Origin of the sequence: Micromonospora orduensis (assembly GCF_006228125.1) — a bacterium.
Classification (GTDB): Bacteria; Actinomycetota; Actinomycetes; order Mycobacteriales; family Micromonosporaceae; genus Micromonospora; species Micromonospora orduensis.
On the sequence record NZ_VDFY01000106.1, the window covers coordinates 1 to 56,003 of the forward strand.

53 protein-coding genes and 1 tRNA gene (1 of these 54 running past the window's edge) are annotated in these 56,003 nt (G+C 72.3%); 26 read left to right on the forward strand and 28 right to left on the reverse strand.

Annotation, left to right across the window (positions count from 1 at the left end; all coding sequences use genetic code 11):
• On the forward strand, nucleotides 1-685 hold a 685-nt coding region (locus FHG89_RS06470; RefSeq protein WP_167517351.1), incomplete at its 5' end, for a pectate lyase.
• 40 nt (nucleotides 686-725) lie between these two features.
• On the opposite strand, the gene FHG89_RS06475 is transcribed toward FHG89_RS06470, so the two are convergent.
• Nucleotides 726-1,916 (reverse strand): threonine synthase, encoded by a 1,191-nt coding sequence (locus FHG89_RS06475; RefSeq protein WP_139583443.1) that lies wholly within the window; start codon nucleotides 1,914-1,916, stop codon nucleotides 726-728.
• Nucleotides 1,917-1,930: 14 nt separating this feature from the next.
• Entirely contained in the window at nucleotides 1,931-2,980 is a 1,050-nt protein-coding gene (locus tag FHG89_RS06480; protein WP_139583444.1) for a DNA polymerase ligase N-terminal domain-containing protein, read from the reverse strand.
• A gap of 94 nt (nucleotides 2,981-3,074) precedes the next feature.
• Here FHG89_RS06480 and FHG89_RS06485 point away from each other — a divergent pair, with 94 nt between their 5' ends.
• The 4 genes from FHG89_RS06485 (at nucleotide 3,075) to FHG89_RS06495 (ending at nucleotide 5,616) form a co-directional block, all read left to right on the forward strand.
• The gene (locus tag FHG89_RS06485) at nucleotides 3,075-3,860 is read left to right on the forward strand and encodes an aldo/keto reductase (protein WP_139583445.1); all 786 of its coding nucleotides are present in this window, start codon (nucleotides 3,075-3,077) and stop codon (nucleotides 3,858-3,860) included.
• A 126-nt stretch (nucleotides 3,861-3,986) separates the two neighbouring features.
• Nucleotides 3,987-4,139 (forward strand): hypothetical protein, encoded by a 153-nt coding sequence (locus FHG89_RS32815; RefSeq protein ID WP_167517352.1) that lies wholly within the window; start codon nucleotides 3,987-3,989, stop codon nucleotides 4,137-4,139.
• On the forward strand, nucleotides 4,139-5,104 hold the full coding sequence (locus tag FHG89_RS06490; protein WP_139583446.1) for a golvesin C-terminal-like domain-containing protein: 966 nt from the start codon (nucleotides 4,139-4,141) through the stop codon (nucleotides 5,102-5,104). The genes FHG89_RS32815 and FHG89_RS06490 overlap by 1 nt, the downstream gene beginning before the upstream one ends.
• Before the next feature lie 155 nt (nucleotides 5,105-5,259).
• Entirely contained in the window at nucleotides 5,260-5,616 is a 357-nt protein-coding gene (locus FHG89_RS06495) for a hypothetical protein (RefSeq protein WP_139583447.1), read from the forward strand.
• A gap of 117 nt (nucleotides 5,617-5,733) precedes the next feature.
• Here the strand turns inward: FHG89_RS06495 and FHG89_RS06500 are convergent, their stop codons facing one another.
• A complete protein-coding gene (locus tag FHG89_RS06500; RefSeq protein ID WP_139583448.1) occupies nucleotides 5,734-6,873 on the reverse strand; it encodes a glycoside hydrolase family 12 protein in 1,140 nt (379 codons plus the stop codon).
• Between the two features lie 304 nt (nucleotides 6,874-7,177).
• Here FHG89_RS06500 and FHG89_RS06505 point away from each other — a divergent pair, with 304 nt between their 5' ends.
• Complete coding sequence (locus tag FHG89_RS06505) at nucleotides 7,178-8,284, forward strand: FAD-dependent monooxygenase (protein WP_139583449.1); 1,107 nt, start codon at nucleotides 7,178-7,180, stop codon at nucleotides 8,282-8,284.
• A gap of 130 nt (nucleotides 8,285-8,414) precedes the next feature.
• Nucleotides 8,415-10,172, forward strand: coding sequence for an aa3-type cytochrome oxidase subunit I (gene ctaD / locus FHG89_RS06510; protein ID WP_139583450.1), 1,758 nt, complete (start codon nucleotides 8,415-8,417; stop codon nucleotides 10,170-10,172).
• Between the two features lie 557 nt (nucleotides 10,173-10,729).
• On the opposite strand, the gene FHG89_RS06515 is transcribed toward ctaD, so the two are convergent.
• Genes FHG89_RS06515 through FHG89_RS06530 form a run of 4 tightly spaced genes read right to left on the reverse strand, consistent with a single transcriptional unit; the run spans nucleotide 10,730 to nucleotide 16,603 of the window.
• Nucleotides 10,730-11,977 (reverse strand): MFS transporter, encoded by a 1,248-nt coding sequence (locus FHG89_RS06515; RefSeq protein WP_139583451.1) that lies wholly within the window; start codon nucleotides 11,975-11,977, stop codon nucleotides 10,730-10,732.
• 40 nt (nucleotides 11,978-12,017) lie between these two features.
• Complete coding sequence (locus FHG89_RS06520) at nucleotides 12,018-12,599, reverse strand: isochorismatase family protein (protein WP_139583452.1); 582 nt, start codon at nucleotides 12,597-12,599, stop codon at nucleotides 12,018-12,020.
• A 22-nt stretch (nucleotides 12,600-12,621) separates the two neighbouring features.
• The gene (locus tag FHG89_RS06525) at nucleotides 12,622-13,908 is read right to left on the reverse strand and encodes a nicotinate phosphoribosyltransferase (RefSeq protein ID WP_139583453.1); all 1,287 of its coding nucleotides are present in this window, start codon (nucleotides 13,906-13,908) and stop codon (nucleotides 12,622-12,624) included.
• Nucleotides 13,909-13,924: 16 nt separating this feature from the next.
• The gene (locus tag FHG89_RS06530) at nucleotides 13,925-16,603 is read right to left on the reverse strand and encodes a LuxR C-terminal-related transcriptional regulator (RefSeq protein ID WP_139583454.1); all 2,679 of its coding nucleotides are present in this window, start codon (nucleotides 16,601-16,603) and stop codon (nucleotides 13,925-13,927) included.
• Nucleotides 16,604-16,800: 197 nt separating this feature from the next.
• On the opposite strand from FHG89_RS06530, the gene FHG89_RS06535 reads away from it, so the two are divergent.
• The 11 genes from FHG89_RS06535 to rdgB all read left to right on the forward strand — a co-directional run bounded on the left by FHG89_RS06535 (nucleotide 16,801) and on the right by rdgB (nucleotide 25,922).
• Complete coding sequence (locus FHG89_RS06535) at nucleotides 16,801-18,333, forward strand: P-loop NTPase family protein (protein ID WP_139583455.1); 1,533 nt, start codon at nucleotides 16,801-16,803, stop codon at nucleotides 18,331-18,333.
• Between the two features lie 148 nt (nucleotides 18,334-18,481).
• Nucleotides 18,482-18,772 carry an ATP-dependent Clp protease adapter ClpS gene (gene clpS, locus FHG89_RS06540; RefSeq protein WP_139583456.1) on the forward strand — a complete coding sequence of 97 codons (291 nt, stop codon included), beginning with the start codon at nucleotides 18,482-18,484 and terminating at the stop codon, nucleotides 18,770-18,772.
• A 2-nt stretch (nucleotides 18,773-18,774) separates the two neighbouring features.
• Complete coding sequence (locus tag FHG89_RS06545) at nucleotides 18,775-19,269, forward strand: DUF2017 domain-containing protein (RefSeq protein ID WP_208760883.1); 495 nt, start codon at nucleotides 18,775-18,777, stop codon at nucleotides 19,267-19,269.
• Between the two features lie 52 nt (nucleotides 19,270-19,321).
• Nucleotides 19,322-19,810 carry a M67 family metallopeptidase gene (locus FHG89_RS06550; RefSeq protein ID WP_139583458.1) on the forward strand — a complete coding sequence of 163 codons (489 nt, stop codon included), beginning with the start codon at nucleotides 19,322-19,324 and terminating at the stop codon, nucleotides 19,808-19,810.
• A 65-nt stretch (nucleotides 19,811-19,875) separates the two neighbouring features.
• Nucleotides 19,876-20,205 (forward strand): MoaD/ThiS family protein, encoded by a 330-nt coding sequence (locus tag FHG89_RS06555; RefSeq protein ID WP_139583459.1) that lies wholly within the window; start codon nucleotides 19,876-19,878, stop codon nucleotides 20,203-20,205.
• An 11-nt stretch (nucleotides 20,206-20,216) separates the two neighbouring features.
• Nucleotides 20,217-21,182 (forward strand): PLP-dependent cysteine synthase family protein, encoded by a 966-nt coding sequence (locus FHG89_RS06560; RefSeq protein WP_139583460.1) that lies wholly within the window; start codon nucleotides 20,217-20,219, stop codon nucleotides 21,180-21,182.
• Between the two features lie 224 nt (nucleotides 21,183-21,406).
• Nucleotides 21,407-22,150 (forward strand): MBL fold metallo-hydrolase, encoded by a 744-nt coding sequence (locus tag FHG89_RS06565; protein ID WP_139583461.1) that lies wholly within the window; start codon nucleotides 21,407-21,409, stop codon nucleotides 22,148-22,150.
• A gap of 111 nt (nucleotides 22,151-22,261) precedes the next feature.
• Entirely contained in the window at nucleotides 22,262-23,407 is a 1,146-nt protein-coding gene (locus tag FHG89_RS06570) for a glycosyltransferase family 4 protein (protein ID WP_139583462.1), read from the forward strand.
• Nucleotides 23,404-24,573 carry a glycosyltransferase gene (locus tag FHG89_RS06575; RefSeq protein WP_139583463.1) on the forward strand — a complete coding sequence of 390 codons (1,170 nt, stop codon included), beginning with the start codon at nucleotides 23,404-23,406 and terminating at the stop codon, nucleotides 24,571-24,573. The genes FHG89_RS06570 and FHG89_RS06575 overlap by 4 nt, the downstream gene beginning before the upstream one ends.
• A 9-nt stretch (nucleotides 24,574-24,582) precedes the next feature.
• Nucleotides 24,583-25,308, forward strand: a complete 726-nt coding sequence (rph, locus tag FHG89_RS06580; RefSeq protein WP_139583464.1) for a ribonuclease PH — start codon at nucleotides 24,583-24,585, stop codon at nucleotides 25,306-25,308.
• Nucleotides 25,305-25,922 (forward strand): RdgB/HAM1 family non-canonical purine NTP pyrophosphatase, encoded by a 618-nt coding sequence (gene rdgB / locus FHG89_RS06585; RefSeq protein WP_139583465.1) that lies wholly within the window; start codon nucleotides 25,305-25,307, stop codon nucleotides 25,920-25,922. The genes rph and rdgB overlap by 4 nt, the downstream gene beginning before the upstream one ends.
• 31 nt (nucleotides 25,923-25,953) lie before the next feature.
• Here the strand turns inward: rdgB and hutH are convergent, their stop codons facing one another.
• The 6 genes from hutH to FHG89_RS06615 are packed head-to-tail and all read right to left on the reverse strand — an operon-like array spanning nucleotide 25,954 to nucleotide 33,788.
• Entirely contained in the window at nucleotides 25,954-27,492 is a 1,539-nt protein-coding gene (hutH, locus tag FHG89_RS06590; RefSeq protein ID WP_139583466.1) for a histidine ammonia-lyase, read from the reverse strand.
• Nucleotides 27,489-28,658 (reverse strand): imidazolonepropionase, encoded by a 1,170-nt coding sequence (hutI, locus tag FHG89_RS06595; protein ID WP_139583467.1) that lies wholly within the window; start codon nucleotides 28,656-28,658, stop codon nucleotides 27,489-27,491. The genes hutH and hutI overlap by 4 nt, the downstream gene beginning before the upstream one ends.
• Before the next feature lie 58 nt (nucleotides 28,659-28,716).
• Entirely contained in the window at nucleotides 28,717-30,084 is a 1,368-nt protein-coding gene (locus FHG89_RS06600) for a formimidoylglutamate deiminase (protein WP_139583468.1), read from the reverse strand.
• Complete coding sequence (locus FHG89_RS06605) at nucleotides 30,075-31,277, reverse strand: allantoate amidohydrolase (RefSeq protein WP_139583469.1); 1,203 nt, start codon at nucleotides 31,275-31,277, stop codon at nucleotides 30,075-30,077. The genes FHG89_RS06600 and FHG89_RS06605 overlap by 10 nt, the downstream gene beginning before the upstream one ends.
• The gene (gene hutU / locus FHG89_RS06610; RefSeq protein ID WP_139583470.1) at nucleotides 31,274-32,932 is read right to left on the reverse strand and encodes a urocanate hydratase; all 1,659 of its coding nucleotides are present in this window, start codon (nucleotides 32,930-32,932) and stop codon (nucleotides 31,274-31,276) included. The genes FHG89_RS06605 and hutU overlap by 4 nt, the downstream gene beginning before the upstream one ends.
• 16 nt (nucleotides 32,933-32,948) lie before the next feature.
• A complete protein-coding gene (locus FHG89_RS06615) occupies nucleotides 32,949-33,788 on the reverse strand; it encodes a MurR/RpiR family transcriptional regulator (RefSeq protein WP_139583471.1) in 840 nt (279 codons plus the stop codon).
• A 134-nt stretch (nucleotides 33,789-33,922) separates the two neighbouring features.
• On the opposite strand from FHG89_RS06615, the gene FHG89_RS06620 reads away from it, so the two are divergent.
• Nucleotides 33,923-35,245: a hypothetical protein gene (locus FHG89_RS06620; RefSeq protein WP_139583472.1), complete on the forward strand. Its 1,323-nt coding sequence runs from the start codon at nucleotides 33,923-33,925 to the stop codon at nucleotides 35,243-35,245.
• Nucleotides 35,246-35,261: 16 nt separating this feature from the next.
• On the opposite strand, the gene FHG89_RS06625 is transcribed toward FHG89_RS06620, so the two are convergent.
• The 9 genes from FHG89_RS06625 to FHG89_RS06665 form a co-directional block, all read right to left on the reverse strand.
• Nucleotides 35,262-37,295 carry a DUF7657 domain-containing protein gene (locus FHG89_RS06625; protein WP_139583473.1) on the reverse strand — a complete coding sequence of 678 codons (2,034 nt, stop codon included), beginning with the start codon at nucleotides 37,293-37,295 and terminating at the stop codon, nucleotides 35,262-35,264.
• A gap of 42 nt (nucleotides 37,296-37,337) precedes the next feature.
• Nucleotides 37,338-38,159 carry a glycosyltransferase family 2 protein gene (locus tag FHG89_RS06630; protein WP_139583474.1) on the reverse strand — a complete coding sequence of 274 codons (822 nt, stop codon included), beginning with the start codon at nucleotides 38,157-38,159 and terminating at the stop codon, nucleotides 37,338-37,340.
• Nucleotides 38,159-39,070: a glycosyltransferase family 2 protein gene (locus FHG89_RS06635; RefSeq protein WP_244295207.1), complete on the reverse strand. Its 912-nt coding sequence runs from the start codon at nucleotides 39,068-39,070 to the stop codon at nucleotides 38,159-38,161. Before FHG89_RS06635 ends, FHG89_RS06630 begins: the two co-directional genes overlap by 1 nt.
• Nucleotides 39,058-40,524, reverse strand: a complete 1,467-nt coding sequence (locus tag FHG89_RS06640) for a hypothetical protein (RefSeq protein WP_139583475.1) — start codon at nucleotides 40,522-40,524, stop codon at nucleotides 39,058-39,060. The genes FHG89_RS06635 and FHG89_RS06640 overlap by 13 nt, the downstream gene beginning before the upstream one ends.
• Complete coding sequence (locus FHG89_RS06645; protein WP_139583476.1) at nucleotides 40,521-41,609, reverse strand: glycosyltransferase family 4 protein; 1,089 nt, start codon at nucleotides 41,607-41,609, stop codon at nucleotides 40,521-40,523. Before FHG89_RS06645 ends, FHG89_RS06640 begins: the two co-directional genes overlap by 4 nt.
• Complete coding sequence (locus FHG89_RS06650; RefSeq protein WP_139583477.1) at nucleotides 41,606-42,457, reverse strand: glycosyltransferase family 2 protein; 852 nt, start codon at nucleotides 42,455-42,457, stop codon at nucleotides 41,606-41,608. Before FHG89_RS06650 ends, FHG89_RS06645 begins: the two co-directional genes overlap by 4 nt.
• A 1-nt stretch (nucleotide 42,458) precedes the next feature.
• Nucleotides 42,459-43,715 (reverse strand): hypothetical protein, encoded by a 1,257-nt coding sequence (locus FHG89_RS06655; RefSeq protein ID WP_244295208.1) that lies wholly within the window; start codon nucleotides 43,713-43,715, stop codon nucleotides 42,459-42,461.
• A gap of 153 nt (nucleotides 43,716-43,868) precedes the next feature.
• The gene (locus tag FHG89_RS06660) at nucleotides 43,869-45,323 is read right to left on the reverse strand and encodes a sugar transferase (protein ID WP_244295210.1); all 1,455 of its coding nucleotides are present in this window, start codon (nucleotides 45,321-45,323) and stop codon (nucleotides 43,869-43,871) included.
• A gap of 96 nt (nucleotides 45,324-45,419) precedes the next feature.
• The gene (locus tag FHG89_RS06665; RefSeq protein WP_139583478.1) at nucleotides 45,420-46,487 is read right to left on the reverse strand and encodes an LCP family protein; all 1,068 of its coding nucleotides are present in this window, start codon (nucleotides 46,485-46,487) and stop codon (nucleotides 45,420-45,422) included.
• Nucleotides 46,488-46,609: 122 nt separating this feature from the next.
• Between FHG89_RS06665 and FHG89_RS06670 the strand changes: the two genes are divergently transcribed.
• The 3 genes from FHG89_RS06670 (at nucleotide 46,610) to FHG89_RS06680 (ending at nucleotide 49,366) form a co-directional block, all read left to right on the forward strand.
• Nucleotides 46,610-47,443 carry a class I SAM-dependent methyltransferase gene (locus FHG89_RS06670; RefSeq protein WP_139583479.1) on the forward strand — a complete coding sequence of 278 codons (834 nt, stop codon included), beginning with the start codon at nucleotides 46,610-46,612 and terminating at the stop codon, nucleotides 47,441-47,443.
• 4 nt (nucleotides 47,444-47,447) lie between these two features.
• A complete protein-coding gene (locus FHG89_RS06675; RefSeq protein WP_139583480.1) occupies nucleotides 47,448-48,266 on the forward strand; it encodes an MOSC domain-containing protein in 819 nt (272 codons plus the stop codon).
• Between the two features lie 110 nt (nucleotides 48,267-48,376).
• Nucleotides 48,377-49,366, forward strand: coding sequence for an expansin EXLX1 family cellulose-binding protein (locus FHG89_RS06680; RefSeq protein WP_139583481.1), 990 nt, complete (start codon nucleotides 48,377-48,379; stop codon nucleotides 49,364-49,366).
• A gap of 8 nt (nucleotides 49,367-49,374) precedes the next feature.
• On the opposite strand, the gene FHG89_RS06685 is transcribed toward FHG89_RS06680, so the two are convergent.
• The 3 genes from FHG89_RS06685 to bcp form a co-directional block, all read right to left on the reverse strand.
• A complete protein-coding gene (locus FHG89_RS06685; RefSeq protein WP_208760880.1) occupies nucleotides 49,375-49,902 on the reverse strand; it encodes a GNAT family N-acetyltransferase in 528 nt (175 codons plus the stop codon).
• 80 nt (nucleotides 49,903-49,982) lie between these two features.
• Nucleotides 49,983-50,056, reverse strand: a tRNA-Leu gene (locus FHG89_RS06690).
• Nucleotides 50,057-50,450: 394 nt separating this feature from the next.
• Entirely contained in the window at nucleotides 50,451-50,927 is a 477-nt protein-coding gene (gene bcp / locus FHG89_RS06695; protein ID WP_139583483.1) for a thioredoxin-dependent thiol peroxidase, read from the reverse strand.
• A gap of 191 nt (nucleotides 50,928-51,118) precedes the next feature.
• Between bcp and FHG89_RS06700 the strand changes: the two genes are divergently transcribed.
• From FHG89_RS06700 to FHG89_RS06715, 4 genes are read left to right on the forward strand one after another with little or no spacing between them, the layout of a single operon-like run.
• A complete protein-coding gene (locus FHG89_RS06700; protein WP_139583484.1) occupies nucleotides 51,119-51,835 on the forward strand; it encodes an energy-coupling factor ABC transporter permease in 717 nt (238 codons plus the stop codon).
• Complete coding sequence (locus FHG89_RS06705) at nucleotides 51,832-52,257, forward strand: PDGLE domain-containing protein (RefSeq protein ID WP_139583485.1); 426 nt, start codon at nucleotides 51,832-51,834, stop codon at nucleotides 52,255-52,257. The genes FHG89_RS06700 and FHG89_RS06705 overlap by 4 nt, the downstream gene beginning before the upstream one ends.
• Nucleotides 52,258-52,271: 14 nt before the next feature.
• Nucleotides 52,272-53,042 (forward strand): cobalt ECF transporter T component CbiQ, encoded by a 771-nt coding sequence (cbiQ, locus tag FHG89_RS06710; protein ID WP_139583486.1) that lies wholly within the window; start codon nucleotides 52,272-52,274, stop codon nucleotides 53,040-53,042.
• The gene (locus FHG89_RS06715) at nucleotides 53,039-53,797 is read left to right on the forward strand and encodes an energy-coupling factor ABC transporter ATP-binding protein (RefSeq protein ID WP_139583487.1); all 759 of its coding nucleotides are present in this window, start codon (nucleotides 53,039-53,041) and stop codon (nucleotides 53,795-53,797) included. The genes cbiQ and FHG89_RS06715 overlap by 4 nt, the downstream gene beginning before the upstream one ends.
• Here FHG89_RS06715 and FHG89_RS06720 read toward each other — a convergent pair.
• The 3 genes in view from FHG89_RS06720 to FHG89_RS06730 are tightly spaced (each overlapping or abutting the next) and all read right to left on the reverse strand, a layout consistent with a single transcriptional unit that may run on beyond the window.
• Complete coding sequence (locus tag FHG89_RS06720; RefSeq protein WP_139583488.1) at nucleotides 53,781-54,893, reverse strand: hypothetical protein; 1,113 nt, start codon at nucleotides 54,891-54,893, stop codon at nucleotides 53,781-53,783. The genes FHG89_RS06715 and FHG89_RS06720 overlap by 17 nt on opposite strands.
• Nucleotides 54,890-55,606, reverse strand: a complete 717-nt coding sequence (locus tag FHG89_RS06725; protein ID WP_139583489.1) for a DsbA family protein — start codon at nucleotides 55,604-55,606, stop codon at nucleotides 54,890-54,892. Before FHG89_RS06725 ends, FHG89_RS06720 begins: the two co-directional genes overlap by 4 nt.
• On the reverse strand, nucleotides 55,599-56,003 hold the 3' portion of the coding sequence (locus FHG89_RS06730) for a MauE/DoxX family redox-associated membrane protein (protein ID WP_139583490.1). It continues 120 nt past the right edge of the window; the window shows 405 of its 525 coding nt (coding positions 121-525); the start codon falls outside the window, past its right edge; the stop codon is at nucleotides 55,599-55,601. Before FHG89_RS06730 ends, FHG89_RS06725 begins: the two co-directional genes overlap by 8 nt.

Below are 56,003 nucleotides of genomic sequence, written 5' to 3' on the forward strand. Positions count from 1 at the left end.
GACCAACCCTCCGCCGTCCGGCTGGCCGACGCCCACCAGCAGCCAGAAGGTGGACGCCACGATCGCCGTCTCCGGCACGTTCGACGGTGGACTCAAGCGCTACTACGGCATCGGCGACGGCGGGCAGAGCGAGAGCCAGGACCCGATGTTCGAGCTGGCCGCCGGCGCCACCCTCCGCAACGTGATCATCGGCGCGCCGGCCGGCGACGGCGTGCACTGCGAGGGCAACTGCACCCTGATCAACGTCTGGTGGGAGGACGTCGGCGAGGACGCGGCCACCTTCCGGGGCGGCACCACGTACACCGTCGACGGCGGTGGCGCCCGCTCGGCCAGCGACAAGGTCTTCCAGCACAACGGCTCGGGCACCGTCTACATCAGGAACTTCCGGGTGGAGAACGCCGGGAAGCTCTACCGGGCCTGCGGCAACTGCTCCACGTCGTACCAGCGGCACGTGGTGATCGACAACGTGGTCGTCCGGGACACCGACGCGATCGCCGGCATCAACACCAACTGGGGGGACACGGCCCGGTTCAGCCGCATCACCATCGTCGACGACCCGGACCGGGAGACCTCGATCTGCGTGAAGTACAAGGGAGTGCCCAAGGGCAGCGAGCCCACCGAGATCGGTGAGGGCGCCGACGGCGTCAACTGCCTCTACTCACCCTCGGACATCACCTACCAGTAGACCGCCCGGCAGGTGGGTGCCCCGCGGGGCACCCACCTGCTCAGGCCAGCACGGGTACGTCGGACACGTCGACCGTGTCCGGATACTTCAGCCCGGCACCGGTGTTGAGCACCACCACCCGCTCACCGGCCCGGATCCACCCGCTGGCGCGCAGGTGCCGCGCCGCCGTCAGGCAGGCCGCCCCCTCGGGGCAGAGCAGCAGCCCCTCCCGGGCGGCGAAGTCCCGCAGGTCGGCCAGGATCTCCGCGTCGTCGACGGCGACCGCGGTGCCGGAGGACTCCCGCAGCGCGGTCAGGATCAGCTCGTCGCCCAGCGGCGCCGGCACGGTGATGCCGAACGCCACCGTGTGCGCGTCCGCCCACGGCTGCGTCCGATCGGCGCCGGCGGCGAACGCCCGTACGATCGGCGCGCAGCCGGTCGACTGCACCGCCACCAGTCGGGGCAGCTTGTCGCCGATCCAGCCCAGCTCGCGCAGCTCGTGCAGCGCCTTGTGGATGCCGATCAGACCGACCCCGCCACCCGTCGGGTAGATGATCACGTCGGGGGCCTGCCAGCCGAGCTGCTCGACGATCTCGTACCCCATCGTCTTCTTGCCCTCCAGCCGGTAGGGCTCGCGCAGCGTGCCGGCGTCGAAGATCGCCCCGTTCGACTCCGCGACCAGCTCGGCCACCCGCCGGCCGGCGTCGCCGATCAGCCCGTCGATCAGGCGCAGATCGGCACCGGCTGCCACGCACTCGCGCCGGCAGATGCTCGGCGCCGCCAACGGCATGACGATTGTCGCGCCCATCCCGGCCCGCGCCGCGTACGTCGCCCAGGCCGACCCGGCGTTGCCGTTGGTGGGCATCGCGATCCGCTCGACGCCCAGCTCGCGGGCCCGGCTCACACCGACCGCCGCGCCGCGCGCCTTGAACGAACCGGTCGGGATCAGCCCCTCGTCCTTGACCATCAGGTCCGCGATGCCGATCTCGGCGCCGTACGCCGGGGCGCGCAACAGCGGCGTCCAGCCCTCGCCCAGTGTGGTGACGTACCGCAGGTCGTCGACCGGCAGCAGCTCCCGGTATCGCCACAGGTCGGCCGGGCGCAGCGGAAAGCGTTCCGGGGTGACCGCCTTCGCCACCGCCGGCAGGTCGTAACGGGCCAGTAGCGGAGACCCGCACTCGCAGAGGTTCTGTAACCGGTCGGCGGCGTACTCCCTGCCGCAGCGCGGGCAGTCCAGGTGGGTCAGGTACACGTCGCTCCTCGCCGTCAGACCGCGTCGACGCTCAGCCAGCGTCGACTGCGCCGCCCCGGCTCGTAGACCGAGTCCAGCCGCTTGGCGACCACACCGGGCAGGCCCTGCTCCCGCCCGGCACGCAGGGCCTCGTCGCCCGCGCCGGAGAACCACGGCGGAGTCTGCCAGTGCGGTCCGGTCAGGGCCAGCCCATCGAGCAGTTCCCGGCGTTGCGCGTACGGCACGTCGACGCTGCTCACGCCCTCCAACCAGAGCAGGTCGACGATCAGGTACTGGGCGCCGGCCGGGACCCGGCTGCCGGTGGCCGGCCGGACCGGACGGACCCGGCCGGCACCGTCGATGCGGACCAGCACACCGTCGAGCACCGCCTCGGTGGGCGCGAGCGCCTCGGCCATCGCGCGCAGCCACGGGTACCCGCCGGTGATCTCCTCGTCGGTCTCGGAGAGCAGCCGCAGCCGCCCGCCGGAGACGTACGCCATCGCCCGGACCCCGTCCCAGCGCAGCTCGTACCCCCATTCGTCGCGGTCGCGGGGGAGCCTGGCGGCCGGCGTGGCGTGCATCGGCCGGACCAGCTCGGGCATCGGGGTCCAGCCCGGCGGCGCGGGATCGGTGCGCCGGACCATCCAGTCCCGGCCGCCGGTGGCGAAGAGCACGTACCGCCCGGCGGTCCGCTCGCCGGCGAGGGTCACGATCACCTCGTCGTCGCGCCACTTCTCCGCGCGGTAGGTCCCCCGGTCGTGGATGACCATCCGGCCGCCGCCGTACTCGCCGGCGGGGATCTCACCGTGGAAGTCGAGGTACTCCATCGGGTGGTCCTCGGTGTGCACCGCGAGGTGGTTGCGGCCGGGATCGCGGGGAAGGCCGCGCGGTACCGCCCAGGACGCCAGCACACCCTCGTGCTCCAGGCGCAGGTCCCAGTGCAGGCTGCGGGCGTGGTGCTGCTGGATGACGAAGCGCGCGGCGCCGTCGCCGGGGCCGGCCGCCGTGGGGCTCCGCGCCGGCACCGGCTCGGGTGTACGGGCCGCGTCCCGCCGACGCCGGTACTCCTCCAGCCGGTCCGCCACACCCGCATTCTCCGGCAAACCGGACCGTCACGCTGGACACCCGAGTGTCCGGTTCGGTCGCCGGCCGGGTGCGGGGCGGGGTAGAACGGTGCATATGGACAACACGGACCAGCCCACCGTCCTGCTCCCCGGCGAGGTGCGGATGCCCCTGCTCGGCTTCGGCACCTGGCAGGCCACCGGGTCCGCCGCGTACGACGCCGTGCTTGCCGCGCTCGACACCGGCTACCGGCACCTCGACACCGCCACGCTGTACGGCAACGAGCGGGAGGTCGGCCGGGCGGTGCGGGAGAGCGGGCTGCGCCGGGAGGACCTCTTCATCACCACCAAGGTCCCGCCGGACCGGGTGGGCCGGGAGCGGGAGACGCTGGAGGCCAGTCTGGAGGCGCTCGGCGTCGACCAGGTGGACCTCTGGCTGATCCACTGGCCCCCGTCGGCCACCGACAGCATCCCGATGTGGCGCGAGCTGCTGGCGGCCCGGGACGAGAATCTCACCCGTGCGGTCGGGGTGAGCAACTACAGCACCATTCAGATCGACGAGCTGATCCAGTCGACCGAGGAGAACCCGGCAGTCAACCAGATCAGGTGGGGCCCGATGCTGTACGACAGGCAGCGGCATGCCGAGCACCGCGACCGGGGCGTGGTGCTGGAGGGGTACAGCCCGTTCAAGACCACGGACCTCAGCCACCCGGTGCTCACCAGGATCGCCTCCGCGCACGGTGTCTCGCCGGCCCAGGTGGTGCTGCGCTGGCACATCGACCACGAGATCGTGGTGATCCCGAAGTCGGTGACGCCGGAGCGGATCAGCGCCAACTTCGACGTCTTCCACTTCTCGCTGACCGCGGAGGAGATGCGCGACATCGACGCGCTCGGCGAGGTCTGAATCGGCGATTTTCTTCAGCAGGCGACCCAGCGCTGAAGGGTATCGACATCGACGTACGTGACGGTATACCGTGCCCGTCATCACGTTCGTCGATCCGTTCGTACCCGCCGTCGCTGGAGGATCGCCATGGCCCGAACACCGTCCATCCGTCTGCGCCGTCGTGGGGTGCTCGGCATCCCCGCCCTGGTGGTCGCCGCGCTGACAGTCGTCGCCCGACCCGGGGCGGCGAGCGCCGCGCCGAAGGCCGAGTGCCTCGCCGACCTGATCCAGGGCGCCTGATGGCGACGATTCCCTGGCTGGTGGACGTGCTGCGCGCCGCCGGGGTCCAGGTCGTCGTCGAGGGCGACTGGCTCAACCGGATGCGGCCGGGTTCCTTCGACCCGATCGGCGTGCTCTGGCACCACACCGCCTCGACCTCCAGCGCCAGCAACCCGCACCCGGCGCTCGGCATCTGCATCAACGGCCGCTCCGACCTGGCCGGGCCGCTGTGCCAGGCGCTCGTCGACTACAACGGTGTCTTCCACGTCATCTCCGCCGGTCGGTGCAACCACGCCGGGGTCAGCGGCGGCAGCGGGCCGATCCCCGCCGGAGACGGCAACACCCTCATGATCGGGTGGGAGATCGACTACAACGGCGTCAACCAGGAGATGACCGCCGCGCAGTACAACGCGTCGATCGCCGCCACCGCCGCCGTGCTCACCCGGCTCGGCCGGGACAGCAGCTACGCCCGGGGGCACCGGGAGACCAGTACCACCGGCAAGATCGACCCGTCCTTCATCGACCTGAACGTCATGCGCGCCGACGTCGCGGCGAAGATGGCCGGTGGGGGTACGGCGTGGTCGTCCACCGTGGACAACACCACCGCCGGTCGGTTCACCGCAAGCGCCAACTGGGGTGTGTCGACCTTCTCCAGCCAGCGGTACGGCGCCGACTACCGGTACGCCGACCCGGTCGCGGCCAGCGACCCCGCCTGGTACCGGTTCGACGTCCCGGCCGCCGGCAACTACCGGGTCGAGGCCTGGTGGCCGACGAACAGCGGCTACAACAGCGCCACCCCGTACATCGTCGCCACCACCACCGGCAACCGGACGGTGTACGTCGACCAGCGCGCCACCGGCGGGCAGTGGCGTGTCCTCGGCACGTTCACCCTGCCGGCGGGCGACGCCAACCGGGTCGCGGTGAGCCGCTGGAGCAACGCCACCGGCCTGGTCATCGCCGACGCCGTACGCCTCACCCGCGTCTGACCGCGTCCGGCCCGCGCCCAGCCTTGTTGAGCGCGGGCCGGACAGCTCTCGGATTTCCCTCTCCGTCATCCGTATCCATTCAGGACCGTGTTCCGGTGGGCTGAATAAACTGCGACGGAATCGATTTTTTCGAGTGCTGAACTGTGAGGGCGGCAATGGATGTAGAGCTACTTCTCGGGTGGGCAGACGGCCCAGGCGGCGGCTCGATCGACTCTCTGGTTCCTGAGCTGGCATCGCTGTTGGGTGTCGAGTACGAAGAGGTGCAGAGTGGTTCGCGGACCTTCCTCGCCTTTCACAAAGATTTCAAGATGTGGGTGAGCTACCGCCCCGAGGGCGAGGAACCGTCATTGAGCCACCCCTTCACCCTCGAACTGGGCATCAGGAGGGGGGAGGAGGGGGAAGTCGGCAACCGGATCTACCAGCGGTTGGTGGACACGGGTCGCTTTCGCGTGGTCCTGCTCCAGGATGCCGCCTGCGTGAAGTCGACTCACTTCCCGTGTGCGGACTGGTGAGCTGACGCCACGGGTCGGCCATGGCGGGCCCTGGGGGCGTGACCACACGGTCACGCCCCCAGGGTCGCCTCGACGCCGAGGCATGCACCGTCAACCGGGGCTCAGAGGTGACGATTCTCAGGTGCGGGAGCAGGTTGCCCCGTTGAGCGAGAAGCTGGTCGGCGACGAGTACGACCCGCTCAGCGTGCCCTGGTAGCCGAAGCTGGCGGTTCCGCCGGGAGCGATCGACCCGTTGTGGCCGACGTTACGGGCGGTCACCGCGGAGCCGCTCTGGCTCACCGTGGCGTTCCAGGCGTTGGTGACCTGCTGACCGCCGGGCAGGCTGTAGGTGAGCGTCCAGCCGTTGATCGCGCTGGAGCCGGTGTTGGTGATCTGCACGTCGGCGGTGAAGCCGTTGTTCCACGAGTTCGCCGTGTACTTCACCGCGCAGCCCGCGCCACCACCCGGCGGCGGGGTCGTCGGCGGCGGTGTGGTCGGGGGCGGCGTGGTCGGGTTGCCGCCACCGTTGACGTTCGCCGAGAAGGACGTCACCGCGAGGCCGACACCACCCTGCCAGGGCTCGAAGCCGGCCTGGATGCTGGTCAGGTACCAGGAGTTGGTGATCGCGCCACGGTTGCGGACGTCGTTGATGAAGTCCAGCACGCTGAAGTTCAGGCTGGAGATCGCCGACGGCGCGACGTAGGAGATGACGTTGTTGGAGCCGTTGCTGCCCCGCCAGACCTCCCAGGTCCGGCCGGCCAGGTTGGTGGTGCCGACGACCGAACCGATGGGCTGGATCGGGCCCTGCCGGTTGAGCCAGATCATGATCTCCATCTGGTTCACCCCGTCCCGCTTGGGCGACGGGTCCAGCCAGATGTCGTACGACGCGTTGTAGGTGGCACCGCTGACGTACCGGTAGGAGATGCTGCTGGTGGCGCTGCTGATCTGGCTCACCTGGATCGGCAGGTTCGTGCCGGGCGAGCAGTTGGTGTAGTGACAACCGAAGAACACCGAGGGGTACGCCGTGGGCGCGCCGTTGGTGGGGCTGCTGCCGTTCAGGGTGGTGATCTCGAAGCCGTTGCTTGTGACGTTGATGCACTGCTGGGCCGTGGTGCCCCAGCGGTTGTTCTGCACCACGTACCGGCCCTGGATGACGGCCGAGCCGTACTGCTCGCAGATCTGGGTGTCGGCGGAGGCGTTGCCGCCGAGAGCCACGGCGACCAGCGAGCCTGCGAGCAGCAGACCGGTGGCGACCAGGGCCCGAAGTGGACGTTTCATGACGCTCCTTGACTGCGGCGCGTGCCCGGGCGCCGGGGATGGGGACGGGCTGATGCGGGAGCGCTCCCACGTCAACGACACATTCACATGTCTGAAACTCACGCGCAACCGTACGGGTCAAACTGGTGAATTGTGAGGATTGCCACGCCCCCGCCGGACGGTTGTCACAGGAGCGCCAGCTAAGCGGCACGCGCCGCCGACGAGAGGCGCCGGCCGGTCCGATCGGCCCTGGTGTGCGCCAATAGCTCCGAGTAGCGTGTTGCCTCCAACGCGTGCCGTTCCCCCTCCGGAGGCGTACACCACCATGGGTGGCTCCCCCCTGCGCATCCTCGTCGTCGGCGCGGGCATCGCCGGTCTGGCCGTCGCCCGGGCGCTGCGCATGGCGGGCTTCCGACCCGACGTCACCGAGAAGCTGCCGCCGGGGGAGTCCACCGAGACGGGCCTCTACCTGCCGGGGAACGCCGCCCGCGCGCTGCACCGGCTGGACCTGCACGACCCGGTCCGCCCGCTCGGGCAGGTGATCCGCCGGCAGCGCTTCTTCGACGCGGCCGGCGCGCCGCTCTGCGAGATCGACCTCGACACCCTGTGGGCCGGCGTCGGCGAGTGCCGGGCGCTACCCCGGGCCGACCTGCACCGCGTGCTGCTCAGCGGCGCCGGCGGCGCCGTCCGCCACGGCGCGGAGGTCCGCACCCTGGACCTGCTCCCGGGCGCGGTCGGCGTCACCTTCACCGACGGCACCACAGGTGAGTACGACCTGGTCATCGGCGCCGACGGCCCACGCTCCTCGGTCCGCGCGCTCGCCGCGCTCGGCGGGCCACCCCGCCCGGTCGGGCAGGTGGTCTACCGGGCCGTCCTGCGCGACGGCCCACCGGTCACCGAGTGGACCGCCCTGCTCGGCCAGCGCTCCGGGTTCCTCATGGTGCCGATCGGCGCCGGGCGACTGCACCTGTACGCCGACGAGGCCGGCACCGAGGCGCCCACCGACCCTCTCGCGCGGCTGCGGGACCTCTTCGCCGACTACCGGGGACCGGTGCCCGAGGTGCTGGCCGCGCTCGACTCCGTGCACGTCGGGATCACCGACGAGGTGGAGCTGGGCCGCTGGTACCGGGGCCGGGTGCTGCTCGTCGGCGACGCCGCGCACGCCACCGCGCCGACCCTGTCCCAGGGCGCGGCCATGGCACTGGAGGACGCCGTGGTGCTGGCCGAGTCGCTGCGCGCCGCCGGCAGCGTGGACGCGGCGCTCGTGGCGTACGAGAGTCGTCGCCGTCCGCGTACCCGATGGGTGCGGGACCGGACCCGGGACCGCAACCGGACCCGGGACGTGCCGCCGGCGCTGCGCGACCCGCTGTTGCGTGGACGCGGCGGCCGGATCTTCGGGGAGCACTACCGGCTCCTGCTCGGCCCGCTGTAGACCCGTTGTAGATCGTGTCACGCCACCCCACGCGGCGCTGCGACCTGCCGGGGACTATCCTCCTTGCGGATGACGGCCCGCCGATAACCAGCGTGTGCCGAGCGGGACAACCGAGAACCGGAGGCCACTCGTGACCACCGTCGCACCCAAGCCGGTCGTGACCCGGCCCTGGCCGGTCCGGGAGCCGGTCAAGGGGTCGGCCATCGCGCGGCTGCTGCGAACCACGGACGCGAAGCAAATCGGGATCATGTACATGGTCACCGCGTTCGTGTTCTTCATGATCGGTGGCCTGATGGCCCTGGTCATGCGTGCTGAACTGGCCCGACCGGGGCTTCAGTTCCTGTCGCCGGAGCAGTACAACCAGCTCTTCACGATGCACGGCACGATCATGTTGCTGTTCTTCGCGACGCCGATCGTGTTCGCCTTCGCGAACTACATCGTGCCGATCCAGATCGGCGCGCCCGACGTCTCCTTCCCCCGGCTGAACAGCTTCGCCTACTGGCTGTACCTGTTCGGCGGCACGATGGCGACCGCCGGGTTCATCACCCCGGGTGGCGCCGCCGACTTCGGCTGGTTCGCGTACGCGCCGCTGAGCAGCGTCGAGCACTCGCCCGGCGTCGGCGCCAACATGTGGATCATGGGTCTGGCCATCTCCGGTCTGGGCACCATCCTCGGCGCGGTGAACATGATCACCACCGTGCTGACGCTGCGCGCGCCCGGCATGACCATGTTCCGGATGCCGATCTTCACGTGGAACATCCTGGTCACCAGCCTTCTGGTGATCCTGGTCTTCCCGCTGCTGGCCGCCGCGTTGTTCGCGCTCGCCGCGGACCGCATCCTCGGCGCCCACGTGTACGACCCCGCCACCGGCGGGCCGATGCTCTGGCAGCACCTGTTCTGGTTCTTCGGCCACCCCGAGGTGTACATCGTCGCGCTGCCGTTCTTCGGCATCATCAGCGAGGTCATCCCGGTCTTCTCCCGCAAGCCGATCTTCGGCTACAAGGGTCTGGTCGCCGCGACCGTGGCGATCGCCGCGCTCTCCATGAGCGTCTGGGCGCACCACATGTTCGCCACCGGCCAGGTGCTGCTGCCGTTCTTCAGCTTCCTGAGCTACCTGATCGCCGTGCCGACCGGTATGAAGTTCTTCAACTGGATCGGCACCATGTGGCGGGGCCAGATCAGCTTCGAGACGCCCATGCTCTGGGCGGTCGGCTTCCTGGTCACCTTCCTCTTCGGTGGTCTCACCGGTGTGCTGCTGGCCAGCCCGCCGATCGACTTCCACGTCTCCGACTCGTACTTCGTGGTGGCGCACTTCCACTACGTGCTCTTCGGCACGATCGTGTTCGCCGTCTTCGCCGGCATCTACTTCTGGTTCCCGAAGATGTTCGGGCGGATGCTCGACGAGCGACTGGGCAAGATTCACTTCTGGCTCACCATGATCGGTTTCCACACCACGTTCCTGGTGCAGCACTGGCTCGGCAACGAGGGCATGCCCCGTCGGTACGCCGACTACCTGCCCAGCGACGGCTTCACCACGCTGAACACGATCTCCACGATCGGCGCGTTCATCACCGGTATCTCGACCCTGCCGTTCATCTGGAACTGCTGGAAGTCGTACAAGACCGGCCCGGTGGTCGAGGTCAACGACCCCTGGGGTCACGGCAACTCGCTGGAGTGGGCGACCAGCAGCCCGCCGCCGCTGCGCAACTTCGACCGGATGCCCCGCATCCGCTCCGAGCGGCCGGCGTTCGACGCGAAGTTCCCCGAGTTGGCCGCCGGCCAGAGCGTGGCCGGCCCGCCGGAGGGGGGCGCCAAGCCGCTCACCAGCGAGTCGGACGGTGGGGCCAGCTACAACGAGGACACCGCCAGCGACATCGACCGGCACTGACGCTCGACTGCACCGTACGACGGGCGCCGCCCCCGGGACACCGGGAGCGGCGCCCGTCGTCATGTCCAGCCCCGCCTCGGCCGTGCGGGGCCTGCCCGGCCCGACAACGCCGGGTCGCGCCCGCTCGGGCAAGGCCGGGTCGCGGCCCTCGGGCAAGGCCGGGTGGCGCCCGCTCGGGCAAGGCCGGCCCCGCCCGATCCGGCAAGGCCAGGCCCCGCCCGGCACCGCACCCCAGCTGGATGGCCCCGATGTCCGAGGCGTGGCAGTGCCGACGAGCGATATACCTGGGAGTCATATTCATGCCTCACAGGTATATGCGGTCTGAGAATGAGTGCCGCCGGTCGGGAGCGTCGACTACCTGCGGCGCGCCGCACAGGCAATCCGGCGGTCAGGGCGGGGCGCGGCAGGGCGCAACCCGGCAGCGGCGTGGCAGGGCGCGATCCGGTAGCGGCGCGGCCCGGCGGCAACGCGGCCCGGCGGCGGCGCGGTCAGGCTGCGCGGCGCGGGACCACCCAGGGGGGCCGCAGCCTTCCGTGCCGCCGCGTCGGCGGCTGCTGTCAGCGGCCGGCGGGGGCGAGATCGACCTCGACGGGCGGCGGGGTGGCCGCGTCGGCGTTACGGCGGCGGCGCAACTCGATCGGGAGCACCACGAGGGTGACCAGCGCGCCGAGCGCACCGGTCACCACGAATCCCCACAGCGGCGCGCTGGCGTCGATCACGGCGCCGGCGAGCGGCGCGCCGACCGCGATGCCGACGGTGACGGCGGAGCCGTGCAGGCCCATCGCCTCGCCGCGTACCTCGGCCGGAACGAGCCGGCTGACCGCGTCGGACGAGGCCGCGATGGTGGGCGCGCAGAGCGCGCCGGCCGGGATCAGCGCCAGGCAGAGCAGCCACCAGTGCGCGCCGCCCAGCCCGACCGGGATGGTGCACACGCCCAGCGCCGCGGTCAGGACCAGCGGCGAGAACGAGCGGTGCACGGCACCGTAGGCGAAGCCGCCGGCCAGCGACGCGACCGCCCAGATGGCCAGCACCGCGCCGGTCCAGCCGACCTCTCCGCTGGCCCGCAGGACGGCGACCACGGCCACGTCGGTGCCGCCGAGCACCAGGGTCGCGGCGGTGCTGAGCGCCAGCACGGCGAGCAGCCGGGGGGTCAGCCACTCCCGGCGCGGCACCCGGCGCGGCGGGCCGCTGGGTTCGGTGGCGCCACGGATCGGCGGGTTGACCACCCACAGGGCGATACCGGCCGCGACGATGCCGCCGCCGACGAGATACATGGTGGTCTGGGCGGAGATCGCGGTGACCAGCGCCACCGCCAACGCCGGGCCGATCATGAAGGACAGCTCCACCGACATGGAGTCCAGCGCGTACGCCGGGCGGCGTTGGTCCTCCGGGACCAGCGCGGCGATCGACTGGCGGACCACCGAGAAGATGGGCAGGGCCAGCGAGCCGGCCACGAACGCGGTCGGCAGCAGCACGGGGTACGGCAGCGTGGGCGCGGTGGACCAGAAGATCGCTTCGGCGATGGCGGTGAGCACCAGAACCGGGCGCAGGCCACGCCGGTCCACCAGCCGGCCGAGCAGCGGCCCGCCGATCGCCGCGCCCACGGTGACGGCCGCGCCCACCAGGCCGGCGGCCCCGTAGCCCCGGTCGAGGTCGAGCACCACATGGAAGGTCAGCGTCACCCCGGTCGCGGTGAGCGGGATGCGGGCGAGGACGGCTACCAGCAGCAACGGCCGCAGGCCGGGCAGGGCGAGCGCTGTCCGGTAAGGCTTCATGTTCACGTCGGTCCGTACCTCCGGCGACATCCTCGACCGGCGGCGGTCCGAAGGCCAACCTTTTACCGCCTCATGCGGCCCTGATCACAGGCTCTCCGTGCAGGGTCACCCCGGCGCCGTCCATCGCGCGCAGGGCCACGTCGGTGGTGTCCGGGGCGACGGCTGCGGTCAGCTCCAGCAGCACGGTGGTCGCGAAACCCTCCCGGGCGGCGTCCAGCGCGGTCGCCCGGACGCAGTGGTCCGTGGCGATCCCGACCAGGTCGACCCGGTCCACGTCGTGCCGGCGCAGCCAGTCGGCCAAGCACTCGCCGTCGTCGGCGTGCCCCTCGAACCCGGAGTACGCCGCGGCGTGCTCGCCCTTGTGGAAGATCGCCTCGACCCGGCCCGTGTCCAGCTCGGGGTGGAACTCCGAGCCAGTGGTGCCGACCACACAGTGCCGGGGCCAGGAGTCCACGAAATCCGGCGGATCGCCGAAGTGCGCCCCCGGGTCGACGTGGTAGTCCTTGGTGGCGACCACGTGCGACCACCGGTCCGGCTCGGCTGCGAGCAGGCGGGAGATGCCGGCGGCCACGCCCGCCCCGCCCGCGACGGCCAGCGAGCCGCCCTCGCAGAAGTCGTTCTGCACGTCCACGATGATCAGCGCGTTGGCCATCGGGGTCTCCCTCTCAGTCAGATCAGCTGGCGGGTACGACGGTGACCGGCACGGCCGGGTCGCCGGCGGAGAGCTTCAGCCCCTCCCACGGGATGGAGATCAGGCATTCGCGCAGGTGCTCCCGGGACTGGTCGAGGGTGGGCAGCGCCACCGGCTCGCCGTCGACCACGTACGAGCGCTGGAGCATCCGGTCGTTGGGCTGCCGGTCCGGCACGCCCTGCGGGACGATGATCTCCTCGGTGGCGGTGCCGGTCGGCTTGTGCCGGCGCACGGCCACCTTCCGGCCGCCGATGGTCGCCTTGTGCTCGGAACGCTTGACCACCGGCCGACCCTCGACCTCGACGAGCTTGTAGACCAACCCGGCCGTCGGCGCCCCGGAGCCGGTGACGACGGCCGTCCCCGCGCCGTACATGTCCACCGGTTCGGCGGCCAGCGCGGCGATCGAGTACTCGTCGAGGTCACCCGAGACGATGATCTTGGTCTCGGTGGCGCCCAGCGAGTCCAGCAACTCCCGCGACTGCTGCGCGATGACCGCCAGGTCACCCGAGTCGATGCGGACCGCCCGCAGCTCCGGCCCGGCCACCGCGATCGCGTTGCGGATGCCCTGGCTGATGTCGTACGTGTCGACCAGCAGCGTGGTGTCCTTGCCCAACGTGGCCACCTGCGACGCGAACGCGGCCCGCTCGTCGTCGTGCAGCAGCGTGAACGCGTGCGCCGCCGTACCCGCCGTGGGGATGCCGTAGCGGGCTCCCGCCGCCAGGTTGGAGGTGAACCGGAACCCGGCCAGGTACGCGGCCCGCGCCGCGGCCACCGCGGACTCCTCGTGCGCCCGACGCGATCCCATTTCGATCAGCGCCCGACCCCGCGCCGCGGTCACCATCCGGGCCGCCGCGGCGGCCACGGCGCTGTCGTGGTTGAGCACCGAGAGCGCCAACGTCTCCAGCACCACGCACTCGGCGAAACCACCGGAGACGGTCAGGATCGGCGAACCGGGGAAGAACAGCTCACCCTCGGCGTACCCGTCGATGTCACCGGTGAAGCGGTAGTCGGCCAGCCAGGCCGCCGCCGCCTCGTCGACCACCCCGGTCCGGCGCAGGAAGTCGATCTCCGCCTCGTCGAAGCGGAAGTCGCGGATCATCTCGATCAGCCGGGCCGTGCCGCCGACCACACCGTAGCGGCGGCCGGACGGCAGTCGACGGGTGAAGACCTCGAAGACGCAGCGGCGGTCGGCGGTGCCGTCCTTCAGTGCCGCGCTGACCATGGTCAGCTCGTAGTGGTCGGTCAGCAGCGCGGGGCGGAGGGTGCTCACCGCCCCAGCCTAAGGTTCAGCCGACGTCGCCGCCCTCGTGGCCCGGGATCGACCGCAGTGCCGCCCACAGCTCGGTCCGCCCGGTCACGCCGAGCTTGGAGTAGATCCGCTGGAGGTGGTTCTCCACGGTGCGCGCGGAGAGGTAGAGCCGTTCGGCGATGGCCCGGCTGGGCGCGCCGTGCGCGGCGAGCCGGGCCACCTGCCACTCCCGCTCGGTGAGCACCGGCACCCCGGCGTTCAGCGCCGGCGTACGGATCAGGTCGCAGCGACCGAGCAGGCCCGCCAGCCGCTCTCGGGCGTCGTTGGCCGCGGCCGACTGCTGCCGGCGCAGCCGCTGCGCGGCCTGGGCGGTGGCCTCGGCGGCGAACACGGTCAGCTCCAGCGCGGCGTAGTCGTCGGCGACCGCGAGCAGATCGGTTGTGGAGTCGGTCGCGGCGGCCCGGCCGTGCCGGGCCAGCAGCGGCGGCAGCACACCGTCGACCCGTTCGGAGAGTTCGGCGAGGCGCTGCGCGACGGTACGCCGACCGCCGTCCGAGCAGGTGGGGCCGACCGCCATCGAAGCCTGGTCGAGCCGTACCAGGTCGTGCAGGACGTGCACCTCGTGCCCGGCGAAGTTGTCCGCGCGCAGCCGGTCCACCAGGTCGCCGAGGTGTTTGACGGCGCCCGGCAGGTCGCCCGACGTGGCGAGCGTCGCGCCGCGGGCCTGCTCCAGCCACGGGTAGAGCACCGCCATGCCCGGCGCGTGGGTGCGGTCCGCCTCGGCCATCGCGGCGGCGGCCTGCGTCGCGTCGCCGCGCAGCGCCGCCGACTGGGCCCGTTCGGCCTGGGCCAGCCCGGCGTAGACGCGGCTGGTGGCCAGCACCGCGCAGGCGCCCAGCGACGTCCGCATCGCCGTGTCGCTCTGCCCGCGCAGGCGTGCCGCGTACGCCTGGAGGATGGCCAGGTAGCCGGTGCCGAGCCGGAAGTCACCGGCGCCCGCGAGGTCGGCGAACTCGTCGGCCACGATCGCGTCGATCCCGGCCAGGTCACAGGTGAGCATGAGCCGGGTGCCCCGGGCCAGCTCCAACGCCAGTTGCAGGTACGGCATGTCGGTGCGCCAACTGGCCGCCGCGGAGTGCACCTGGGCGATCGCCGCGCCGCTGCGGGTCAGCTCGCCCCGGGCGGCCTGGACGTACGCGATTGTGGAGCGGGCCAGCTCCCGGGCGGCGACGCCGGCCGCCGGCCGGTCCAGTACGCGTTGGCTGAGCCGCACCGCGGCGGTCGTGTCCAGCCGGTGCAGGCGCATGATCGCCTCGAAGGCGTGCACCCGGGCGCGGCCGGCGGAGTCGCTGATCTGCTCCGCCCGGCTGGCGATCTCCTCCACCGTGGACTCCTGGCTCAACCCCCAGTAGCTGACCATTCCCCGTACCGTCAGCCAGCGGCAGAGCCGCCGCTCGTCGTCCGGCTCCGGAGTCACCGCGTCGAGGACGTCGATGGCCTCGTCCGGTCGGTCGGCGAACATCAGGATGGTGGCCAGCAGCTCGGCGGCGTCCGAGCCGCCGTCGGCGTCCAGCGCGGCACGGGCCAGACGGGTCGCCAGCGGTACGTCGTAGCGGGTGAACGCCTGCACCGCGGCGTCCACCAGCAGGGCCGGGTCCTGCGCGGTGCCGGAGTCCAGACGCCAGACCGCCACCCGCAGGAGATCGTCGCGACGGCGCTTGCCGACCTGCTCCAGCAGCTCCGCGAGGCGGGCCTGGAGTCGACGGGTACGGCTGACCGGGCAGCGACGGCGCAGCACCTCTCCATAGAGCGGATGGGCCAGCCGGACGTTGGTCCGCCGGTCGTGCTGCATCACCGTGATCAGTCCGCGTTCCTCGGCCATCTCCACGTCCGCCTGGTCGGCGGCCTGGTTGAGCAGGTGCAGGCCGAGGGGCTCGCCGAAGGCGACCAGCTCACCGACCGCGCGGACACCGTCGGTGAGCTGCCCGACCCGGGTGTCGATCAGGTCGGTCAGGTTGGGTGCCAGCTCCAGCCGTCCGGTCCACTTCCAGATCCCGTAGGTGCGCTTGAGCTCCTCGCTGCCGGTGGCGGCGTGCACCAGCTCGCGCAGCAGCAGCGGGTTGCCGGACGAGAGCCGGCCCAGCCGGTCGGCGGAGCCGGCGTCGACCGGGCCGCCCAGGATCTCCGCCAGCAGGCCGGCGGTCTCCGCCGGTGGCATCGGTGTGAGCTCGACGTGCTCGACCAGGTCGTCGGTCCACAGTGCGCGGATCGGCAGCGGGATCTGCTCGCCGTCGCGCAGCGTGCCGACCACTGTGGCGTTCTCCGTACGCGCGACCAGGTGCACGAGGGCCGCGGACGGGGGATCGAGCAGGTGCGCGTCGTCGATGGCCAGCACGATCCGCCGGCCGGCGGCCTGTTGTTGCAGCACGTCCAGCGCCCAGCGGAGGATGCCGGCGGGGGAGAGGCCCTGCGGCTGCTCGGCGGGGAGGACCTGCACCAGCCCGCCGAACGGCAGCGCCGCGGTGGTGGCGCTCGCCGCGATGGACCAGATGGCGTACCTGTCGCTGGGCAGCGTGGCGACGCCCTCGCGCAGCAGCCGGCTCTTGCCGATGCCGGCGCTGCCGCTGAAGAAGAGCCCCCGGCCGGCCTCGCCGGTCACCGCTGCCAGCAGGCGGTTGAGTTCATCGGTGCGGCCGACGAACTTCCATCGACTCATTCGCGCAGCATATCCATCGAGACCTGTCCGCGCCCGTACCGTCACGCACCGAAGTTGAGTAATCTCGCGATTACCGGTGAGTATTCGGAGTGTTCCGTCCGGTCACCGGCCCGCCCGTAGTCTTCCGGCATCCGAATAGCGTCACCGGAGTTTCCAATCGACCGGGTTACCGGTCACCTGCCCTGGGAGGCCACCCGATGAAGCAGGGCCCTCTCCCCTCGGTCGACTCGTCCGACGACGTGTCCGGCGATACCCACCTGCCCAACTGCGGTCCCTTACCCACCCGCACCGGCGTGACCGGCCCGGCCCTTGAGGAGCCGCTCGGCGTGGTCGCCGTCGGCCCGGCCGGCGCCGAGCGGCGTACCGTGCTCGCCACCCTGCTGGGCCTGGACCCGGTCATGCTCACCGTGCCGGCGGGCAGTTGGCTGGTGGTGCGGCACGCCAAGGTGCCGACCCGGGCCGCCTTCGTCCCCGGCTACCGCCAGCCCTACTCGTACGGGGCGGACCGCGACGCCGCCGGGCCGGCGCTGGCCCGCCCGCCCCGACGGGTCGAGTTGAGCGTGGCGGAGCCCCTGCTGCGGCACTTCACGCTTATCGACACACCCGACACGGGCACGCTCGGCGTGGCCGGCGTCCGGGTTCTGCTGGACGCAGTGGGCAGGGCCGGCGCGCTGCTCTTCGTGATCGCGGCCGACCAGGCGTTCACCGCCACGGAGCTGAACCTGCTCGCCGAGGTCGCCCCGGCGGGCGTGGAGGTCGCCTTCGCGGTCACCCCGGGCGCGGCGGGCTGGGGCCCGTCCGCCGACTGCGCGGCGACGGAGGGCGCGGGAGCGGCCGTCCCGTCGACCGAGGTGGACCCGATCGCGGTGACCGTGGAGGCGCACCGCGCGGCGCTGCTGGCCGCGGTGCCGGCGTTGGCCGGCGCGCGCTGGTTCCCGGTGGACGACGCCGCCTCCGCGGCCGACCTGCGCCGGGCGCTGGTGGGCTGGTCCGCGGGTGAGGGCCTGCAACGCGCCAGCGCCGATCCTCCGGTGCTGCCCGGCCAGCACGACCGGGTGGCCGTCGTCGCCGATCCGGGGGACTGGTCCGAGCAGCTCGACCGGCAGACCCGCTCCTGCTCGCAGCGCATCCGTCAGCACCTCGCCCTGGAGTTGGCAAACATCCACCTGCGGGCCGTTCAGGAGATCGTCTTCGGGGTCGGCTGCGCCGGCCTGCCCGATCTGCTGGACCGGGAGATGGCCGCCCTGTCGTTGCTCGCCACCGCACAGTGCGACCACGCCGTGCGGGGCATCCTGTCCGACACGGCGGCCCAGGTGCTCGGCGCCCCACCCGCTGAGGGCGTGCGCCGCCGTATCGCCACCGCCGTGCAGTACGGCCTGGCCGACCACCGCAACGGCGGCGACCTGGACCGGGTGCTGTTGATTACCAGTACGGCCGGGGTGGCCAATCTGACCGGCGCGGACGCGATCGACGCGCTCGCCGGCTACCCGACGCCGTCCCGTGACGAGGTGCTCCCGCCGGTGGCGGTGGCGCTCTCCGGCGGGTGCTGGCAGCAGTGGCGTACGCCCGGCAACGCCGACCACAACGCCGCGCGGGCCTGGTCCCAGCGGGCGTTGCGGGAGGTCGAGCTGGGGTTGTCCCGGGAGCTCTCCCGGCGATTCGAGGTGATCCGCCTCTCGTTGGGCGCGGTGCTCTCCGATGCAGTCGACCACGGCATCCTGCTCGCCTGACGGCGTGGTCGCCCCACCGTCCGGGCTCGCCCCACCCTTCGCGGCCGACAACGTCCGCGGCGGGTCGGGCGGGGCCGGAGTGGGCGATCCTCGCCGGGCCGGCGTTCCGGTTCCTCGGTTCCGGGAAACCGGTGGCACGATGGGGGGCATGGCGGCTCCACAGGTTGCACCGGTCGAGACGCCGGACACTGACGAGGTGCCGGCGGCTGACCGGCAATGGGTGACGATCGTGTGGGACGACCCGGTCAACCTGATGACGTACGTGACCTGGGTCTTCCAGAAGCTCTTCGGCTACAGCCGGGAGAGGGCCGAGCAGCTCATGCTGGACGTGCACCACAAGGGCCGGGCCGTGGTCTCCACGGGAGCGCGGGAGCGGATGGAGCACGACGCGTCGCAGCTGCACGCGTACGGGCTGTGGGCGACGGTGGACAAGTCGTGAGCATGTTCCGTCGCCAGGCCGACTGCTATGTGGCCACCTTCGCCGTCGACGAGGTGCGGGTGCTGCGCAAGGTCGCCTCCGAGGTGGTCGGCCTGCTCACCGATGGCTTCGACCACACCGACCCGGTCGTCGGCCGGCTCTTCCCGGCGGTCTACCCGAAGGATGTGGCGGGCTCCGCCGAGTTCCGCCGCTACACCGAGGGCGACCTGAAGACCGCCAAGATCGATCAGGCGGGCGCGATCCTGGCCGCGTTGCCCGACGAGGCCGGTGGCGAGGTGCGGCTGGACGCCGAGGCGGCCGAGGCGTGGCTGCGGGCGTTGAACGACGCGCGGCTGGCGATGGGTGTCCGCCTGGAGATCAAGGACGGCACCGACCTGGGCGAGGAGCTGGACGACGCGGTCACCGAGGACCCGGGTTCCAGCCGGGTGTTCCAGCTGTCGGTCTACGCGTATCTCGGGTATCTACAGGAGTCGCTGCTCAACGCCTTGATCGACTAGGCGTGACCGGCGCCACTTCAGCCCCTGTCCGACAGGGGTTAGGCTGGTGCACGTGCTGAGCATCGACCGGTCGATCATCGACGCGATCGTCGCCCACGCGCGCCGGGACCACCCCGACGAGGCGTGCGGCGTCGTCGCCGGTCCCGTCGGCAGCGACACCCCGACCCGGCACATCCCGATGGACAACGCGGCGCGCTCGATGACCTTCTACGAGTTCGACTCGATGGAGCATCTGCGCGTGTGGCGGGAGATGGACGACCGCGACGAGGAGCCGGTGGTCATCTACCACTCGCACACCGCCACCGAGGCGTACCCGTCTCGGACCGACGTCTCCTTCGCCGGCGAGCCGGGCGCGCACTACCTGCTCGTCTCGACCCGCGAGCCCGACTCGGAGGAGATCCGGTCGTTCCGGATCGTCGACGGTGTGGTGACCGAGGAGCCGGTCCGGATCGTGGAGGCCGCCGTCGACCCGCACGCCGTCCAGTCGTACATGTTCGGGCAGAGCCCGGCGACGGTCGACTACGAGTGTTCCGGCCGCTGACCCGTCAGCGTCCGCACCCGTTTCGTCCCGTCACCTAGGCACACCTGAGCGAGGAGCACGACATCATGGCTATCGAGGTTCGCATCCCCACCATCCTGCGCAGCTACACCGGCGGCGCCAAGGTCGTCGACGGCGCCGGCGACACCCTCGGCGACCTGCTCACCGACCTGGACTCCCGGCACGCCGGGCTGCGTGGCCGGCTGGTCACCGAGGCCGGCGCGCTGCACCGCTTCGTCAACGTCTACGTCAACGACGAGGATGTCCGGTTCCTCGGCGCGTTGGACGCCAAGCTCTCCGACGGTGACAGCGTCACCATCCTGCCGGCGGTGGCCGGCGGCGCGTTCGGCTTCGCGGCCGCTGCCGCGATCAGCCAGCACGCCGTCGCTGCTCGCTGAGGACGGCCGCCATGGCGCGGTACGACAGCCTGCTCGACGCGTGCGGGGGCACACCGCTCGTCGGTCTGCCCCGGCTCTCGCCGACGGTGCCCGACGGTGCTCCGCCGGTGCGGCTCTGGGCCAAACTGGAGGACCGGAACCCGACCGGCAGCATCAAGGACCGGGCCGCGCTGTTCATGGTCCGTGCCGCGGAGGAGGCTGGGCGGCTCCGCGCGGGTGACACCATCCTCGAACCGACAAGCGGCAACACAGGCATCTCGCTGGCCATGGTGGCGAAGCTGCGCGGCTACCGGCTGGTCTGTGTGATGCCGGAGAACGTCTCGACCGAGCGGGTCCAGCTGCTCCGCATGTACGGCGCCGAGATCATTTTCTCGCCGGCGGCGGGCGGGTCGAACCAGGCCGTGGCCACCGCCAAGCAGATCTCCGCCGAGCATCCGGACTGGGTGATGCTCTACCAGTACGGCAACGAGGCCAACGCCCGGGCGCACTACGAGACGACCGGGCCGGAGCTGCTGCACGACCTGCCCACCATCACGCACTTCGTGGCCGGGCTGGGCACGACGGGCACGCTGATGGGCACCGGTCGCTATCTGCGGGAGAAGGTCGACGGCATCCAGGTCGTGGCCGCCGAGCCGCGCTACGGCGAGCTGGTCTACGGGCTGCGCAACATCGACGAGGGGTACGTGCCGGAGCTGTACGACGCCTCGGTGCTGTCCCGGCGGTTCTCGGTGGGCACCCGGGACGCGGTGCTGCGCACCCGGCAGCTCGTCGAGGTGGAGGGCATCTTCGCGGGTTTCTCCACAGGCGCGATCCTGCATGCCGCGCTCGCGGTGGCGCACGAGGCGGTCCGCGACGGTCGCCGGGCCGACGTGGCGTTCGTGGTCTGCGACGGCGGTTGGAAGTACCTGTCCACAGGCGCGTACGGCGGGACCCTGGCCGATGCCGAGGACGCCCTGGAGGGCCAGCTCTGGGCCTGACCGGAATGGTCGTCGTGTACGGGCCGTCGACGCGTGCGTCGGCGGCCCGAACGCTGCCGGCACCACCGTGAGCAGGTGTCACGTTCGTGACAAGTTCCAGTGGATGATTCTTGCCTTCGGGTCCCTCAGCGTAGGCTGCCCAGCGTGGCGTACGCGTCGGTAGAGATCATGTCTGTAGCGACGGCCGGCACCAATGCTACTGACAGTGACAGCGAGACGACCAGATGCGACTGACCGTCCTGGGTTGCGCCGGCAGCTTTCCCGGCCCCGAGTCCCCGTGCTCGGCGTACCTCGTCGAGGCTGACGGCTTCCGACTCCTTGTCGACTTCGGTTCCGGGTCGCTGTCCAGTCTCCAGCGGTACGCGGGGCTGCACGCCCCCGACGCGATCCTGCTGACCCACCTGCACTGCGACCACATCCTCGACGCCGTCACGTACGTGGTCGTCCGCCGCTACGCCCCGGAGGGCCCCTATCCGGCCCTGCCGGTGTACGCGCCCGCCGGCGCTCCGGACCGGCTGAGCGCCGCGTACCACGACGACGGCACGGTGGAGGACGTCTACCAGTTCTACGCGCTGGAGCCGGGCACGTTCCCGATCGGCCCGTTCACGGTCACCGTCGACCGGGTCAACCATCCGGTCGAGACGTACGGGGTGCGGCTGGAGCACGACGGCAGGTCGCTCTGCTACTCGTCGGACACCGCGCCCTGCGACGCGCTGCTGCGGCTGGCCCAGAACGTCGACGCGTTCCTCTGCGAGGCGAGCTTCCTCGACGGGGTGGACAATCCGCCGGATCTGCACCTGACCGGCCGGGAGGCCGGCGAGACGGCGACCAAGGCGGTGGTGGGTCGGCTGCTGCTCACCCACCTCGTGGCGGCCTGGGGTAGCGAGGCGCACACGTTGGAGTCGGCCGCCGCCGCGTACACCGGTCCGCTCGAGGTGGTCCGGCCCGGCGCCAGCTACGACATCTGACCCGCACGCCCGGGTCGACCGGGAGCGGCCGGGCGGTGTTGTGCGGAACTGTTCGCCGGGCGGTCAGCGGACCGTCGTCTGCCGCACCCATCCCACCCGCACGGTGTGGGCATGCGGATCGCCATCGTGACCGAGTCGTTCCCGCCGGATGTGAACGGCGTCGCGCACTCCGTGGTGCGGACGGCGGAACATCTGCTCGCCCGGGGCCACGAGCCAGTCGTCATCGCGCCCTCGCCACCCGGCGCCGGTCGGCAGGACGTCGACCGGCTGCCGTACCCGGTGGTGCGTATCCCCAGCGTGCCGTTGCCGCGTTACCAGGGCTTCCGGCTGGGCGTGCCGACCACCACCCGGCTGGCCGGCGCGCTGCTGTCGGCGGCGCCGGATGTGGTGCATCTGGCCAGCCCGTTCGTCCTCGGCGCGCGGGCGGCGACGCTGGCCAGCCGGCACGGGCTGCCCACGGTGGCGGTCTACCAGACCGACGTGGCCGCGTACGCCCGGGCGTACCGGGTGAGCTGGGGTGAGGCGGCGGCGTGGCGGCGGATCCGGGAGATCCACAACCTGGCGCAGCGGACCCTCGCCCCGTCCACCCGGGCCGCCGCCGACCTGATCGCCAACGGGGTGCGGCGGATCTGGCTGTGGGGTCGGGGCGTCGACGCCGTCCGGTTCGATCCGGCGAAACGTTGCCCGGCACTGCGGGAACGGCTCGCACCCGGCGGCGAGCTGCTGGTCGGCTACGTCGGCCGGCTCGCCCCGGAGAAGCGGGTGGACCTGCTGGCGGCGACGTCCCGGCTGCCCGGCGTGCGGGTGGTGGTGGCCGGTGACGGCCCGGCCCGGCGCCAGTTGGCGCGGACGCTGCCCGAGGTGAGCTTCCTGGGCGTGCGGCACGGCGAGGACCTGGCCCGGCTCTACGCCAGCCTGGACGTGTTCGCGCACACCGGCCCGCACGAGACGTTCGGCCAGACGATCCAGGAGGCGCTGGCCTCCGGCGTGCCGGTGGTGGCGCCGGCCAGCGGCGGCCCTGTCGACCTGGTCGACGAGGGGGTGACCGGGTCGCTGGTGCCGCCGAACGACGGGGACGCGCTGGCCGCGGCGGTGGCCGACCTGGCCGGCGACGCCGACCGGCGGCGGGCGTACGGCCTGGCCGCCCGGGCCGCGGTCAGCCGGCGCAGCTGGGCCGCCGTGGGCGACGAGCTGATCGGGCACTACCAGGCGGTACGAGCCTCGGCCGCCACCGTGGGCCTGCCGGCCGCCTCATGACCCGGCGAACGTCCGGGCTGCGGATCGTGCGGCTCGCCAACTTCGTGACGGCCCGCTCCGGTGGGCTGCGGACCGCCCTGCGACACCTCGGCGAGGGCTACCGGGCGGCCGGCCACGACCCGGTGCTTGTGGTGCCGGGCGAGCGGGCCGCCGACGAGTCGTACCCGTGGGGGCGGGTGGTCACCCTGCCCGGCCCGGAGCTGCCCGGCACCGGTGGCTACCGGCTGCTGGCCGGCCGGCGGCGGCTGGCCCGGCTGCTCGCCGACCTGGCCCCGGACCGGTTGGAGGTGTCGGACCGGTCGTCGCTGCGCTGGACGGGGAGCTGGGCGCGGGCGAACGGGGTGCCGTCGGTGATGGTGTCGCACGAGTCGCTGGCCGGCCTGCTCGGCCAGTGGGGTGTGCCGGACGCGCTGCGCCGGCCGACAGCCGACCGGCTCAACCGGGCGACCAGCCGGGCGTACGACCGGATCGTGTGCACCACCCGGTGGGCGGCCGACGAGTTCGACCGGATCGGCGCCGGCAACGTGGACCTGGTGCCGCTCGGGGTGGACCTGGACACCTTCCACCCGGACCGGGCCGACCCGCGGCTGCGCGAGCGCTACGCCGACCCCACCGAACTGCTGCTGGTGCACTGTGCCCGGCTGTCCCCCGAGAAGCGACCGGAGTTGGCCGTGCAGACCCTCGCCGAGTTGCGCCGGGCGGGCGTACCGGCGGTGCTGGTGATGGCCGGGGACGGCCCGCAGCGTGCCGCCCTGGCCCGACGCGCCGCCGGCCTGCCCGTCACGTTCACCGGCTTCCTGCCCGACCGCGCCGCGGTGGCCGCGCTGCTCGCCAGCGCGGACGTGGTGCTCGCGCCCGGCCCGGTGGAGACCTTCGGCCTGGCCGGGCTGGAGGCGCTGGCCTGCGGCACCCCGGTCGTGGTCAACGCGGCAAGCGCCCTGCCGGAGGTGGTCGGCGTCGCCGGCGTGGCCGCGTACGGCTCGGGGGCGTCGATGGCCGAGGCGGTGAGCCGCCTGGCGGCCCGGCCGCGGGCGCGGCGGCGGCGGGACGCCCGGGCGCGGGCCGAGGAGTTCGGCTGGCCGGCGGCGGTCGCCGGATTTCTCCGGGTGCACGACGCGGACACCGGTCGGGACACCGCGGCGGAGGTGGATCACCCCACCGCATAGGGTGCAGGCATGGCGCGACCTGACGGGCGAGGGCCCTCTCAACTTCGACCGGTGACCCTGACGCGGGGCTGGAGCAGCCACCCGGAGGGCTCGGTGCTCGTCGAGTTCGGCGGCACCCGGGTGCTCTGCACGGCGAGCGTCACCGAGGGGGTGCCCCGCTGGCGCAAGGGCTCCGGGCTCGGCTGGGTGACCGCCGAGTACGCGATGCTGCCCCGGGCCACCAACACCCGCTCCGACCGGGAGAGCGTCAAGGGTCGGGTCGGTGGCCGGACCCACGAGATCTCCCGCCTGATCGGTCGCAGCCTGCGCGCGTGCATCGACCTCAAGGCGCTCGGCGAGAACTCGGTGGTCCTCGACTGTGACGTGCTCCAGGCCGACGGCGGCACCCGCACGGCCGCGATCACCGGCGCGTACGTCGCGCTGCACGACGCGGTCAGCTGGCTGGCTGCCCGCAAGTCGCTGGCCGGCAAGCCGGAGAAGGTCATGCACCGTTCGGTGGCCGCGGTCAGCGTGGGGATCATCGCCGGCGAGCCGCGCCTCGACCTCTGCTACGAGGAGGACGTCGCCGCCGAGGTGGACATGAACGTGGTGTGCACCGGCGCGGGCGACTTCGTCGAGGTGCAGGGCACCGGTGAGGCGGGCGTGTTCGCCCGGGACCAGCTCGACAGCCTGCTCGACCTGGCCGTGGCCGGGTGCGCCGAATTGGCCGAAGCCCAGCGGAAGGCACTGCTATGAACAAGGTCCTGCTGGCCACGCGTAACCAGAAGAAGCTGGTGGAACTCCAGCGGATCCTGGACGGCGCGCTCGGCGCGCACCGGATCGCCCTGCTCGGGTTGGACGACGTCGAGCAGTACGCGGAACTGCCGGAGACCGGCCTGACCTTCGGCGAGAACGCGCTGATCAAGGCGCGGGAGGGCTGCCGGCAGACCGGCCTGCCGACCATCGCCGACGACTCCGGGCTCGCGGTGGACGCGCTCAACGGGATGCCGGGCGTGTTCAGCGCCCGCTGGTCCGGCCGGCACGGCGACGACCAGGCCAACCTTCAGCTGGTGCTGGACCAGATCGCCGACGTGCCGGACGAGCACCGGGCGGCGTCCTTCGTCTGCACGGTGGCGCTGGTGCTGCCCGGCGGCAAGGAGCACCTGGTCGACGGCCGGCAGTCCGGCCGCCTGCTGCGTGCCCCGCGCGGCGACGGCGGGTTCGGCTACGACCCGATCTTCCTGGGCGACGGGCAGGACCGGACCAACGCCGAGTTGACCCCGGCGGAGAAGGACGCGATCAGCCACCGGGGCAAGGCGCTGCGCGAGCTGGCCAAGCTGGTCGCCAAGGTGCTGCCGCCCGCCGCCTGACCCGCGGCGGACGACAGCGACCGAGCGGAGGTCAGCCCAGCGGGCCGATCTCCCGTTCGATGGCGGCGCGCAACTCCGGCCCGGCGACGACGGCTCGGGCCGCCTCCATCACCGGGGCGAGGAACACGTCCGGTCCGGGTTCGCCGGCCGCCCCGCCGAGCGCGGCGACGGCGGCCCGGCCGGCCGGCGACGGCACCAGCGGCGCGCGCAGCTGAAGTCCGCGTACGCCGGCCAGCAGCTCCACCGCGAGCAGGCTGGTCAGGTTGTCCAGGACGGTGCGCAGCTTCTTGGCAGCCGCCCAGCCCATCGAGACGTGGTCCTCCTGCATGCCGCTGGTGGGCAGCGAGTCCACCGAGGCGGGGGCGGCCAGGCGGCGGTTCTCCGCGACGATCCCGGCCGCCGTGTACTGGGCGATCATCAGCCCGGAGTTCACCCCCGCGTCGGGGGAGAGGAACGCGGGCAGTTCCCGGGAGCGGGTGACGTCGAGCAGCCGGTCCACCCGCCGTTCGGCGATCGCCCCCACCTCGGCGGCGGCGATGGCGAGGAAGTCCGCGGCGAAGCCGAGCGGCGCGCCGTGGAAGTTGCCGGTCGACTCGACCCTGCCGTCCGGCAGCACCACCGGGTTGTCCACCACCGACACCAGCTCCCGGCCCGCGACCGTGCGGACGAAGTCCAGGGTGTCCCGGGCCGCGCCGGCGACCTGCGGGGCGCACCGCATCGAGTACGCGTCCTGCACGGCGTGCGCCAGGTCGTCGCGGTGCGAGTCCATCACCCGGGAGTCCTGCAACAGCCTGTGGATGTTCGCCGCCGACGCCGCCTGACCGGGGTGTGGCCGGATCGCGTGCAGCTCGGGCAGGAACGGCCGCTCCGAGCCGAGCATCGCCTCGATGGCCAGCGCGGCGGTCACGTCCGCCATGGCGAACAGGTGCGCCGCGTCGTGGATGGCCAGCAGCAGCATGCCGAGCATGCCGTCGGTGCCGTTGATCAGCGCCAGCCCCTCCTTGGCGGCCAGCTCGATCGGCTTGAGCCCGGCGGCGGCCAGCACGTCGGCCGCGTCGCGCCGCTCGCCGGCCGGGCCGAGGACCCAGCCCTCACCGAGCAGCACGAGCGCGCAGTGCGCCAGCGGCGCCAGGTCGCCGGAGGCGCCCAGCGAGCCGTGCTCGGGCACCCACGGGGTGATGTCGTGGTTGAGCAGGTCGACGAGCGCCTCGGCGACCAGCGGGCGGACGCCGGAGCGGCCAAGGGCCAGGGACCTGACCCGCAGCAGCATCATGGCCCGGACCACCTCGCGGGGCATGGGCGCGCCCACCCCGGCGGCGTGCGAGCGGATCAGCGCGTGTTGCAGTTCGGCCCGCCGCTCCGGCGCGACGAAGGTGTTGGCCAGCGCCCCGAACCCGGTCGACACGCCGTACACGGGCCGCCCGGCGGCCTCGATGCCGTCCACGATGGCGCGGCTGGTCGCCATCGCCTCCCTGGTGGCCGGGTCGAGGACCACTGTGGCGGTGCCGCGGGCCACCGCGAGGACGTCGTCGGTGGAGATCCCGGTGGGCTGGATGGTCACGTTCGTCATTGGGGAACTCCGTTGCGTATTACCTGGCGGATCAGTGGGACACCGGGCCGGTAGGCCAGGTGCAGGTACGACGGCGCGTCCAGGACGACGAGGTCGGCCCGCGCGCCCGGGGTGAGGACACCGATGTCGTCGCGGCGTAGCGCACGCGCCCCGCCGGCGGTGGCGGCCCAGACCGCCTCCGCCGGGGTCATCCGCATCTCGCGGACCGCGAGGGCCACGCAGAACGGCATCGACGAGGTGTACGACGAGCCGGGGTTGCAGTCGGTGGCCAGCGCGACTGTGACACCGGCGTCGAGCAGCCGGCGGGCGTCCGGGTACGGCGAGCGGGTGGAGAACTCGGCGCCGGGCAGCAGCGTGGCGACGGTGGTGGTGTGCGCGCCCGCGAGCGCGTCGATGTCGGCGTCGGACAGGTAGGTGCAGTGATCCACGCTGGCCGCGCCCAGTTCCACCCCGAGCTGGACGCCCGGGCCGGGGCCGAGCTGGTTGGCGTGCAGCCGTACGCCCAGCCCGACGGCCTGCCCGCAGGCGAGGATGGCGCGGGCGTGGTCCACGTCGAAGGCGCCCCGCTCGCAGAACACGTCGATCCACTTCGCGTGCGGCGCGGCGGCGGCCAGCATCGGCCCGCAGACCAGCCCGACGTAGTCGTCGGGGCGGTCGGCGTACTCGGCGGGCACCACGTGCGCCCCGAGGAAGGTGGTCTCGGTGCTGGTCTCGGCGGCGATCCGCAGCGAGCGGGCCTCGTCGGCGACGGTCAGCCCGTACCCACTCTTGATCTCCATGGTCGTGGTGCCCTGGCGCAGGGCCTCCCCGCGCAGCCGGCGCACGGTGGCCCGCAGGTCGTCGTCGCCGGCAGCCCGTGTCGCGCCCACCGTGGTGCGGATCCCGCCGCCGGTGTACGGCTGGCCGGCCATCCGGGCGGCGAACTCGGCGGCCCGGTCCCCGGCGAAGACCAGGTGGGCGTGGCTGTCCACGAAGCCGGGCAGCACGGCGGCCCCGTCGGCGTCCAGCCGTCGGTCGGCGGCCGGCGCGTACGCGGCCGCGCCGACCCAGGCCACCCGGCCGTCCTCGACCAGCACGGCCGCGTCGCGGCGGATGCCCAGCGGGCCCTCACCGAGGCCGTTGGTGACCAGCTCGCCGATGTTGTCGACCAGCAGGCTGCCGCTCATGCGGAGCCTTCGTTCGTTCGCGACTGCGGGGCTCGCAAACCCGGCTCGCTCCTCGCGCTCACCGGGGAGTCACCGCCTCGATCGACGCCGCCAGCTCGGCCGGCACGTCGACGCTCAGGTGCCGGCCCTCGGCCACCACCACCCGACCGTCCACGACGACCTGGTCGACGTCCGCCGCCCCGGCCGCGAAGAACACGCCGACCGGCGGGACCCCGGCGGTGCGGGCGCTGTCCAGCCGTACCGTCACCAGGTCGGCACGGGCGCCGACGGCGATCCGCCCGGCGTCGGCCCAGCCCAGCGCCGCGTGCCCGGTGGCGCTGGCGGCGGTCAGCAGGTCGACGGTGCTGAAGTGGCCGCGCCGGCGGGTACGCAGCCGCTCGTCCAACTCCACCGCCCGGGCCTCCTCGAACAGGTCGACGACCGCGTGACTGTCGCTGCCCAGGCTCAGCCGGATGCCCGCGTCGGCCATGAGCCGGGCCGGGCCGATGCCGTCGGCGAGGTCGCGTTCGGTGGTCGGGCAGAGGCACACCCCGGTCCGACTGTCGGCGAGCACCGTGATGTCGGCGCTTGACGGGTGGGTGGCGTGCACGGCTGTGGTGTCCGGCCCGAGGACGCCGTGTTCGGCGAGCAGGGCGGTGGGGGTACGCCCGTGCACGGCCCGGCACTCGTCGTTCTCGGCGGGCTGCTCGGAGAGGTGCACGTGCAGGGGCGCCTGCCGGTCGCGGGCCCAGTCGGCGACCGTGCGGAGCTGGTCGGCGGGGACCGCCCGCACCGAGTGCACGGCCGCGCCGACCCGGGCGTGCGCGTCCGTGGGCTGCAACGCCGTCGCCCGCTCGGCCCACCGCGCCGCGTCCCCGTCACCGAAGCGCCGCTGCGGCCCGGCGAGGGGTCGCCCGTCCACCCCCGCGCTCAGGTAGCAGGTGTCCAGCAGGGTGAGCCGGATCCCGGCGTGCGCGGCGGCCTCGACAAGCGCCGCGCCCATCGCGTTCGGGTCGTCGTACGCGCCGCCGTCGGGCCGGTGGTGCAGGTAGTGGAACTCGCCGACGCCTGTGATGCCCGCGAGGGCCATCTCGGCGTAGACGGCGCGCGCCAGGGCGAGGTAGGTGTCCGGGTCCAGCCGGTCCGCGACGGCGTACATCCGGTCGCGCCAGCTGAAGAAGTCACCCCGGCCGCCGTGGGTACGCCCCCGCAGCGCCCGGTGGAACGCGTGCGAGTGCGCGTTGGCCAGCCCGGGCAGGGTCAGGCCGGGAAGCGGCACGGCGTCGGCGTACACCGCCACCCCGGCCGGTGGCCGGCTCCCGGGAGTCAGCGGCGTCACCGCGCTGATCCGGCCGTCCTCGACCTCGATCAGCACGTCGGGCGTGGGTTCGGCGTGCTCGGGCAGCCAGGCGTACTCGGCGAGCCAGCGCGTCGGGGTCAGCGGCATGTCAGCTCCTCCAGCACGCGGGCGAGCGCGCGCACCCCGGCGGCGCAGTCGTCGTCGGTCGCCGCCTCGAAGGGGGAGTGCGACACCCCGGTCGGGTTGCGCACGAAGAGCATCGCGGTGGGCAGGTGCGCGGCGAGCACCCCGGCGTCGTGCCCCGCGCCGGTGGGAAGCACCGGGGCGCCGAGCAGCGTGGCCAGCCGCTTGGCCAGCCCACCGTCGAAGGCGACCAGCGGGGTCACCGACTCCTCGGTGACTGTCACCTCCGTACCGTCGCGGCGGGCCCGCTCGGCGAGCTTGCCGCGCACCGCGTCGACCAGCCCGGTCAGCGTCTCCGGGTCGGCGGCGCGCGCGTCCAGCCAGCCGGTCACCTTCGACGGGATGGCGTTTGTGGCGTTGGGTTCCACGGCGACCCGGCCGACTGTGGCGTGCGCGCCGCGCAGCCGGGCCTCCTTGTTGGCGGCCAGCACCGTGAACGCGTAGGTGAGCATCGGGTCGCGGCGGTCGGCCATCCGGGTGGTACCCGCGTGGTTGCCCTCGCCTACCACGTCGAAGCGCCAGCGGCCGTGCGGCCAGATCGCGCTCGCCACCCCGACCGGCGCATCCGCGTCGACAAGCGCGCGGCCCTGCTCGACGTGCAGCTCCACGAAGGCGCCGAACCGGCCCAGCAGCTCCGGGCGGGCGCCCGCCGGCCGGTCGCCCAGCGCTTCGGCGAAGCTGACCCCGGCCGCGTCGCGCAGGCCGGCCGCGCGGTCGGCATCCAGCGCGCCGGTGAGCAGCCGCGACCCCAGACACGGTACGCCGAAGCGCGCCCCCTCCTCCTCCACGAACGCGGCGAGCACCAGCGGCCGGGTCGGGGTGACGCCCGCGGCGCGCAGCTCGTCCACGGCGAGGAACGCGCTGACGATGCCGAGCGGCCCGTCGTACGCCCCGCCGTGTGGCACCGAGTCGAAGTGACTGCCGGTCAGCACCGCGTCGGAGCCCTCCGGGTCGCCCCAGTGCGCGAAGAGGTTGCCGTTGCCGTCCCCGGTGACCGGGAGGTCCCGCCGTTGCGCCTGGGCGCGGAACCAGGCGCGCAACTCCAGCTCGGTCCCGGTCAGGGCGTACCGCAGGTAGCCGCCGCTGGCGGCGTCCCGCCCGACCGGCGCGATCTCGTCCCACAGCGCCCGGAAACGGCTCGACAGGTCGTCGCTCACGCGGCGCCACCCTCCGCCATCGGCACCCGGACCCCGGTACGCGTGGCGACGTCGCGGGCGATGTCGTAGCCGGCGTCGACGTGCCGGATGACGCCCATCGCCGGGTCGTTGGTGAGCACCCGCTCGATCTTCTGCCCGGCCAGGGCGGTGCCGTCGGCCACGCAGACCTGCCCGGCGTGGATCGACCGTCCGATGCCGACACCGCCGCCGTGGTGGATGGACACCCAGGAGGCCCCGCTGGCCGTGTTGACAAGCGCGTTGAGCAGCGGCCAGTCGGCGATCGCGTCGGAGCCGTCGGCCATCCCCTCGGTCTCCCGGTACGGGCTGGCGACGCTGCCGGTGTCCAGGTGGTCCCGGCCGATGACGACCGGGGCGGAGAGTTCACCGGAGGCGACCATGTCGTTGAACCGCACACCCGCCCGGTCCCGCTCGCCCTGGCCGAGCCAGCAGATCCGGGCCGGCAGGCCCTGGAAGGCGACCCGCTCACCGGCCAGCCTGATCCACCGGGCCAGCGACTCGTTCTCCGGGAACAGCTCCAGGACGGCCCGGTCGGTGGCGGCGATGTCGGCCGGGTCGCCGGAGAGCGCCGCCCACCGGAACGGGCCCCTGCCCTCGCAGAACAGCGGCCGGATGTACGCGGGCACGAAACCGGGGAAGTCGAAGGCGCGCTGGTAGCCGCCGAGCTGTGCCTCGCCCCGGATCGAGTTGCCGTAGTCGAACACCTCGGCGCCGGCGTCGAGGAAGCCGACCATCGCCTCGACGTGCCTCGCCATCGACGCCCGGGCCCGGTCGGTGAACTCGGCCGGCTTCGCGGCCGCGTAGTCGCGGGCGTCGGCCAGCTCCACCCCCACCGGCAGGTACGCCAGCGGGTCGTGCGCGCTGGTCTGGTCGGTCACGATGTCGATCTCGACGCCCCGGCCGAGCAGCTCGGGAAAGACCTCGGCGGCATTACCGACCACGCCGACGCTCAACGCCCGCCGGTCCCGCTTCGCCGCGAGGACCCGCTCGACCGCGTCGTCGAGGGAGTCCGCGACCTCGTCCAGGTAGCGGTCGTGCACCCGGCGGTCCAGGCGGGTCCGGTCCACGTCCACGATCAGGCAGACGCCGTCGTTCATGGTGACCGCGAGCGGTTGCGCGCCGCCCATCCCGCCGCAGCCGGCGGTCAGCGTCAGAGTGCCCGCGAGCGTCCCCGAGAACCGCTTCGCGGCGACCGCCGCGAACGTCTCGTAGGTGCCCTGGAGGATGCCCTGGGTGCCGATGTAGATCCACGAACCGGCGGTCATCTGCCCGTACATGGTCAGGCCGAGCTGTTCGAGACGGCGGAACTCCGGCCAGGTCGCCCAGTCACCGACCAGGTTCGAGTTGGCCAGCAGCACCCGGGGCGCCCACTCGTGCGTGCGCATGACCCCGACCGGGCGACCCGACTGCACAAGCATCGTCTCGTCCTCGCGCAGGTCGGTGAGCGTACGGACCAACGCGTGGTACGACGGCCAGTCCCGCGCGGCCCTGCCGGTGCCCCCGTAGACGACCAGGTCGTCGGGGCGTTCGGCCACCTCGGGGTCGAGGTTGTTCATCAGCATCCGCAGGGCGGCCTCCTGCGGCCAGCCCCGGGCGGTGAGCTGGCTGCCCCGTGCGGCACGGACGGGCTGGGTCATCTCTGGTCTCCTCCGGTCATCCGAGGAACAACTGTCGGCGGGCCGCGGAGGCTTCGAACGCCTCCAGTCGGCGTTGGGTGTCGGCCGGCGCGGCGTCGCAGATCGCCTGCAACAGCACCATGGCCAGGGTCATCGGGGCGGTGTGCAGGTCGAAGACGAGTTGCGCGCCGACCGCCGCGGGCAGCACCACGTCGGCGTGCTCGGTGGCCGGACTGACCGGCGAGTCGGTGATCGCCACCACGGTCAGCCCGGCGGCGCGTGCCTCGCGCAGCGCGTCAAGCGTCTCCCGGGGATAGCGGGGCAGCACGAAGGCGAGCAGGGCGGACGCGCCGGCCTCTGCGGCCTGCTCCAGGCGGTCGGTGAGCAGGCTGCCGCTGTCGTCGAGGACCCGCACGTCGGGGTGCACCTTTGCGGCGAAGTAGGCGAAGTACGCGGCCAGCGGCGCGGCGGCGCGCAGGCCGAGCACCGGCAGCGGGCGGCTGGCGGCGAGCAGCCGACCGGTCTCGGCGATCCGGTCCCGGTCGGCGAGCTGTCCGGCCAGCCGGTCCAGGTTGCCCATCTCGGCGCGTACCGCCTGCTGGAGTTCGTTGCCGGCGTCCGCCGGCCGGCCGGCGGCGGCGGTCAGGTCGCGCAGCCGACGGCGCAGCGCCGGGTAGCCGTCGTGCCCGAGCGCGACGGCGAACCGGGTGACCGACGGCTGGCTGACCCCGGCCAGTTCGGCGACCTCGGCCGCCGACAGGTACGCCACGGCCGGCGCGTGCTGCACGAGGCAGTGGGCGATCCGCCGCTGGGTGGGGGTGAGTCGCACTCCGTCGAACAGGTCCAGCACCTGCTCGACCGACGCTCCTTCATTCACGGCGTGACTCTATGCATGAAAACTTTCAGGGGGCAAGGGTCCGCCCGTCCCACCACCTGTCGCTCCGCCGACCGGCGGGGCGCTGAGATGGCGCCACCTCTGTAGGATCCACGGCGGTTGAGCTAAGGAGTGGCATGCAGCCGGAGAGCCCGTACAGGTACACCCACATGTTGGGCGCGTGTCAGGTTGGGAAGGCCTGGGCCGCAGTGGACGGGCAGGGGCAGTTCGCCACCGTGGCCGTGTTGGACGGGGTCGCCGCGTCCGACGAGCGCTGGCGGGTGGCCTTCGGCAACGCGGCCAACGCCCTGGCCCAGGCGGCCGGCGGTCACCGCTACGCCGACGCCGACCTGACCGCCGCCCACCCGTGGGTCGCCTACCGGGCCGAGGAGGGGCACGCGCCACAGCGGCTCTTCCAGAGCCTCGGCATGGACTACCAGCCGGTGCCCGACCTGCCGGTCTCCGCGCCGCCCACCTCGGCCCCGCCCTCGTCCGCGCCACCCACCCCGCCGGTGTCCGGTGTGCCGCAGCAGGCCAGCGGGCCGCCGCAGTCCCAGACCCCCGAGCTGGTGTCGGAGAAGCCGCAGCTCCCGTGGGCGGTGCACATGTCCCCGGTCTCCGGTCAGCCGGTGTCGGCGTCCGCGCAGCCGGTGTCCGCCGCCCCGCAACCGGTCTCGGCCGCGCCGGCCTCGCCGGCGCCGGCCACGCCCACGCCCCCGCCCGTCTCCGCCGCACCACAGTCTCCGGCGTACGTCGACAGTGGCCCGTCGGTCCCGCCGTTCGACCCGCTCTCGACCTCAGGTGGTCGGCGGATCGCCCCGGTGGCGCGACCGCCGCGCAGTAGAACAGGTCTGTGGGTGGGCGGCATCATCCTGACCGCCGTGCTGGCCGCCGGCGCCGGGTTCCTCGGCGGCGGCGCCCGCGGTGGCGACACGCCGCCCGAGGCCCGCCCGCCGGCCAGCCAGCCCACTCCGCTGTTCGAGAAGACCCAGTACGCCTTGAACAAGGCGAAGTTCGACCCCGACCTGGTGCCGCTCGCCGAGCCCTGGCTCGCCCGGATGGGCGACTGCGCGTCCGACCGGGAGGCGGGTGGCCCGAAGCTGCCGAAGGACGAGAAACGGCACGTCTTCTGCAGGTACGGCAATGTGTTCGTCCACTTCGCGCTCTTCGAGTCCACGACCACGAAGGACGCGGCACGCGCCTACCGCGAGCAGCTCGCCTTCCTCGCCGGCACCCTCTCGCCGGGGATCCGGCAGGGGGCGCGGACCACCGGGGGCGCCAGCGGGGCCACCGGCAGTTACGTCGAGTACGCGGGCAACCCCGGTGACGGGCGTGTCATGTGCGGTATCTGGTGGGATCGGGACGACAGATTGGGCGCGGTGTACTTCGAGACGCCGTGCGAGTCCGGGATCGGCGGCAACTGGGACGCGCTGCGCGACCTGTGGCATCGGAACAGCTGAGCGCCGGGCTGCTGTCCTACCAGAACTCGTAGATGAGGAACGTGGCGGCCGGATAGCGGATCGTGGCCCTCAGCTTCAGGCACGACTCGTTGATCTCGGTGCCCGTCACGAGGTACTTGACGCGGTTCTGCCGGAGGAAGGGACCGCACGGCTCGGTGTTCACCAGGAAGTGGTCCGCCGCCGTGAGGGTGAAGGTGGTCGTCACCATCACGGCCGGATTCCGGTCGAACGTGAACCAGACGTGCGCGTAGCGGTTGACGACGTACTCCTGCTGGCCCTGCGCGGCGGCGGCCCGCCAGAGCTGCGACTGTGGGTACGCGAAGACGCCGGACAGGGACGGGGCGCCGTTCATGGCGGCGAAGTTCTGGACGATGCCCACCTCGGCCGCCCACCTGGCATCCGGATCGTCGGCGGCGATGGCCCTGATGGACCGGGACAGCGGTGTCTGGGTCAGGATGGCCGTGCCTCGGTAGAGCGGGTGGATGAAGGCCGTCATGGCTACCGAGAAGGCCAGCAGGACCGACGTGGCCCAGGTGAAGCGGCCTCGTAGCGCCAGATACACCACCAACGGCACCGGGACGAGCGACAGGACGAAGCCGCCGAGGTCCAGAAAACCGGGGAAGGCCCGCACCACGTGCAGGCTGAGCAGGGCCTGGACGAGCAGCAGCGCGAGCGTGTAGCCGATGACGACGGTACGAGCCGGCAGCGCCGACCGTTGGTCGCGGAGCAGTCGGACGATCAGCGCCATCCCGATGAAGTTGAGCAGGCCGATGCCGATGAGCAGCCGCGTGTGCGGCACCCGGTCCAGGAACAGCAGCCTGCCCCACGCGTCAAGATGGGACACGAACAGCCAGGCGAGCGCCCCCAGGAACGCGAGGTTGACCAGCAGCAGGGGCCAGTCGACGACGCGTCCGCTCCGGTGTGACCGGTACAGCAGGTAGAGACACGGCACGGTCAGGTACGGCAGGACGAGCAGGAAGTTGGAGTTCTCGCTCTGGTTGGTCAGGCCCTTCTCGGGGATGGTGTACTGGGCGGCCGAGCGGCTGGACTCCAGGCCCAGGCTGGTGTGTCCGGAGAACAGGTGGGCCAGGTCGAACCCCCCACTGCGGGTGAGCCGCTGACCCGGGTAGGCGGTGTGCAGGACCGCGTTGACCGCCTCCAGCCGGGTGGCGACGAACAGGCCGATCAGGATGCCCGCGACCAGGATCGACATCGCGACGAGGAGCAGGTGACGCCGCAGAGGGCCATGCGGCGCGACGTGCCGCTCGACGAGATGCCCCAGGCAGAACGCGGCAAGCGCCAGGGCGCAGGGGATCTGGAAGGGCGGATAGAGGACGAGAGCGAAACAGGTGAGCAGGTACGCCAGCAGCGCCGCCCAGGCGACGGTGGCGAGCAGCCGGGACGACCGCAGCATGAGGACGAACACCGTCGCGATGAACAACGCGTAGTACAGAGGCCCGACGGTGATGTACTGGTACCACCACTGCACGAACGGGCTGAAGAGAAGCGTCAACGACAGTCCGGCCGCGAGCCAGCGCTGGCCCGGCATCAGCACCAGTACGAAGAAGTAGCCACTCAGGATGAGCAGCACCGCCATGACCCACCACTTGAACGCGAAGGCGTGGTCGAGCGGCAGCACCAGGAACGCCAGGTTGTGCGGCCGGAAAGCCGCCGACCAGTCCTTGTACGGCACATCCAGGACCAGGGAGACGTCCGCGCCCTGCCCGACGTTCGGGTTGATCCGGGGGTAACCCGCGGCGTCCTGCGCGATGGTCAACTGGGTGTTCACGATCCACTCGTCCGACCGGATCGACTGTGGATCATTGATCAGCAGGTTCGCGTCGGGCTGTGAGCCGTAGAGCATCGACTGGTAGACGCCTATCGACGAGCCGCTGATCTGAAGGACGGTCGGCAGCGCCAGCAGGACGGCGAGCAGGGCCGGGAAGAACCAGATGCCGCGTACGAAGGTGCGGCCGAGCCGCGCGACCCGGTCGCGGACGTCCGGCGGCGTCGCGGAGGGGAGCGGACCGCCGGTGGTCGTCACTGCCATCGGAGCCCCTCTCGTCATCGCCGTCAGCATTCGCTGCCGCTCTCAGCGGCCGTTCGGCACCGCGGAGCCGATCATCCGTGCCGCCTGACGGTGCCGGCGCGGCGCCGGCGGCAGTCCGGTCAGGAACTCCGGGAACATGCCGAAGAACGTCCGGGCGCTGCGCAGCTCCAGTGTGTGGGCCCGGGACCAGCGGAACGAGTTCGTCGCCCGGCCCCAGTGGTGGGTCCACCGGACGTCGCCGAGCAGTGCCACCTGGAGTCCGTTGCGCCAGGCGCGCAGACCCAACTCGTGGTCCTCGTAGTAGAGGAAGAACCGCTCGTTCCAGCCGCCCAGGTCGACGAAGTCCCGGGTCCGTGCGGCGACCGCGGCGCCCATGACCCAGGCCACCCAGATCGCCCCGCCGGGAGCGGCCGTCAACCGGTACGACGCGTGCAACCGGGACAGCGGCCAGACCTTCCGGTTGCCCAGTTTGGCGGTGGCGTAGGGAAAGCCGCGGCCGTTGGGCTGCGGGACGCCGTCCGAGGAGAGCAGTTGCGGCGCTGCCAGGCCGCCGTGCGTGTCGAGGTGTGCCTGAAGGACGTCGAACCCCTCGGTCGGGTTGATCTCCAGATCCGGGTTGGCGAACAGGACGTACTCGCCCGAGACCTGACGCAGCCCGATGTTGTTGGCCCGGGAGAAGCCGACGTTCTCCGGTAGCCGGATGACCCGGGCGCCCAACCTCTCGGCCACCGCCGCCGAGTCGTCGGAGGAACAGTTGTCGACGACGACCCACTCGTACGGTCTGGTTTCGCCCCGCCAGCACTCGCGCAGCGTCTGCGCCGAGTTGTAGGTGACCGTCACGACACTCCAGCGTCGTCCTGTCATCACGCTCTCCGAACTGTCAGGTAGCTGAGCAGGGTGGCGAAGCCGAACCGCTCGCCCGGCCACTGGCGGCGGGCGCGCGGCGCACCCCGAAGGCCTTCGCCCACCCCGCGCAGGAACGGGCGCAGCAGGCCCTGACGCACACGGCGGACGGCGAGCGCGAGGTGCGCCAGGGCCAGCACCGGCATCGCGACCATCATCATTGGCCGGGTGAAGGTGCGGGCCGCGACCAGGAGCCGGTTGCGGGCCAGCAGGTAGGCGCGGAACGCCTGCAACGTGTGATCGCCCTGCACGCTGTGGCCGCCCGCGTGCGGCAGCATCAGCTCCAGTCGGCGGGTGCGCACCCCGGACGCGTAGAGGCGGAAGGCGAGGTCGGCGTCCTCACCCCAGGCGAACAGGTGCTCGTAGAAGCCCCCGAACCGTTGGAACAGCTCGACCGGGAAGACGGCCGCGCCGCCCGACGGGCCCAGCGGGCCTCTGGACGCCGTGGCCGGCCGGTCGATGAACAGCGAGATCGGATTCAGGTCGATGCCGACGTACTCGCCGCCGTGCATCGACAGGCCGACCGCGATGGGGACGTCGGGCGCCTCGGCGATGGCCGCGCAGATCGTCGCCAGGGCGCCCTCGGGCAGCCAGACGTCCGGATTCAGCAACAGGACGTGGCTCGTCGTCGTACGCGCCACCGCCCGGTTGCAGCCGATCGCGAAGCCCGGATTCGCGGCGTCGGGCAGGTACTCGTAGCGGTCGTCGTCCAGGTGGTCGGCGATGACCTTCTGGCCGCCGTCCTCCGGCGAGTTGTCGGCGAAGAGAAACCGCACCGGCAGGCCGTCGGCACTTCGTACCCAGGTCGGCAGCGTCTCGGTGAGCATGCCGGCGGACCGGTAGAGCACCGTGACGACGGTCAGCGTTTCCACGTCGGCATCACCAGCTTGGGCCAGGCCGGCAGCGCCAACCTGGACGGATTGCTGACCAGGTAGAACGCGATGATCCCGGGCACGAGAGACAGCCAGAACGGCTGGATGACCGGATAGAACTCGTAGACGCCGAAGGTGGCGTAGTAGATGAGGAACGCGCGCCCGATGTGGTGCGCCGGGCTGGGGACCTCGCTGAGCCGACGTTCGGCGAAGCCGACGACCAGCCCGGTGAGGACCAGGGCCACTGCCGCGCCGACCGGTCCGAAGTCCATCAGTGGCACCGCCACGAAGGTCGCGGTGTTCATGTAGAACGGCTGGCTGAGCCCACCGGTGATCTGGTACAGGTCGACCGGCCCGAGAAGTCGCTCGCCGACCGAGCCGGTGAAGGTCAGCGAGTATCGACCCCACGCTGGCTCGTACTCGTCCCGGTGCTCCCAGAGCCGGCCGAACGTCTCCACCGACGAACTGAGCGACAGGTCGAGGGACCCCACACTCGTGGAGATCGGGTTGCCGCCGTACTGGGCCCGGAACTGGTCCTCGAAGGTGCCGGTGCCGGCCAGGGTGCGCTGACCGCCCAGGTAGACGGCGCCGCCCACTACGCCGAGGCCGACCAGGACCACGACCAGGGCGGCGATCTGCCGCTGCCGGACACTCATGCCGCCCGACTCGCGTCGCGTGGAGAGCGCCGCGACGAGCGCCGGGACGATCCCGACCAGGACCGAGTTCTTGCTGGCTCCGAGTGCCGCCCCGAACGTGAAGACCACGACCAGGAGCAGGTACCGCCAGCGGGCCTCGGACCTGCCGTTGAGGACCCGCAGGAGAGAGATCGCCATGCCGAGCGTCCAGGCCTCGGCGAGCAGACCCACGACGATGTTCGACCGGAGGCCGAGTTCGGCGCGGGCGACGTCCGGGTTGTCGGCGAAGAGCGGAGGTACCGCACCGTGGAACTTCAGCGCCCCCCCGACGATCGCGATGGCCAGCACGACGAGCAGAAAGCCCGTGAGGCGCCGGTCCGACGGCCACCGCAGCGTGGGGCGCGGCTGCCGGCTCGCCTCGACGATCGCGGGGTCAAAGGCCCGGTCCCGGCCCGCCGGTTGGATCCACCACAGTGGCTGCGCCTTCGGCGGCTCGGCGACGGCGGGCCGACCACGGCCGGCCAGCCACCGACCGGCGTACCAGGCGGCGAGGAAGCAGCCGACGAAGACCCCGAGCACCGGGATCACGGCGCGGCCGGCCGGGGAGTCGTAGGGGCCTGGAACCGTGATCACCGCGAGGAAGACGAGTGCCCACGCGGCGGAACACACCGCGAGCCACAGGGCGGACCGCGCCGCGATGACCGCGACGGCCGCGAACGCCGCCACCACTCCGGCTGCCGGGTTGACCACGAAGATGGGTACGACGACGGCGGCCGCGGCCACCCAGAGTCCGACGGTCAGGTACTTCTGGAAGATCATTTTGCGTTCCTCGTGAGGAGTGACCGGTACAGGCTCTGCCACCGCTGGACGCACCGGTCGAAGGCGTACTCCTTCGCGTACCGGTCCGCGACGGCGCGCCGCTGCTCGACGGTGGTCGCCGTGACGGCCTGGCGGATCGCGGCGGCGATCGACGACGGGGTGAGGGCGCTCTGGAATGCCAGCGTTCCGGCTGCGTGCCGGGTGACCTCGGCGAGACCTCCCACCCCGGAATGGACCACCGGTACGCCAAGGGACAGCGCCTCGAGGGCGCTCAGGCCGAAGGCCTCGACCCGGGAGGGGACGACGAGGCAGTCGATCTGGCGCAGGAAGTCGGCGGCGTCGACCCGGCCGACAGTCTCCACGTTCGGTCGGGCGGCCAGGGCCAGTGCCCCGCTGCCGGCGACCCTGAAGTCGGTGTCCGTCATGATCGACGCGACCTCGGGTATCAGGTCGACGCCCTTCTCCGGCTCCAGCCGGCCCAGATATCCCACCACGGTCCGCCGGGACCTGTGCGGCGTCGGCGCCGGAGCGGGCCAGGCCGCCGGAAGGGGATTGGGGATCAGGTGGACGTTCCGGACACGGCCACGGTTGCGCAGCTCGTCGGCCTCGAACTGCGACACGGCCACGCTCGCGTGCGGACGTAGCCGACGCATGACGAGGTCGAGCGTGATGTTGGACTGGATGCTCGCCCTGCGCTTCACCGATGGCGCCGTGTCGAGGAACTGCCACAGGCTGGTGTGCATGGTGACCACCAGTGGGGTGCCGGGGCGCTCGGTGGCCAGGGCGGCCCGCGAGTGCATCGCCGCGGACAGCAAATGCGCACACACCACGTCCGGTTTGACCTCCTCGACGAGACGCCTGAGCGAACGGGCGTACCCCAGGTCGACCCGACGGGTGGCGCTGAGGTCGACCCACGGGACTCCGGAGTCCCGTAGGGAGGCGCCCACCTCGTCGTCGGAGGTGGCGGCGACGACGTCGACGCCGGTCCGGGCGTGTGCGGGAATGATCTGCGTCAGGATCCGCTCCGCGCCGCCGAACTGGCGTCGGCCCGACCCGCCCGTGGTGCAGACGAACAGCACCTTCATCGGGTACGCAGTCCCTCGATGGCGCCCCGTGCGATCGCCCGCCGTACCGGATTCGGTCCGACGGCGGCCCGCAGCAGAACCCCGACCACGAAGGCCGTGCTGGCGATCTGCCCCCGTCGACCGGCCAGCTGCCGGGTGGCGCGGATGAACTCACGCGTCCGCCGCTGGGAGATTTCCTCCTCGGTCCAGCGCCGCCGGGCGGTGGCGTCGTCCTCGTGCATGATCACCGCATCGGGCACGTACGCCAGGCGCAAGCCCCGTTGCTGCACCGCCCAGCACAGGCGCATGTCCTCGCCGTAGAAGAACGACGTCTCGTCGACGCCGCCGATCGCGTCGAGTGTGCTCCGACGCAGTGCCACGAACGGCCCGGTCAGCCAGTCCGCCTTCGCCGGCTCAGCGATGATCCGCAGGTTGGGCAGGACCATGCTCAGTCCGGTGGCGTGGGCGAGCCCGACGGGAACGCTCAGGAAGCGGCCGCCCTCGGTCTGGGCGACGCCGGACGGGGTGACGACACCGGGGAAGGCGGCACCCACCGCAGGATCGTCGAGTGCCCGCAGCAGGCGCTCCACGGCCCCCTCGTGCACGAGGATGTCGTTGTTCGACAGGATGACGTTCGCCCTGGTGGTGTGCCGGACGCCCAGGTTCATCCCCCGCGCGTAACCCAGGTTCGAGCCGGACTGGACGTAGCGGACGCCCTGCTGGGCGCAGAACTCGTCGAGCGCCTGCCGGATGTCGTCCGAGCTGCCGTTGTCGACAACGATGATCTCCGCCTCGCGGGGCAACGACAGGACGCAGGCGCGTGTGCGGTCGTAGTCCTCCCAGGCGAGGACCACAATCGAGACATCCAACTCATACCGTCCCAGGGGTTCGCGGCCGCGACTGTCGCAGGCTCGCACGGGAGATGAAGGCGTGTACGGCGTAGGCGAGCGACGAGGCGAGCGCTGCCCCGATCACCCCGGCCACCGGGATGACCGCGAAGTAGGCGACGAGCGCGACGACCAGGGTGATGACCGCCGCGACAGTCGTCGCTCTCTCTCCCCGCTTCTTCAACAGCACAGAACTCCAGGTCTTGCCGGCCGCGGCGGCAAGCGTCCCCGGCAGGAGGCACAGCCCGAGGATCCAGGCGAGCCGGTACTCCGGTCGCAGGAAGCCCAGCACGGCCAGTGCGGCCACGGCGGCCAGGGCCACCGGAACCGCCGACCGGACGACCGGCCCGGCCCGGTGTGCCGAGGGGTCGACGTTCCGGTCGGCGAGAATCCGCTGAGCGCGCACCACGGCACCGGCCTGTGCGAATTCCAACGCCGCGACCGCCAGGGCGTACACGCCGAGCGGCCCGGCTCCGACGAACCTGGCCACCAGAATCTGGTTGAACCGCAGCGTCATCATCTGCGCGAAGATCCCGGTGTGCAGGTTGCCGACCGCCCGCAGGTCGGAGCGGTAGTCCAGAGCCTCGGCCGTGGGCGCGGGCGTGGGCCCGACCCGCCTGACCATTCCCAGCACCAGGGCGCACACGGCGAACGCGCTGACCCACTGGACGGCGAGCCAGACGACACTCCACAGGCCGCCGTCGAGGTGCCCGGTGGCGAAGAGCACCAGGTAGCCGCCGACGAGGACCGCGCCGCTCGCGGCACGCATCGAGTAGACGGCCAGGAAACCCCGCTGGCGCAACGCGATCGACGAGACTGTGTTGAAGATCGTCAGACCCACGGCGGAGCCCACACCGACCAGGTAGCCGCCGATTCCACTCAGCGCCGTCAGCAGCGCGGCGGCGACGGCGGAGAGAAGCACCGAGGCCACGAACATCGCGAGGACCCACGCCCGCCCACGGGAGAAGACCCAACCCGCCGGACGCGACAACAGAAAGGTGTCCAGCGACAGCCCACCGACGGCCGCACCCAGCGTGGCGCTGACCATGTTCGCGGAGAGTTCACCGCGCTCGGCGGCGGGCAGGGTCACCGACACGACCGCCGCCAGGCCGGTCAGACCCAGAGCCGCGAGGTACAGGCGCTCCGGCGCGACGAGCCGCCGGAGCAGACCGGGCGAGGAAGAATCGGTGGCACCATCCGGACCGGGGTCGTTCGCCGACGACTGACCAGCGTTGGACACCGAAACGCTCTTCACTGGTCTCCCCCGGGTGGTGCGGCGCACCGGCGGGGACGACGAGGTCCACACCGCTGGCAATGTCTACCCGAACGCTCCGGCACCCGCAACCAGGTCGACGGCTCCACCCCGGAGCCTGCGCGCGGCGGGTGCGGCGGTTCAACGCCCGCCGCCACGGAACACCTCCGCGACCGTACGCAGCACCACCTTGACGTCCAACCACAGTGACCAGTTCTCGATGTAGTAGTTGTCGAACCGGGCCCGGTCGGAGATCGGGGTGTCGCCCCGCAGGCCGCTGACCTGCGCGAGGCCGGTGAGCCCCACGGGAACGCGGTGCCGTGCCGCGTAGGTCGGGTACTCGGCGGAGAACTTCTCGACGAAGTACGGCCGCTCCGGCCGCGGACCGACCACGCTCATGTCGCCGCGCAGGATGTTCCACAGCTGGGGCAGCTCGTCCAGTGAGGTCCGGCGCAGGAACCGGCCGATCGGCCCGACCCGGTGGTCGTACGCGATGGACCACCTGGTCTGCGACTCGTGTTCGTTCACCGGGTGCATGGTCCGGAACTTGATGACGTTGAACGGCCTGCCGTACCGGCCGATCCGCTCCTGGTGGAAGAAGATCCCCGGGCCACCGTCGACGAACGTGGCGATCGTGCAGAGCAGCAGCAGCGGACTCATCAGGATGAGCGCGAACCCCGCGAACACGATGTCGGACGCCCGTTTGATCGCCCAGCGGGGACCGGTAAGCGCGATGTCCCTGATCTTGACGATCGGAAACGCTCCGATGTGGTCCGGGTAGCCGCTGTGCGAGCGGGACCCCCACAGGCGGGGCACCGCCCAGAGGTCACAACGGGAGCTGCGGGGACGCAGCAGGGTCTCCATCAGAGTGGACTCCTGGCAGTCCGGATCGGCGATGACCAGCACCTCGCACTCCAGCAACCGGACGAGGTGTTCGAGGTCGGACAGGGTGCCGCTCAACGGCAGCACCTCGGTGTCCTGGCGGGACGGGGCGTCGACGCAGCCGACGAACCGCAGGCCGTACTGCGGGTAGCGGCGCAGCAGGCGGGCGAGTTCGACGCCGATCGGCCCGCCCCCGACGATTATCGCGTTGTGCTCCGCCCAGCGACGCTTGCGGGACAGGACGGTGAACGCCCGGCTGGCCGCCCGCCCGAGGATCACGAGCCCCGCCGACAGCGCGACGCCCCGCATGAACCCGCCCACGTACGTCACCGACGAGTGGCGCTCCGCCGCGATGATCGCCACGATCGCGGCGGAGGCCAGCAGGCGCCCGCAGAGGCCGGGCAACTCGTCCAGGATGCTCACGTGCCGGCGCGGCCGGTAGAGGCCTCCGGCCGTGAAGAGGGCCACCGTCAGTGCGGCGTTGGCAAGCGTGCCCTTCCAGTAGTCGTGGCTCAGCACCAGCGGGGCGACCAGCGCGACGACGTCGACGGGCGCGGTCACCATCCACGCCCGCAGCCACCGGGTACGCGACGACGTGCGGGACCGGGCGTACGGCAGGACGGCGGTGGTGCTCAGGCCGGCCGGCTCCGTCCCGGTCTCCGGCTGCCGGGTCGGGGGCACGAGGGATGCGCTGGTCGTCGGCTGACTTGACACTGTGGACCTCCCCGTGATCGCCCGTGTGGAGACCGCGACCAGAACGGCGACCGAACGTCAGGCTCGGCCGGGACGCGCCACCGTGGTCGGCGGGCACTACTGCGCGGCGGACAGAATCTCCGGCACGTTGTCGCTCCGGACCGCCTCGAAGACCTGTGCGGCCTTCTCCTTGTCGGCCAGGACCACGCTCTCGCCGCCGATCGTTCCGGTGCCCTTCGTGGGGCAGGTCAGGAACGTCAGGTTGCCGCTGCGCAGCTCCCGAAGATCGGTGGCGAGATCCAGCAGGTTCAGCGACTTGTCCACCGCCACCGCGTCCGCCGTCGCCTTGACGAACGAGTTGAGTTTGGCCGGATTGGCGAGCGTGCCGCCGGACGCGGCCTTGTCCAGGATCGCCTTGATGACCTGCTGCTGGTGCCGGATGCGGGCAAAGTCGCCGTCGGCGAAGGCGTGGCGTTCCCGGGCGTAGTCGAGCGCCGCGGCGCCGTCCATCCGCTGCCGACCGGCGGCGAACGTCCGGCTGCCGTTGAGCGCGTACAACGTGGTGAAGCCCTTCTCCACGTCCACGTCGATGCCGCCCAGGGCGTCCACGATCTCCTTGAAACCGCCGAAGTCGACAATCGTGACGTGGTCGACGCGGACCCCGGTGAACTTCTCCACCGTCTGCACCATCAGCGGAATCCCACCCCAGGCGAACGATGCGTTGATCTTCGCGTCCCGTCCGCCGCGACCCTGCGCCGACTTCGGCACGTTCACCCAGGTGTCCCGGGGGATCGAGATGAGCTGGGCGCTGGAGTGGTCCTTCGGAATGTGGGCCAGGATGATGGTGTCGGTACGGGAGCCCGAGTCGCTCTCCGGGTCCCGCGAGTCGCTGCCCAGGATCATGATGTTCATGGCGCCCTTGGCCTTCTCGACCACCGGCGGGCGCTCGGCCTCCGGTACGCCGTCGAAGGCGTCCACACGCTCGATCCCGTTGTTGACCGAACGGTAGTAGAGCCCTCCGGCGAGCACGCCGCCACCGGCGAGCAGCACCAGAACCGCGAGGGTGATCAGCACGGCCTTCTTCCACCGGCGGCGCTTCGGTGGTGCCTCCTGCGTCGGCTCCGATGGTGGCTGTGCCTCGATGAACTGGGTCTCGGGCTCCGCGTGCTCCTGGCGATACCGCATGAACTCCGATGCTACTGATTGCGGGTTCCGCTCACGTACCCCGGAGGCGGTCCACATGGGTCCGTTTGACGACTGAAATCTTTTCCCGACCAGCGGTGCCCCGGACCTGGTATGAAACAGCCGTGGACCCATCGAAGCTGCGCCGGGCCATCGCCCGTACGCCCCTCGCGCCCGTCGCCGCCTTCCCCAAGCGGTTCGCCCGGGTCGCCCGCCACGACGCCCGGGTGCTCCGCGTCTCCGCCCGCTGGCTGGTGACGTCCCGCGAGCACCACAACTACACGTACGAGCTGACCAAGCTCAGCCGCCAGCACCTGGCCTGGTTCGTCAGCGTGGTCTGCGACCAGCCGGTCAAGCAGGTCCGCGCGTGGATCGACGAGATCGAGTCCGACCAGGCGCTGCGCCAGCACATCGAGCGGGCCACCGCCGGCGCCGCCCGCCGCGGCCTCGCCGACAGGCGGGTGCGCTACGCCCGCCGGGTCGGCTGGTACGCGATCGTCCGCGCCACCCGGCCCGCGCACGTGGTCGAGACCGGCGTCGACAAGGGGCTGGGCACCTGCGTGCTGGCCGCCGCCCTGCTGCGCAACGCGCAGGAGGGCCACCCGGGTCGGGTCACCTCGCTGGACATCAACCCGGAGGCCGGTTACCTCGCCGCCGGCGCGCCCTGGTCCGAGGTCGTCGACCTGGTGATCGGCGACTCGATCACCTCGATCGGGGCGCTGGACCGACCGGTCGACCTGTTCCTGCACGACAGTGACCACAGCCGCGCGCACGAGAAGCGTGAGTTCGACGCGGTGGAGCCGAAGCTCGCCCCCGGCGCGATCCTGCTCACCGACAACGTCACAAGCACCAACGTGCTCGCCGAGCACGCCGAGCGCACCGGCCGACGGTTCCTCGCCTACCGGGAGAGCCCGGCCAACCACTGGTATCCGGGCGACGGCATCGGCGTGGCATGGTAGGCGGGTGCGGCTGAGCTCGATCCACACGTACCCCGTCAAGGGTTGTCACCGGGTCGACCACGACGGCGCGTTCGTGCAGGCGTGGGGCCTGGCCGGCGACCGGCGCTGGATGGTGGTGGACGCCGACGGCGTCGGCGTCACCCAGCGGGAGACGACCCGGCTGGTCGACCTGCGCGCCAGCGTGCGCCCGGGCGGTCTGACGCTGCGCGCCGACGGGCGGCCCGACCTCGACGTGCCCGAGCCCGCCGGTGGCGAGCCGGTGCTGGTGCGGACCTTCCGCAAACGCGAGCTGCGGGTCCCCGCCATGGCGGCTGGTCCGGCGGCCGACGCCTGGCTCGGCGCGCTGCTCGGCCGGCAGGTCCGGCTGGTCTGGCTGGCCCGGCCGACCCGCCACCTGCCCGTCGAGAGCCGTGAGTACGACACCGGCGACCAGGTCGGCTTCGCCGACGCCTACCCGCTGCTGCTGACGAACGCCGCCTCGCTCGGCGCGCTCAACGGCTGGCTGGCCGAGGCGGGGGAGGAGCCGGTGCCGATGACCCGGTTCCGGCCCAACCTGGTGGTCGACGGCGCGCCGGCCTGGGCCGAGGACGGCTGGGCCGGCCGGTCGCTGCGCGTCGGCGGCCTGCGGATGCGCGCCGCCGGGCCGTGCGACCGCTGCGTGGTGACCACCACCGACCAGGAGACCGGGGTACGCGCGAAGGAGCCCCTGCGCACCCTCGCGCGCCACCGCAACATCCGGCAGAAGCTCCTGTTCGGGCTGCACGTCGTGCCGATCGACGGTGGACCGTTGGCGGTGGGCGACCGGGTCGTCGTCGAGCCCTGACCGGCGGGCCTGTCGCCGCCGGCACGCCCCGGTCACCGTCCGTCGACGCTGTCTTAGCTTTGGCTTAGCCCGCTTGTCCGGGCACTGGCGGGTCCGGCACCATCGCCGTCGTGACGGACGGAAGCGCTCCCGCGGTCGTCGACATCGACATCGACCTGGACCGGGTTCCCGACGACCGGCCCGCGTCCTCGCCCGGTCCGCTGCCCTGGCTGGTCGCCGCCGGCGTCACAGTCCTCGCGGCGACGCTCGGGCTCAGCCTGGCGCTGCGCTCCGGCTCGGCCCCGGCCTGCGCGGCCGGCCGCACACTCGGCGCCGCGCCGCCCACCGGCACCGCCACGCACAGCGGCAAGGCCACCTTCTACGACTCCAACGGCGCCGGCGGCAACTGCTCGAACCCGGCCGCGCCCGCCAACCGGCTCTACGTCGCGCTCGGCCCGAGCGAGTACGCGGCAGGCGCCGCCTGCGGCGGCTTCCTCGACGTGACCGGCCCGAAGGGCACCGTCCGGGTCCTCATCATGGACCAGTGCCCGGAGTGCGAACCCGGCCATCTCGACCTGTCCCGGGAGGCGTTCGCCCGGATCGCCAACCCGGTCCAGGGCCTCGTCCCGGTCACCTACCGCGCGGTGGTCAACCCGCCGCTGCCCGGCCCCCTCACCTTCCGGATCAAGGAGGGCGCGTCGCAGTTCTGGTTCGCCGTCCGGGTCGGTAACCACGGCAACCCGTTGCGCGCCGTCGAGGTCCGCCAGGGCGACAGCGGCCCGTGGCGGTCGACAGCCCGGCAGGACTACAACTATTGGCTGATCCCCTCCGGCGCCGGCGCCGGACCGTTCAGCGTCCGGGTCAGCGACGTGTACGGCAACCGGACCACCGCCTCGGGGATCCGGATGGCGCCCGGCCAGGTCCAGACCAGCGCGGTCCGGATGTACGGGACCGGCGCGTCGACCAGTTCGCGGAAGTCCGCCTCGGCCCGGCCGTCCGCCACCCGGGCCGCCGCCACGCCGACACCGGCCCGCTCGGTCGAGGTCGCGAGGGCGAGCGCGCCGCCCGCCGAGAGGCCGTCGACCCGTCCGGCCGGGGCGACCGCGCGGTGGTGCGGCTGACCGGGCGGTCAGTCGGCTGGTGTCAGGTCGAGCCACATGAGGATCTCGTCCCGGTCGTCACCGGGCGCGACCCGCAGCGCCCCCGGCAACCGGCCGACCTCCCGGTACCCGAGGCGGCGGTAGAACCCGTCCAGCCCCAACCCGTCGCGCACCGTCAGGTGCAACGCCTCGTGGCCCATCTCCCGACCCAACCGGGTGGCCTCCCGCATCAACGCCGCGCCATATCCGCTGCCCTGGGCGTCGGGGTGCACCATCACCCGCTTCAGCACACACCAGTGCGCCTTGAGCCCGAACCGGTTGTCGCAGAAGATCAGCACGGCGACCAGCCGCGCACCGTCGTACCCGAGCAGCAGCCGGTCCGGCCCCTCGGTGATGTCCACGAAGGTCGGGTCGGCGATCGTACGGACGTCGGCCGCGGTGACCGGCGGCACGAAACCCACCGCACCGCCGGCGTTGCTGGCGTCCGTCCAGAGGGCGACGATCTCGGTACGCAGGCTCGGCGTCAGGTCGGGGTCGAGGACGAAGCGCAGACTCACGCCGCCCATCCTGACCCGGCGACCAGGCCCGCGACCCGCGACAGTGACGCGTTTGACAACGCGCTCTGACCGAACTTGTGTGGGGCCGGCGGGATTCGAACCCGCACTGGTACGGACCTAAACCGCATGCCTCCTGCCGTTGGGCTACGGCCCCCTGAAGCTGTACTCCACCAGCATCCACGGCCATTCTTGCCGACGAGGCAGTCGTCTGCCTATTCGGAAGCCAGTGGGAGTAACCGCGTCAGGATCGTAGACCACCTCGGCATCGACGCGGGTAGGCCTTCGCTGCCCAGCGTACGTGGAGGTCTGGCTGTGGCAGTTGGGGCACATACGCCTCGGTTGTGCGCCTGCCCCGTGAAGTGCGACGTGTCGATGCCAGATCTCTTGAGCTGGCGGCTGATGTGGGCGTGTTAGCCACCACTGACGCGTACGCCGAGCAACCGCATCACCTCGGTGATGTTGCGCACTGCGGCGGCCGCTTGCGCGAGCGCCTCGGGCGTGTACTTGTACCGAACCATTGACGCACGGTAGCGGGCTGGTATGACAGGTCAGTCCAGGCCGAGGTCGCGGCGGAGCTTGGCGACGTGCCCGGTGGCCTTGACGTTGTAGAGCGCCCGTTCGACCTTGCCGTCGCCGTCGATGACGAAGGTCGAGCGGATCACCCCGGTCACGGTCTTGCCGTAGAGCTGCTTCTCGCCGTACGCGCCGTACGCGGTGAGCACCGCCTTGTCGACGTCCGACACCAGCGGGAAGGTGATCGCGTCGCGGTCGCGGAACTTCGCCAGCTTCTCCGGCTTGTCCGGGGAGATGCCGACGACCTCGTAGCCGGCCGCCTGAAGGGAGGCGAGCGAGTCGCGGAAGTCGCAGGCCTGCTTGGTGCAGCCGGGGGTCATGGCCGCCGGGTACGCGTACAGGACGACCTTGCGGCCGCGCAGGTCGGCGAGGGAGAGCTGGTCGCCGGTGTCGGTGGGCAGGGTCCACTCGGGGGCGGGGTCACCGGGGGAGAGGCGGTCGGGCGTGGTCATGGCCCGACCCTACCGCCGGGCCGCGCGGTGCTGTCGCCGCCGCCGCGCCAGGGACGCGACAGACCGGCGACGCCGGGGCGGCGCAAGGTGATCAAGACCATGCCTTGTTGCCAGACTCTGGCAACAACGAGGTTGGGGAAATAGGCTGACCCGGTCGGCCCCGCACGGGTCCGCTGACGCTGGGAGGTCGCGTGGAGACACTGGCGATGCACATCTCGAACGGGATCATCAACGGTCCCGTCGCGGCGGTCTTCGCGGCACTCGCACTTGCCGCGCTCACCTTCTGCGTCCTGCGCGCTCGACGCGACCTGGACGACCGGCTGGCGCCGATGGCGGGCCTGGTGGCCGCGTTCATCTTCGCCGTCCAGATGCTCAACTTCCCGATCTTCACGGCCGGGGTCAGTGGCCACCTGCTCGGTGGCGCGCTCGCCGCCATGCTGGTCGGCCCGTGGGTCGGCGCGCTCTGCGTGGCAGTCGTCCTCGTCGTCCAGGCGCTGATCTTCGGAGACGGCGGCGTGGCGATGCTCGGCCTCAACATCACAAACATGGCGCTGCTCGGCACCGCCGCGGCGTACCTGCTCATCGCCCTGCTGCTGAGGGTGCTTCCCCGTACGCCCGCCGGCCTGGCGGTGACCGCCTTCGTCGCCGCGATGCTCAGCGTGGTCGTCGCGTCGCAGGGCTTCGTCGTGCAGTACTGGCTCGGTGGCACCACCGACCTGGGCGGCAACCTGGCCGGGCTGGCCGGCACGATGGCCGGCGTCCACCTGCTCATCGGCATCGGTGAGGGCCTGATCACCGCGACCACCGTGCTCACCGTCGCGAAGGTGCGCCCCGACCTGGTGTACGCGCTGCGCTCCCTGCGTACGCCCGCCGCTCCCGTCGTCCCGGTCGCCGGAGGTGTCCGATGAAGAACCGTTCCTGGGCCTTCCTGGCCGGCGGCCTGCTGGTCGCCCTGCTGCTCGCCGGAGTGGTGAGCAACTACGCCTCGTCCCACCCGGACGGGCTCGATTCGTCCCTGCTCAAGGGCTGCACGGTCGACGCCGACGACAACATCGTCGCCGGCAGCTGCCCGGCCCAGCAGGCGAAGGACCACGAGTTGGGGGACAGCCCGCTCGCCGACTACGGCGTACGCGGCGTGGAGAACAGCTTCCTCTCCACAGGCCTGTCCGGGGTGCTCGGTGTGCTGGTGACCTTCGCGATCGGCGCCGGCGGCTTCTGGCTGGTGCGCCGCCGGGGCACCACGCCGACCGACGGTGACGCGACGACGCCCGCCGGCGGCGACGCCGTGGCGTCCGACGACGACCGCCGCCACGCCGGCGCCAACGGCTGAGCGGGGGTACGCGGATGGGTGCCGGTCACGGGCATGTGCTGTACCGCGAGTCGGACTCGCCGGTGCACCGGCTCCCGCCCGAGGTCAAGATCGTGGCGATGGTGGTCTTCACCATCGCCGTGGTGGCCACCCCACGCGAGGCGTTCTGGGCCTTCGGCGCGTACGCCCTGCTGGTGGCCGTGGTGGCGGCGCTGGCCCGGGTGGGGCCGCGGTGGCTGCTCAGCCGGGCGCTGATCGAGCTGCCGTTCGTGCTGTTCGCCGTGGCGCTGCCGTTCCTGGGCGCCGGCGAGCGGGTCGAGGTGCTGGGCCTGCGGCTGTCCGAGGACGGGCTGCACGGCGCGTGGAACATCCTGGCCAAGGGCACCCTGGGCGTCCTCGCCTCGCTGCTGCTCGCCGCGACCACCACCACCCGCGATCTGATCGTGGGGCTGGACCGGCTGCACTGCCCGCAGGTGCTCACCCAGATCGCCACGTTCATGCTGCGCTACCTCGATGTGCTGGTCGGCGAGGCGCGGCGGATGCGGGTGGCCCGGATCTCCCGGGGCGACGACCCGCGCTTCCTGTGGCAGCTGCGCGGCTTCGCCGCCGGGATCGGCGCGTTGTTCCTGCGCGCCTTCGAGCGCGGGGAGCGGGTCTACCTGGCGATGCTGTCCCGGGGTTACACCGGGCGGATGCCCGCCGTGTGGCAGGGCGACGGCGCGGCGACCACCGGCCAGTGGCTGGTCGCGGCGACAGTGCCGGTGGTGGCGGCCTCCATCGCCGCCACCGCCGTCGTGCTGACATGATCGGAGTCGTGCAGACCGCTGTCTCGCTGGACGTCCGTGGTGTCCGGTACGCGTACCCGGACGGGCACGTCGCCCTGCACGGCGTGGACCTGACGGTGCCGCGCGGTGACCGGGTGGCGCTGCTGGGGCCCAACGGCGCTGGCAAGACCACACTGGTGCTGCACCTCAACGGCATCCTCACGCCGACCGAGGGCAGCGTGAGCGTCGGCGGGCTGACCGTCACACCGGACCGGGCCACCCTCTCCGAGGTGCGCCGCCGGGTGGGCATCGTCTTTCAGGACCCGGACGACCAGCTGTTCCTGCCCACGGTGGCGGAGGATGTGGCGTTCGGGCCGGCCAACCTGGGCCTGCGCGGGGCGGAGTTGTCGGCCCGGGTCGACGAGGCCCTGGCCGCGGTGGGGATGGGTGAGCACCGGGACCGGTCGCCGCAGCACCTCTCGTTCGGGCAGCGCCGCCGGGTGGCGGTGGCCACCGTCCTCGCCATGCACCCGGAGATCCTGGTGCTGGACGAGCCGTCGTCGAACCTCGATCCGGCGGCCCGCCGGGAGCTGGCCGAGATCCTGCGCGGCCTGCCGGTGACGCTGCTGATGGTGACCCACGACCTGCCGTACGCGGCGGAGCTGTGCGATCGCTCGGTGATCCTGGACGGTGGCCGGATCGTCGCCGACGCCCCCACCCGCGACCTGCTGTCGGACTCCACCCTGCTGGCCCGGCACCGCCTGGAACTCCCGTACGGCTTCACTCCGCCGGCGTAGCCCCGCGCTCGGTGGCCTCGACCCGCGGAGCTGGTGTGGCGGCGCGGGAGGTGGCGTGCAGGCGCAGGACGCCGGCGGCTGTCGCGCCGGCGCCGGTGACGAGCACCGCCGCGACCATCACGCGGGCTGCCTCGGGCGTCCACGGCACGGGGGCGATGGACCGGGCGAACACGGCGGCGTTCGCCGTGCCGGCGAGGAGCGCCAGACAGGCCCCGCCCAGCGCGACCACGAAGTCGGCTCCCGGCCGGCGGGCCAGCGCGTACCAGCCGGCGGCGATCGCGCCGAGGCCGGTGAGCAGCGACCAGACCTGCCCGGACAGCAGCCCGACCAGCACGCCCCCGACACCCTGGGCGCCGGCGTCCAGCTCCCGCCCGACCGGGTACACCACGGCGACCGCCCCGCCGACGATCAGCAGCGCACCGAGCGCGGACAGCGCCCGTGCGCCGGCGGGGGAGGCGGCCGCGAGCAGGCCGAGCGCCCCCACGGCGAGCAGCCCCACGATGGTCACGGCCCACCAGGTGTACGCGTCCGGCGGCGGCACCCAGTCCAACGTGCCGTCGATCCGCAGCGGGTCGGTGCCGTCGCGCAGCGGAACCGACCAGTCCCGGACCCGGTGTTCGCGCTCCGGCGCGGCGCGTACCGCAGCCGGCGGAGCCGACTCCTGCCACAGGGCGCGCTGGTCGTGCCAGCGTGCCGTGTCCCCGTCGGCGATGCGCCGCCAGGACGCGGGCGCCGCCGGGTCGGCGTCGGCGGGGAGCGCCGTGTCCCCGGCGAGGGTGCGGTTCAGGTAGGTGGCCGGGGAGCGGCTGTTCTCGTACATCCCGTCCGGGCCGATTCGCAGGTACGGCTCGCCGGAGTAGCCGAGCACCTCGATCGGGCGGCCGGTGCGGTTGGTCAACTCCAGTCGGGCGCCCGCCTCGACGACGCGTACCTCCAGGCCGGGCCGGGCCGGGGTGACGCCCGTGGCCCGGGTGCGGTAGTCGGTGCCGTTCGGGGCGTCCGCGCCGTGCGCGGCGGCGGGCGCCGCGGTGAGCAGGGTGGCCGCGCAGGCGGCGGTGGCGACCAGGCCGGCGCGGGCCAGCAGGGTACGGATCACTTGCCGGCCGCCGCCACGGCCGCGGTGAGGCCCTGCGGGCTGCGGTCGGCCAGCGGCTGGCCGTTGACCAGGATGGTCGGCGTGCCGGTGACGTCGCTGCGGCTGGCCTCGTCGGTGACGTGCGCGGTCCACGTCCGGTAGGTGCCGTCCTTGACGCAGCCGCCGAACGAGCCACGGTCGAGCCCCACCCCGGCGCCGATGTCGATCAGCTCGTCGTTGCTGAGCCCGGCGCTGCCCTCCGGTGGCTGCTTCGCGAAGAGCGCCTTGGCGTACTCCCGGAACTTTCCGCCGGCCGCGGCGCAGCCGGAGGCGGCCGAGGAGCGGGTCGAGTACTCGGTGGTGGAGAAGCGGTTGAGGTACGCCACCGGGTGGTAGACGACCTTCGCCTTGTTCTCGGCGACCAGCTGTTCCAGGGTGGCCCCGCTGGTCTGCTCGAACTGGTTGCAGGCCGGGCAGAGGAAGTCCTCGTAGACGTCGATGGTGACCGGGCCGCCGCCGGTGACGATGCCGGTGCCGTCGGCGTTCGCTCCGGGCGGGGTGGTGAAGGTGTCCGACTTCTGGCTGGACCAGACGCCCCAGCCGATCACGCCGGCGATGATCAGCACGGCGACGGCGGCGGCGGAGATCCAGATCGTGCGGCGGCGGCGCCGTTCGCGGGCGAGCTGCTCGCGGACCACCCGGGCGGCGTCCCGCTGCCCCTTGCGACTACTCATCCTCGTCCTCCACAGCGGGTTCGCCGGACAGCCACCCGTCCACCGATACGGGCGTACGTGGCCAGATCAGTAGAAATCCGGCCAGTACCAAGAATCCCAGGTCGCGCAGGATCTCCGGGAGGTAACTGGGTGCCTGCCCCTGCGCCAACTGCCCACCGCTGCCGAAACAGCCGCAGTCGATGGACAGGCCGCGCGCCCACGCCGAGGCGATCCCCGCGATGAAGACCACGAGCAGCGCGACCGACACCCCCGCGCCGAGTCGGGTGGCCAGCCCGAGCAGCAGGAGCACGCCCAGCGCCAGCTCGACGAAGGGCAGCGCGGCGCCGATCACTGTCGCCACGTCGTACGGCAGCACCTGGTACGCGTTGACGGCCCGCCCGGACGCGGCCAGGTCGCC

Bases quoted from the DNA above. Each gene is read 5' to 3' on its own strand.
- bcp (WP_139583483.1), bottom strand. From the start codon at position 50,927: ATGACCACGCCCGACCGCCTCTCCCCCGGTGACCCCGCCCCCGAGTGG.
- FHG89_RS06715 (WP_139583487.1), top strand. From the start codon at position 53,039: ATGATCGGAGTCGTGCAGACCGCTGTCTCGCTGGACGTCCGTGGTGTC.
- rph (WP_139583464.1), top strand. From the start codon at position 24,583: ATGGCGCGACCTGACGGGCGAGGGCCCTCTCAACTTCGACCGGTGACC.
- FHG89_RS06725 (WP_139583489.1), bottom strand. From the start codon at position 55,606: ATGAGTAGTCGCAAGGGGCAGCGGGACGCCGCCCGGGTGGTCCGCGAG.
- FHG89_RS06575 (WP_139583463.1), top strand. From the start codon at position 23,404: ATGACCCGGCGAACGTCCGGGCTGCGGATCGTGCGGCTCGCCAACTTC.
- FHG89_RS06500 (WP_139583448.1), bottom strand. From the start codon at position 6,873: ATGAAACGTCCACTTCGGGCCCTGGTCGCCACCGGTCTGCTGCTCGCA.
- FHG89_RS06645 (WP_139583476.1), bottom strand. From the start codon at position 41,609: ATGAAGGTGCTGTTCGTCTGCACCACGGGCGGGTCGGGCCGACGCCAG.
- FHG89_RS06705 (WP_139583485.1), top strand. From the start codon at position 51,832: ATGAAGAACCGTTCCTGGGCCTTCCTGGCCGGCGGCCTGCTGGTCGCC.
- FHG89_RS06665 (WP_139583478.1), bottom strand. From the start codon at position 46,487: ATGCGGTATCGCCAGGAGCACGCGGAGCCCGAGACCCAGTTCATCGAG.
- FHG89_RS06630 (WP_139583474.1), bottom strand. From the start codon at position 38,159: ATGACAGGACGACGCTGGAGTGTCGTGACGGTCACCTACAACTCGGCG.
- FHG89_RS06515 (WP_139583451.1), bottom strand. From the start codon at position 11,977: ATGTCGCCGGAGGTACGGACCGACGTGAACATGAAGCCTTACCGGACA.
- FHG89_RS06530 (WP_139583454.1), bottom strand. From the start codon at position 16,603: ATGAGTCGATGGAAGTTCGTCGGCCGCACCGATGAACTCAACCGCCTG.
- FHG89_RS06490 (WP_139583446.1), top strand. From the start codon at position 4,139: ATGGCGACGATTCCCTGGCTGGTGGACGTGCTGCGCGCCGCCGGGGTC.
- FHG89_RS06625 (WP_139583473.1), bottom strand. From the start codon at position 37,295: ATGGCAGTGACGACCACCGGCGGTCCGCTCCCCTCCGCGACGCCGCCG.
- FHG89_RS06520 (WP_139583452.1), bottom strand. From the start codon at position 12,599: ATGGCCAACGCGCTGATCATCGTGGACGTGCAGAACGACTTCTGCGAG.
- FHG89_RS06485 (WP_139583445.1), top strand. From the start codon at position 3,075: ATGGACAACACGGACCAGCCCACCGTCCTGCTCCCCGGCGAGGTGCGG.
- cbiQ (WP_139583486.1), top strand. From the start codon at position 52,272: ATGGGTGCCGGTCACGGGCATGTGCTGTACCGCGAGTCGGACTCGCCG.
- FHG89_RS06620 (WP_139583472.1), top strand. From the start codon at position 33,923: ATGCAGCCGGAGAGCCCGTACAGGTACACCCACATGTTGGGCGCGTGT.
- FHG89_RS06495 (WP_139583447.1), top strand. From the start codon at position 5,260: ATGGATGTAGAGCTACTTCTCGGGTGGGCAGACGGCCCAGGCGGCGGC.
- FHG89_RS06565 (WP_139583461.1), top strand. From the start codon at position 21,407: ATGCGACTGACCGTCCTGGGTTGCGCCGGCAGCTTTCCCGGCCCCGAG.
- FHG89_RS06505 (WP_139583449.1), top strand. From the start codon at position 7,178: ATGGGTGGCTCCCCCCTGCGCATCCTCGTCGTCGGCGCGGGCATCGCC.
- FHG89_RS06560 (WP_139583460.1), top strand. From the start codon at position 20,217: ATGGCGCGGTACGACAGCCTGCTCGACGCGTGCGGGGGCACACCGCTC.
- FHG89_RS32815 (WP_167517352.1), top strand. From the start codon at position 3,987: ATGGCCCGAACACCGTCCATCCGTCTGCGCCGTCGTGGGGTGCTCGGC.
- hutH (WP_139583466.1), bottom strand. From the start codon at position 27,492: ATGACGAACGTGACCATCCAGCCCACCGGGATCTCCACCGACGACGTC.
- hutI (WP_139583467.1), bottom strand. From the start codon at position 28,658: ATGAGCGGCAGCCTGCTGGTCGACAACATCGGCGAGCTGGTCACCAAC.
- FHG89_RS06555 (WP_139583459.1), top strand. From the start codon at position 19,876: ATGGCTATCGAGGTTCGCATCCCCACCATCCTGCGCAGCTACACCGGC.
- clpS (WP_139583456.1), top strand. From the start codon at position 18,482: ATGGCGGCTCCACAGGTTGCACCGGTCGAGACGCCGGACACTGACGAG.
- FHG89_RS06545 (WP_208760883.1), top strand. From the start codon at position 18,775: ATGTTCCGTCGCCAGGCCGACTGCTATGTGGCCACCTTCGCCGTCGAC.
- rdgB (WP_139583465.1), top strand. From the start codon at position 25,305: ATGAACAAGGTCCTGCTGGCCACGCGTAACCAGAAGAAGCTGGTGGAA.
- hutU (WP_139583470.1), bottom strand. From the start codon at position 32,932: ATGACCCAGCCCGTCCGTGCCGCACGGGGCAGCCAGCTCACCGCCCGG.
- FHG89_RS06570 (WP_139583462.1), top strand. From the start codon at position 22,262: ATGCGGATCGCCATCGTGACCGAGTCGTTCCCGCCGGATGTGAACGGC.
- FHG89_RS06535 (WP_139583455.1), top strand. From the start codon at position 16,801: ATGAAGCAGGGCCCTCTCCCCTCGGTCGACTCGTCCGACGACGTGTCC.
- FHG89_RS06640 (WP_139583475.1), bottom strand. From the start codon at position 40,524: ATGATCTTCCAGAAGTACCTGACCGTCGGACTCTGGGTGGCCGCGGCC.
- FHG89_RS06600 (WP_139583468.1), bottom strand. From the start codon at position 30,084: ATGCCGCTGACCCCGACGCGCTGGCTCGCCGAGTACGCCTGGCTGCCC.